Raw genomic sequence first — 57671 nt, 5'->3', positions numbered from 1 at the left:
CTCGTGTTAATGCTGCCCAAAAAGGTCACTTTGCCAAAGCTGGCGTAAGTGCAGGTCGTGGCACATGGGAATTCCGTGTCGAAGAAAGTGAACTTGAAGGTCGTGAAGCAGGTAGCGAAATCCTTGCGGATTTATTCCAAGTAGGTCAAATCGTTGACGTAACTGGACAATCAAAAGGTAAAGGTTTCCAAGGTGGCGTAAAGCGTCATAACTTCCGTACCCAAGACGCAACTCACGGTAACTCAGTATCTCACCGTGTACTAGGTTCTACTGGTCAAAACCAAACTCCAGGTCGTGTATTCAAAGGTAAAAAAATGCCTGGTCAAATGGGTAACAAACGTGTTACCGTACAAGGCTTAGAAATCATTTCAGTAGATGCCGAAAAAGGTATCCTAGTAATTAAAGGCGCGATTCCTGGTGCCAATGGTGGCGACGTTATCGTACGTCCATCAGTTAAAGCTTAATCAAGGGGATTAACGTGAATCTAAATACAGTAACAGGTTCGGCGGTTGAGCTATCAGACGTAGCATTTGGTCGTGAATTTAACGAAGCCCTAGTGCATCAAGTCGTTACAGCTTATCTTGCTGGTGGTCGCCAAGGTACTCGTGCCCAAAAAACGCGTGGCGAAGTATCTGGTGGTGGTAAAAAACCATGGCGTCAAAAAGGCACAGGTCGTGCCCGTGCAGGTTCAATCCGTAGCCCAATCTGGGTTGGTGGTGGACGTGCATTTGCTGCCAAACCACAAGACTGGTCTCAAAAAGTCAACAAGAAAATGTATCGTGGTGCAATGCAATGTATCCTAGCTGAATTAGTACGTCAAGAACGCCTAATTTTGGTAGATAACATTAGCGTATCAGCACCAAAAACTAAAGAATTAATTGCAAAGCTAGCAGAATTAAATGCACCAAAAGCATTAATCGTTACCAACGAAGTTGACGAAAATTTATTCCTAGCTGCTCGTAACATTCCACACGTCAACGTATTAGGTAGTCAAGAAATTGATCCAGTTAGCCTAATCGCATTTGACAAAGTCATCATGTCTGTCGCAGCCGCCAAAGAAATTGAGGGAGTGTTAGCATGAATAACGCAAGACTGTATCAGGTACTAAAAGCACCTGTATTTTCAGAAAAATCTCAAATCTTGGGCGATACTCTAGGTGTGCAAGTTTTTAAAGTTGACACCAACGCAACAAAACGTGAGATTAAAAAAGCAGTAGAATTAATGTTTGACGGTGTTGAAGTGGTTAAAGTCAACACTTTGAATGTTAAAGGTAAGACAAAGCGATTTGGTCGCACGGTAGGTCGTCGTCAAGACTACAAGAAAGCCTATGTGACCTTAAAAGCTGGTCAAGATGTACAAGTAGCCGATGTAGCAGAACAACCTGCTGCTGATAACGAATAAGGATTAAACAATGCCTATCGTAAAAGCAAAACCGACATCACCAGGTCGCCGATTTGTCGAGAAAGTGGTGCATCCACACCTTCATAAAGGTCGTCCTTATGCAGCATTGGTCGAGTCAAAAGGCAAAACTGGTGGTCGTAATAACAACGGTCGTATTACCACTCGTCATGTTGGTGGTGGTCATAAACAACACTACCGTTTAGTTGACTTTAAACGTAACAAAGACAATATCCCAGCTGTTGTGGAGCGTATTGAGTACGACCCAAACCGTACCGCACATATTGCCCTATTAAAATATGCAGATGGTGAACGTTGTTATATCATTGCACCAAAGAAACTACAACAAGGTGACACTGTAATTTCAGGTGAAACTGCACCAATTCGTCCAGGTAACTGCTTACCACTTCGTAGTATTCCAGTAGGTACCGTAATTCATAACATTGAATTAAAGATTGGTAAAGGTGCTCAAATTGCACGTTCAGCAGGTGCTGCTGTTCAGTTACTAGGTCGTGATGGTATTTATGCAATTGTTCGTTTACGTTCAGGTGAAACACGTCGTATCCACATCAACTGCCGTGCAGTGATTGGTGAAGTGTCAAATACTGAAAACAACCTAAAATCACTTGGTAAAGCGGGCGCAAATCGTTGGCGTGGTGTACGTCCAACCGTTCGTGGTACTGCGATGAACCCAGTTGACCACCCGCATGGTGGTGGTGAAGGTCGTAACTTCGGTAAACACCCAACTAGCCCATGGGGTCAAAAGGCCAAAGGTCTTAAAACTCGCTCTAATAAGCGTACTGACAACATGATTATTCGTCGCCGTCGCGTCAATAAGAAATAAGGAATAATTTCATGCCTCGTTCATTGAAAAAAGGTCCATTCATCGATGCGCACTTATTTGCCAAAGTTGAACAAGCGTTAGAAACTAACTCTCGCAAACCAATCAAAACTTGGTCACGCCGTTCGATGATTCTTCCACAAATGGTTGGCTTAACCATTTCAGTTCATAATGGCCGTACTCACGTACCCGTTATTGTTAACGAACAAATGGTAGGTCATAAACTTGGTGAATTTGCCCCAACCCGTACATATCGTGGTCACGGCATTGATAAGAAATCTAAAAAATAAGGTGCTAACTATGGAAGTAACTGCAAAATTACGCGGTGCCGCCATTTCGGCACAAAAAGTACGTTTAGTTGCTGACGAAATTCGTGGCAAAAGCATAGAACGTGCATTAGACATTCTTACCTTTAGCAACAAAAAAGCAGCTAAATTGGTAAAAAAATGCTTAGAATCAGCCATTGCAAACGCTGAACATAATAATGGTTTAGACATTGACACCTTGCGTGTATCTACCATTTATGTTGATGAAGGTATCACACTAAAACGTATCATGCCACGTGCCAAAGGTCGTGCTGACCGTATTAGTAAGCGTACTTGTCACATCACAGTTAAGGTAGGGGTATAATATGGGACAAAAAGTTCATCCAATTGGCATCCGCCTTGGTGTTATTCGTAAAGCGAACGCCAACTGGTATGCAGATCCAAAAAAATATTCTGAATACCTAATCAACGACTTGCAAGTGCGTAAATTTATTGAAAAAAAGCTAAACAACCGTGATACAGGCAAAGAAAAAGCTGTTAACGCAATGATTAGCAACATTAATATTGAACGTTCAAGTGGTACAGCAAAAATCACAATTTCAGCAGCTCGTCCTGGTGTTATTATCGGTAAAAGTGGTGCAGATATCGAAACACTACAAAAAGAGTTGACCAAATTGATGGGCGTACCGGCACAAGTCAACATTGAAGAAATCACACAACCTGATTTAGATGCTCGCCTTGTTGCAGATGGTATTGCAAGCCAACTAGAACGTCGTGTCATGTTCCGTCGTGCCATGAAACGTGCTGTACAAAACAGCATGAAAGCAGGTGCAGAAGGTATCAAAGTTGAACTTTCTGGACGTTTAGGTGGTGCAGAGATTGCCCGTTCTGAATGGTATCGTGAAGGCCGTGTGCCATTGCATACCCTACGTGCTGACATTGACTATGCTAACGTACGTGCAGAAACCACATACGGTACTATCGGTGTTAAAGTATGGATTTTCCGTGGTGAAATCCTAGACGGCATGAACCGCATTTATAATCCTGTAAAAGAAGACAAACAACCACGCGGACAAAAACAACGTCGCACACGTGGTAGTAACCGTCCAGCCAAAGACAGAGGTTAATAAGATATGTTACAACCAAAACGTACCAAGTTTCGTAAAGTACATAAAGGACGTAATACGGGGTTAGCTCACCGTGGTAGTAGCGTATCTTTTGGTACTATCGGACTTAAATCAATTGAACGTGGTCGTATGACAGCACGTCAAATTGAAGCCGCTCGCCGTACTATTTCTCGTCGAATCAAACGTGGTGGTAAAATCTGGATTCGTGTATTTCCAGACAAACCGATTACCGAAAAACCACTAGAAGTTCGTATGGGTAAAGGTAAAGGGCCAGTAGAATACTGGGTATGCGAAATCAAACCAGGCAAAATGCTATACGAAATTGAAGGGGTTTCAGACGAACTAGCGACTGAAGCACTAACCCTTGCTTCTGCAAAATTGCCTTTCAAAACCACCATTGTTAAACGGACGATTATGTAATGAAGATCAGTGAATTACGTGAAAAATCAGTAGAAGAGCTGACCCAATTACTAGACGAAAAGCAAGTAGAAGCATTTCGTCTTCGTATGGCAAAAGCTACTGGTCAGTTAGGCAACACCCATGAGATTAAAGGCAATCGTCGTACTATTGCCCAAATCAAGACTCTTATCACTGAAAAACAAGGGGCCTAATCATGAGTGAGCAAAACACCAACCAAGAAATTGGCACAGTAACTGGTAAAGTTATCAGTGACAAGATGGACAAAACTATCACCGTATTAGTTGAACGTCGTATCCGCCACGCCAAATATGGCAAAATGATTCGTCGCTCAACCAAATTACATGCCCATGATGAAAATAACAGCTGTGGGATCGGCGATACCGTCCGTATTAAAGAAACACGTCCACTATCAAAAACCAAAACTTGGGTGCTAGTGGATATTGTAGAAAAAGCAGTTAATATCTAATTAACTAAAAATAACTAGTAATAATTGCAAAGCAAGTCAAATAGTGCTACAATACGCCACCTAAAAAATGGCTTATTGTGGCAAGACTTGTTTTGCCAATTTATGGAGTAACGCGATGATTCAGACTGAAACAATGCTGGAAGTTGCAGACAACAGTGGTGCAAAACGAGTACAGTGCATTAAAGTACTGGGTGGCTCTCATCGTCGTTATGCATCAGTAGGCGACATCATTAAAGTGACTGTGAAAGAAGCAATTCCACGTGGTCGTGTAAAAAAAGGTGATGTAATGAACGCAGTGGTTGTACGTACGAAATTTGGTGTACGTCGCCCAGACGGTTCAGTACTACGTTTTGACGACAATGCAGCGGTGTTGTTAAACAATAACAAAGCACCAATTGCAACACGTATTTTTGGACCAGTAACTCGTGAACTGCGTGGCGAACAATTTATGAAAATTGTTTCATTAGCCCCAGAAGTACTATGAGGTAAAAAATGGCAAAATTACGCAAAGGTGACCAAGTAATTGTAATTGCAGGCAAAGACAAAGGCAAGCAAGGTACTATCTTGGCATTAAAAGAAGACCGTGTAAAAGTTGAAGGTATCAACATTGTTAAGAAGCACCAAAAACCAAATCAAATGACTGGTAAAGCAGGTGGTATTGTTGAACAAGAAGCATTTTTACATATTTCAAACGTTGCAATTTTTAACGCAACAACCCAAAAGGCAGATCGTATTTCTTACCAAGTGAACGCAGAAGGCAAAAAACAACGTGTTTATCGTTCATCAGGTGAAGTAGTGGCGACTGCATAACCATCTAAGGGTATTGGTAATGGCTAGACTTAAAACACAATATAACGAACAACTTAAGCAACAACTACAAAAAGAGTTAGGCTTAACCAACGTTATGGAAATTCCAAAAATCACCAAAATCACTCTAAATATGGGTGTTGGTGCCGCAGCTCAAGACAAAAAAGTACTTGAAGGTGCATTGGCTGATATGACTGCAATTGCAGGTCAAAAACCAGTTGTAACAAAAGCTCGTAAATCTGTTGCAGGCTTTAAAATCCGTGAAGAATGGCCAATTGGCTGTAAAGTAACCTTACGTGGCGAACAAATGTACGAATTTTTGGATCGCTTAATCGCAATCGCAATTCCACGTATTCGTGACTTCCGCGGTTTTTCTGATAAAGCGTTCGATGGTCGTGGTAACTACTCACTAGGTATCAAAGAGCAAATCGTCTTCCCTGAAGTAGATTTTGATAAAATTGACCGTATTCGTGGTTTAGATATCACCATTACCACTACTGCAAAAACTGATGAACAAGGTCGTGCATTGCTTAAAGCATTCGGCTTTCCGTTTAAAGGCTAAACAGCAAGGATAAAGCAATATGGCAAAGAAAAGTATGATTAATCGTGAATACAAACGCGAAGCGACTGTTGCTAAATATGCTGAGAAGCGTGCCAAGCTTAAAGCAATTATCAGCGACATCAAAGCGACTGATGAAGAACGTATGGATGCAATGCTTGCACTTCAAGCATTACCACGTAACGCTTCACCAGTACGTTTACGTAACCGTTGTGCCTTAACAGGTCGTCCACATGGTTACTTCCGTAAATTTGGTCTTTCACGTAACATGATTCGTGAAAAAGTAATGCAAGGTGATGTACCTGGCGTTCGTAAAGCAAGCTGGTAAGAGGATACAATATGAGTATGCAAGACACCGTAGCTGATATGCTAACCCGTATCCGTAACGCACAAATGGCAGAAAAAGCATCTGTTATAATGCCAAGCTCAAAATTACGCAAATCAATTGCTGATTTGTTAGTTAACGAAGGCTATGTTGCTTCTGCAAGTGTGGAAGAAGTTACAAAAGGTAAGTCTGAATTAACAATTGAATTAAAATATTTTGAAGGTAAACCAGTGATCGAAACGATTAAGCGTTACAGTCGTCCTGGTTTACGTCAATACCGTGGTAAAGATGAACTTCCAAGCGTTAAGCAAGGTCTTGGTGTAGCTATCATTTCTACTAACAAAGGCATTATGAGTGACCGTGAAGCTCGTAAAGCTGGATTAGGTGGCGAAGTTATTGCTTTTGTTGCTTAATCAATGATTTCTTCCGAACAGACAGCGATTTTTTGCGTGTCTGTTCATTTTTTATTAACTTTTATAGGAATTACCGTATGTCTCGTGTGGCTAAAGCCCCTGTAACACTACCAACTGGTACAAGTGTTGCGTTGAACGGTCAGCAGGTTGAAGTTAAAGGTAGCAAAGGTTCTTTGTCTTTACGCCTGCATGATTTGGTCGAGCTAAAACAAGAAGAAAATGTCATTACGCTTTCTCCTGTTAAAGACAGCAAAGAAGCGTGGATGCATACTGGCACAACCCGTGCATTGTTAAATAACATGGTAAAAGGCGTTTCTGAAGGTTTTGAACGTCGTTTGCAATTGATTGGTGTTGGTTACAAAGCTGCTGTTGCAGGTAATAAAGTTAACCTAAACTTAGGTTACTCACACCCAATTGAATACACTTTGCCAGAAGGTGTCACTGCTGAAACGCCATCAGCAACTGAGATTGTTCTAAAGTCTACCGATAAGCAAAAGCTAGGTCAAGCAGCCGCTAACATTCGTGGCTATCGCCCACCTGAGCCTTATAAAGGTAAAGGCGTTCGTTATAGCGATGAGTATGTCGCTCGTAAAGAAGCTAAGAAAAAATAAGGTGAAATGATATGTTTGATAAAAAAGCTGCTCGCTTACGCAGAGCTAAAAAAACCCGTGCTCATATCCGTGGTTTAGGCGTTAATCGTTTATCGGTAAACCGTACCAATACTCATATTTATGCTCAAATCATTTCACCAACTGGTGGCGAAGTGTTGGCGCAAGCATCAACCTTAGATGCAACTTTACGTTCTGGTGCAACTAGTAATATTGAAGCAGCAACTGCTGTAGGTAAATTAATCGCTGAACGTGCAAAAGCCGCTGGTATTACCAAGGTTGCTTTTGACCGTAGTGGTTTTAAATATCATGGCCGTGTTAAAGCCTTAGCTGATGCAGCCCGTGAAAATGGATTGGAGTTCTAATCATGGCAAAAGTTGAACAAACAGATGGTTTAGTAGAACGCTTGGTAACCGTTGGACGTGTTGCAAAAGTAGTGAAAGGTGGTACAATCTTTTCATTTACCGCATTGACAGTTGTTGGTGATGGTAATGGTCGTGTTGGTTTTGGTCGTGGTAAAGCCCGTGAAGTACCGGCCGCTATTTCAAAAGCCCTAGAAGCTGCTAAACGTAATATGATTACCGTTGATCTTGATGGCACAACTTTACAACATCCTATCACCGCTCGTCATGGTGCAAGCCGTGTATATATGCAACCAGCTTCTGAAGGTACTGGTGTTATTGCTGGTGGTGCGATGCGTGCTGTATTAGAGGTTGCTGGTGTACAAAACGTATTGGCAAAATGCTATGGTTCAACCAATGCTGCGAACGTTGTACGTGCGACATTTAATGGTTTAAAAGAAATGTCATCGCCAGAAAAAATGGCCAACAAACGTGGCAAAACTGTTGAAGAAATTTTGGGCTAAGAGCTAAGGTGAGTTATCATGAAAAAAATGAAAGTTACTCAAATTAAATCGAGTGCCCACCGCTTAGAAAGCCACAAGGCTTGTCTAAAAGGTTTAGGGTTACGTCGTATTGGACATACTGTAGAAGTTGAAGACACCCCTTCTACCCGTGGTATGGTTAACCGTGTTAACTATATGGTTAAAGTGGAGGAAGCATAATGGGACTTCGTTTAAACGAATTATCACCTGCTGAAGGTTCGAAAAAAGCAAAACACCGCCGTGGTCGCGGTATCGGTTCTGGTATCGGTAAAACGGGTGGTCGTGGTATCAAAGGTCAAACTTCACGTTCTGGCTCAGGTATTCGCTCAGGTTTTGAAGGTGGTCAAATGCCACTATATCGCCGTTTGCCAAAATTTGGTTTTACCAGCAAATTGGCAATGGTAACAGCAGAAGTACGTCTATCTGAATTAAATCAAATAGAAGGCGAACTAGTAAGCCTAGAAACCTTGAAAGCGGCGAATATTGTACGTCGTGATATGCAACGTGTTCGTATCATCTTATCAGGTGAAGTAACTAAAGCATATACGTTCAAAGGCGTTAAAGTGACAAAAGGTGCTAAAGCTGCTATTGAAGCTGCTGGTGGTACTGTTGAGGAGTAATCCTAAGTGGCAAAGCATTCAACATCTATGAACCCTTTAAGTTTTATTCGTAAGTATGATGAGCTATTTAATCGCTTATTGTTCTTGTTGGGTGCTTTGGTCGTTTACCGTTTTGGTTCACACGTGCCGATTCCAGGCATGAACCCAGATAGCCTAGCAAACTTTTTTCAAACCAATGAAAATACCATTTTGGGACTTTTTAATATGTTCTCAGGTGGTGCATTGGAGCGGATGTCTGTGATGGCGCTGGGAATTATGCCGTATATTTCTGCGTCAATTATTGTGCAAATGATGACGGCAGTGATACCTTCACTTGATGCTTTGAAAAAAGAAGGTCAAGCAGGGCAACGTCAAATCAATAAATATACAAGGCAACTTACGTTGCTTTTGGCATTTGTGCAAGCCGTTGGTATGTGTACGGGATTAATTAGTCAAAACTTGACCCTATCGTCAGGTATAACTTTTTATGTACCTGCAGTAACTTCTTTGGTTGCAGGTTCTATGTTCTTAATGTGGCTAGGTGAGCAAATTACCGAGCGGGGCATTGGTAACGGTATTTCCATGCTAATTTTAGCTGGAATTGTTGCTACGTTCCCAACCGTAATTACGCAATCGATTACATCAGTGCAACAAGGACAAATGAACATGATTGCCTTGTTTATTTTTGCGATGTTGGCATTGGCGGTGGTTGCAGCGATTGTGTTTATTGAGCGTGCACAACGCCGTATTCCTGTCAATTATGCCCAAAAACAACAACAAGGACGTAAAATCTATGCACAGCAACAATCTCACCTGCCATTAAAAATTAATATGGCAGGGGTAATCCCTGCAATTTTTGCCAGTTCTTTGCTATTATTTCCTGCAAGTTTAGGACAATGGGTTGGACATTCTGCCAATCCAAATATGTTCCAAACCCTTTTGCAAAATATGGCATTGGTATTATCACCTGGACAACCGTTGTATTTGGTGATTTTTGGGGCATTGATTATCTTTTTCTGTTATTTTTACACAGCATTGGTATTTAGTCCAAAAGAAGTGGCAGAAAACTTGAAAAAAAGTGGTGCTTATATCCCTGGTATTCGACCTGGACAACAGACTCAACGTTATTTAGACCATGTGCTTAATCGTTTAACCTTCATTGGTGCGATTTACATGACCCTTATTTGTTTGATGCCAATGATTTTACAATCTGCCTTTGGAATCCCATTCCAGTTAGGTGGAACATCAGTATTAATCAGCGTGGTGGTGATTATGGACTTTATTGCACAAGTTAGAGCCCATTTAATGACTAACCAATATCATGATTATTCGTTGTTGCAGACTGGTGTTAAACAACCTTAACCTACTTTAGGAGCTTAAAATGAAAGTACAAGCATCTGTAAAAAAAATTTGTGGCAATTGCAAAATTGTTCGTCGTAAAGGTGTTGTGCGTGTAATTTGCAGTAGCGAATCACGTCACAAACAACGTCAAGGCTAAAAATATCAATTAGTGCTTGCAAAAATGTAGCGGATATAGTATTATCCGCTACTTGTTGTGATTTTGAAATTTTGTAGATAACCAAAGTTCAATTTCACACATAAGAGTAGATGAATTATTCATCTTGTTTTTAAAATTGGAGAAATGTCAATGGCTCGTATTGCCGGTGTAAACATTCCGGACAACAAGCATGCTATCATCTCATTAACTTACATTTTTGGTATTGGTCGTACCACTGCTGCTAAAATCTTAGAAGCGGTCAACATTGCACCAACTATCAAAATTGGTCAGTTAGATGATGCACAGCTTGATGCTGTCCGTTCAGAAGTTGCAAACTATACGACAGAAGGTGACTTACGTCGTGAAATTTCGATGAATATCAAACGTTTGGTGGATTTAGGTTGCTATCGTGGTTTGCGCCATCGTCGTGGTTTGCCAGTTCGTGGTCAACGTACTAAAACAAATGCGCGTACTCGTAAGGGTCCACGTAAAGCAATTAAAAAATAATTTACTTAGGAAGCTAAAAGATGGCAAAAGACACTCGTAGTCGCAAAAAAGTGACTCGCCGCTCAGTTTCTGAGGGCGTAGCCCATATCCATGCGTCTTTTAATAACACCATTGTAACCATTACCGACCGTCAAGGTAATGCTTTGGCTTGGGCCACCGCCGGTGGACAAGGCTTCCGTGGTTCACGTAAATCAACACCATTTGCTGCTCAGGTAGCTGCTGAAGTTGCGGGTAAAGCTGCACAAGAATACGGCGTAAAAAATGTTGATGTGTTGGTGAAAGGTCCAGGACCTGGTCGTGAGTCTGCGGTTAGAGCATTAGGTGCTTTGGGTTATAAAATTAACAGCATTAGCGATGTAACCCCGATTCCACACAACGGAACTCGTCCACCTAAAAAGCGTCGCGTATAAGGAGACTCTTCATGGCCCGTTATCTAGGTCCTAAATTAAAATTATCACGTCGTGAAGGTACTGACTTACAGTTAAAATCAGGCGTAAAAGCATACGAAGAGAAAACCAAAAAAGCTGGTCGTGCACCAGGTCAACATGGTAATCCTCGTAGCAAAACTTCAGAATACTCTGCACAATTACGTGAAAAACAAAAAGTTAAGCGTATGTATGGTGTATTAGAGCGTCAATTCTCTAACTATTATAAAGAAGCAGCACGTATGCGTGGTGCAACAGGTGAAAACTTGTTACAAATGTTAGAGCGTCGTTTGGACAACGTCGTTTATCGTATGGGTTTTGGTGCAACTCGTGCAGAAGCACGTCAATTGGTTAGCCACCGTGCGATTTTGGTGAAAAAAGCTGGACGTGATGAATTTGTTCGTGTGAATATTCCATCAATCCAAATCCAAGACGGTGACGTGATTGCTGTACATGAAAAATCAAAAGAACAATTGCGTATTAAAAATGCAATTGAGCTTGCAGGGCAACGTGGTACACCAGCATGGTTAGAAGTTGACCATAGCAAACTACAAGGTACTTTTAAACAAGCACCTGACCGCACTGAATTGCCAGCAGAAATCAACGAACACTTGATCGTTGAGTTGTACTCTAAATAATTAATTATACTAACTATAAAGTCGAGGTGACATATGATGCTAAATGCTACAGAGTTTCTAACACCGAAAGCCATTCACGTGGATACGGTCAATGAAACGCATGCCAAAGTCACGCTCGAACCGTTAGAAAGAGGCTTTGGGCATACACTTGGAAATGCCCTTCGCCGTATTCTATTATCTTCATTGCCTGGTGCTGCGGTTGTCGAAGCAGAGATTGAAGGCGTGGATCATGAGTATTCAACCTTAGAAGGTTTGCAAGAAGACGTTTTAGACTTGTTGTTAAATTTAAAAGGTTTGGCAATTCAGCTTCATGACCAAAATGAAGTATTCTTAACCCTTGATAAACAAGGTCCTGGTACAGTACTCGCATCTGATATTGAATTACCGCACAATGTTGACATTATCAACCCTGATTTGGTTTTAGGCACGTTAAGCGAGCGTGGGCATTTAAAAATGCGTTTACATGTTGCGATTGGACGTGGCTATGAACCTGCAAATGTGCGTAAAGAGGTAGCAGATAGCAAGGTGATTGGTCGTCTAAAATTAGACGCAAGCTATAGCCCTGTTGTGCGTGTGGCTTATCAAGTTGAAAATGCTCGTGTAGAACAACGTACCGACCTAGACCGCTTAGTGATTGAACTTGAAACCAACGGTACGATTGACCCTGAAGAGGCAATCCGTAAAGCTGCAACGATTTTACAACAACAAATCGCTGTATTCGTTGATTTAGAGGCAGAACAAACACCGGAGCCTGTTAAGGAAAAAGAAGAGGTTGACCCTGTGCTTCTACGCCCAGTGGATGACTTAGAATTAACGGTTCGCTCAGCAAATTGCTTAAAAGCGGAAAACATTTATTACATTGGCGATTTGGTACAACGCACCGAAACTGAGTTGTTAAAAACCCCAAATCTAGGTAAGAAATCATTAACTGAAATCAAAGATGTGTTGGCTTCTAAAGATTTAGAGCTAGGAATGCGTCTTGATAATTGGCCACCAGCTGATTTGCGTGTTGATGACCGTTTTTCTTACCGTAGCCGTTAAAATTTAAAGGAAGTTTGACCATGCGACATCGTAACAGTGGAGTTAAACTGGGTCGTACCAGTAGCCATCGTAAGGCCATGTTCCAAAATATGACGAACTCACTATTTGAACATGAACTAATCAAAACCACATTACCAAAAGCTAAAGAATTACGCCGTGTGGCAGAGCCACTAATCACTTTAGCCAAAGAAGATTCAGTTGCTAATCGTCGTTTAGCGTTCAGTCGCTTACGCAACAAAGCAACCGTTGGTAAATTATTCACAACTTTGGGCCCACGCTATAAAGCGCGTCCAGGTGGATATCTACGTATTATCAAGTGTGGCTACCGTGATGGTGATGCTGCACCAATGGCTTATGTTGAATTAGTTGACCGTGACTAATTGACACAATCCATTAGGCTGTTACAATCTAACAGCTAAGTAGCCCCATAAGTCGTTGTGCTTATGGGGCTTTAGCGTATCAATGGGGTGCTAGATTACAATGTTGGATTTAAGTTTGGAAATGGTCGCCATGTTGGTTGCGGTTGCGACATTGGCAGGTTTTGTAGATGCGATTGCAGGGGGTGGGGGGTTATTGACCATGCCAGCGATGTTAATGGCAAATATTCCGCCATTGTTTATGCTCGGCACGAATAAATTACAAGCAACTGCAGGTTCATTTTCCGCATCGATTACCATGATTTTAAATAAAAAAATCCACCCCAAAGAAATTTGGCAAGCGATTATGACTTGTTTTATTGGTGCGATGCTCGGTGCGATTGCCGTGCAGCTATCACCACCAGATTTATTAACCAAAGCCATTCCATTTTTGATTGCAATGATCGGGATTTATTATTTATTTGCTCCAAATTTGGGTAAAGTTCACACCAAACCACGTTTAACTTTAAACCAATGGCGATATGGTGCGATTCCATTAATTGGTTTTTATGACGGCTATTTAGGGCCAGGCACAGGCATGTTTTTGGGGTTAAGTGGGGTATTGGGTCGTGGTTATGATTTGATTAAAGCGACAGCAGTGGCAAAATTACTCAATTTTACCAGTAATATTGCATCTCTGACTTTTTTTATCATTGGTGGTAAAGTTTTGTGGAGTGTGGGTTTTGCCATGATGATTGGGCAATTTATCGGGGCAAGTTTGGGAGCAAATTTAGCGGTAAAAGGTGGTGTCGCTTTTATCCGTCCGATGATTGTGCTGATGTGCTTTGCCATGCTGAGTAAATATGTGTTTTTTAGTTAATAATATTTAAATAATTTTTTTAAAAAATATGAGAAATACGATGACAGCTGAAATATTTTTGAGCGTGTTTCTGGGAATTGGCTTGGCGGCAAGCTCAGGTTTTCGGGTGTTTGTGCCGTTATTTGAACTCAGTTGTGCTTCTTATTTTGGCATTATTCCGTTGAACGAAACGTGGATGTGGGTTGGTTCAGTTCCTGCGTTAGTGATTTTGGGCGTGGCGAGTATCGTTGAGTCGGTGAGCTATCTTGTGCCTGTGCCTGTGCTGGATAATTTGTTAGACACGATTGCCGTACCGTTGGCTGGGGTGGCAGGGACGTTGGCTATTGTTGCAGGTGGTGGGGCGGCGACTATTAAAGGTACGAGTGCGACCACTCGGGCGGTCTCCACCGCAACTACAGGTGGTTTGGTAAATCCTGCAATCTCTATGGCGGAAACGGGTACGGCGATTGGCTTATCGGTATTGTCAATTTTTGCCCCAATCATTGCCATGGTTGCGTTAGTGATTGGTTTAATTGGTTTTATTTGGTTAATTACAAAATTAAGAAAATCCAATAATATTCGTTAAAAAAATAAGGAAATTATATGCAAAACAGTGGGCCAACTTTACAAAGTAGCTTAATGGATTGGTTAAACTATATGCACAATATCCATGTCTCTGCTATTGATATGGGGCTAGAACGTGTGTTCCCCGTATTTCAAAATTTAGGTATTGATAAGCCGAATGCCTATGTGTTTACTGTGGCAGGGACAAACGGTAAGGGCTCAACTACTGCCACGATAGCCAGTATTTGTGAAAAAGCAGGTTATAAAGTTGGGCTGTATCAATCACCACATTTGTTAGTTTTTAACGAACGTGTAAAAATTAATCAAGACATGGTATCCGATGCTTTGTTAATTCAAGCTTTTGCCAAAGTGGAAAAAGCGAGAATTGAATGTGGCTTGACCTTGTCGTTTTTTGAAATGACCACGTTGGCATCGTTTTGTATTTTTGCCGAACAACATTGCGATGTTTGGGTGCTGGAAGTCGGTTTGGGTGGTTGTTTGGACGTGGTGAATGTGATTGACCCAAATTTGGCGGTAATTACTAATATTGGCATCGACCATGTGGATTGGCTCGGCGATACGCGTGAAAAAATTGGTGTTGAAAAAGCAGGTATTTTACGCAATGATATCACGTTAGTGTATGGTGAAAGTGATATGCCGAATACTATTCCGCCGATTATTGCTGAACATCACGCCAAGTTATTACAGTTTGGTACGGATTATTTTTATCAACAAAAGTCGGAAAGTCAATGGCAATATAGCAGTGCAGGGGTTACCTTGGGTTTACCGTTACCGAATTTGTCATTACACAATACTGCAACGGCGATTACAGCAGTGTTGGCGAGTCAGTTAGATATTGACGTATCGCATATTTGTCAAGCATTGCCCAACATTCATTTGGCAGGACGTTTTGATAAACGTCAGATTTTAGGGCGTCAATGGGTGTTTGATGTCGCTCATAATGAACATGGGATTAATTTTTTATTAAGTCAATTTTTACCATTTTGGCAAAATTATCAACAAAAACAAGCTGATGCCAAATTGTATTTGATTTTTTCAATCTTAGCTGATAAAGACATTGATAAAGTTTTGGCGAAATTAGTTACTTTGCCGATACACAAATTATTTAGCGGTGAAATTGACTTTTTTAGAGCCACGCCAAAAGCCGATTTGCAACGCCAACTCGCCAATTATTTCGATAATTTTATCGTGTATGATAATTTGGCACAAGCGACCGAGCAGGCGATTGCCGAGAGCAAACCGCAGGATGTACTGTTGGTTTGCGGTTCGTTTCACACGATTAGCGACGTGTTACAGAGCGGTTTTGTCAAATAATGTAAAAAAATATTTATTATTGGCACGTTTTACGCTAATATTATCATTGGCTATTTTATTAAAAATAAGTTAATTAAAAATTTGGATTTTTTATTATGCTAAAAAATAAAGCCTTAGTCGGTGTATGTGTGTTGCTGGGCGGTAGTGTGTTGCTATATGCGACGCTTAACCAAATTATGACGGAACAAAATTCGGTAGAAAATCAAGCTCCTGCCAAACCGGTTGTCGTGCCCAAACAAGACCACAATATGATACAACCGCTGACTGCCGATATTCAAACTGAACAAAATATTTTGGCCCAAAAACAAAAAGAACGTGAACAACGCGTAGAACAGCAAGAAAAAGAAGCCCAACGCTATTTGACCGAGCAACAACGCATTGAAGCCGAAGCAATTGCCCGTAGCCGTGCTGAAAATCAACTGTATGTCAAAGAAGACGAAATCGCTCGTCCTGTGGTAACGCCACGTCCTGTCGATACCACAAAGCCATCGGCAACCACACAGCCACAAGTCGTTGAACAAGCAAGCCCTGAAATTGTACAAAAAAAAATTGAATTAACTCAGCAAGAAACTCGCGCGGCCGAGCGACAAGCCGAGCAAAAACAACGTGAAATTGCCCAACAACAAAAGCAACAACAAGAAAAACTGGCAAAACAAAAACGTCAAAAAGAACAAGAGCAAGCGAAACAACAACAAGCTCAACTTGAAAAACAAAAATTAGAAAAACAAGCTCAAGAAAAAGCTGAACAAGCCCAAAGACAAAAAGTTGAAAAACAGCAATCAGAACAACAAAAACAAGCCCAACTACAAGCCCAGCAACAAGAAAAAATTCGCCCAAGTACGTATCAAGTGAAACGTGGTGAAGGTTTAATCCAACTATCTCGCCGTTACAACGTGCCTGTTGATGCTTTAGCACAAGCCAATGGTTTAGATAAAAATACATCGTTAAGAGTTGGGCAACAACTCATCATTCCGAGTGAAAAACAAGCAAAACGCTTGCAGCAAGAAGCCCAAGCCCAAGCCCAACAAAAACAACAATTTCAAACTGCCAATGACAAACTCAAAGAAGCGCGTCAAACCGCAAAAACAACCGATGCTAAAGGTACTTTTGGTGTACAAGTCGCCTTAGCATCTGACCAAAAAAAAGCGGATGAAATCGCAAAAAAACTGCAATCAGCAGGTTATAAAGTTAAAACTAGCCAAACTAGCCGAGGCGTGCGTGTGGTTGTCGGACCAGAAACAGGTAAAGATACTGCTTTGGCACTTAAAGATAAAATTAATGCCGACTCACGCGTGGATGTGAGTAACGCATGGGTACTTTATTGGTAAAGTATTAGCAAGATTTTGAGTGATTTTTGGTAAAAACTCACAAAAAAATGCAAAAATACTTGCAATTTGTCAAAAACGAAGTATAATACGGTTTCCTAACGATTAAAGGCGATTAGTTCAATTGGTAGAGCGTCGGTCTCCAAAACCGAATGTTGGGGGTTCGAGTCCCTCATCGCCTGCCATTTATTCGTTTTATTAAAATGATTTTTCATCATTTTAATGTGTCAAAAATGTCAGACAGGACAGCCTTATGAAAAATATGCTAGAAAAAAAACTAGCAGAGCTTAACGGCGAAAGGGTGTCTGGTGAACCAATAATTATCCGTGAAACACCTGCGATTGAAGTTGCTAAAAGGCATTCTGCAAAAGACATTGCACTATGGCTGTATGCGATTGTCGCTTTAATTTCTGCAACCTTGGTAAATCAGTATTTACCAGCTTATTGGCAACCAGCAAACAATGTTTGGACTCGCATCGGCGTAATTGCAACATTGATTATTTCTGCCTTTATTGCTTTGGCATTTACCAACCAAGGTAGTGCGTTTAAAACCTTGTTATTAGACGCTCGCATTGAGTTACGCCGAGTCACATGGCCAACTAAAGTAGAAACGAGCCAATATACTTGGCAAAGCGTGGTGGTTAGTTTGATATTGGCATTTTTAGTTTGGGTATTGGATGTGACATCCTCCCAAATTATGCAGTTGGTGATTGGTTGATTTTCAATGATTAATTGGTTTTGACCAACATTTTTAAGTTGAATTTATAAAGTATAAAAGCCCACAATTGTGGGTTTTTATGTATGGTTTTTAAACAAGTTATAGGAATCTCGCCCATGCGTTGGTATATCGTACAAGCATTTTCAGGTTTTGAAAAACAAGTGCAACGTTCACTGATTGAGCGTATCAATCGCAGTGAACATAAAGAGTTATTTGGTCAGGTACTTGTGCCGACCGAAGAAGTGATTGAAATGCGTGACGGCAAAAAACGTAAAAGTGAGCGAAAATTTTTTCCAGGTTATGTGTTGATTGAAATGGAGATGAATGACCATACCTGGCATTTGGTAAAAGAATGTCCCCGTGTGATGGGCTTTATTGGTGGTACACCTGAAAATCCTGCACCAATTACCCAAAAAGAAGCGGATACCATTTTAAATCGTTTGAACCATAACGAAAATAAACCGCGTCCAAAAACGTTGTTTGAACCAGGTGAAGAAGTGTTGGTGATTGACGGTCCATTTACCGAGTTTAAAGGCTTGGTGGAAAAAGTGGATTATGAAAAATCCCGCTTGCAGTTAACGGTAAATGTGTTTAATCGTCCAACCCCTGTAGAGCTTGAGTTTAACCAAGTGGAAAAAGCCAACGCTTAATTTAGACCAAATTTTAGCAATCCTTTGTTTGCAATTTTGTGAAAAACTTCAAAGAATGCTTTACCTTTTATAAAAAATCATTATAATAGTGTCTTTTTGTGGCTAGGCCTTTTATTTTTTGGTTTAATTTACAAGAAAACGTTATATATCACAGGGGAGCTATCGTTAAAGATAGCGTTATACCCACAATAAGGAGTCTATTATGGCTAAGAAAATTGATGGCTACATCAAATTGCAAGTGCCTGCTGGCAAAGCAAACCCATCACCACCGATTGGTCCAGCATTGGGTCAAAAAGGTGTTAACATTATGGCGTTCTGTAAAGAATTTAACGCTGCAACTTCTAACATGGAACCAGGTTTACCAGTTCCAGTAGAAATCACGGTTTACAATGATAAATCATTTACTTTTATCATGAAATCGCCACCTGCCGCTTTCTTAATTCGTAAAGCTGCGGGTGTTGCAAAAGGTTCTGGTGTGCCAAACAAAACCAAAGTGGGTAAAGTAACCCGTGCTCAATTAGAAGAAATTGTAAAAACCAAAGAAGCAGACTTGACCGCTGCTGAGCTAGAAGCTGCCGTGCGTACAATCGCTGGTACAGCTCGCTCAATGGGTATTGATGTGGAGGGTCTGTAATGGCTAAATTAACTAAACGTCAAAAAGCAATTGCTGAAAAATTTGATGCAAACAAACAATACACCCTTGCAGAAGCGGTAGCGATTTTAAACAGCTTGCCACCTGCAAAATTCAAAGAATCAATTGATATCGCAGTAAACTTGGGCGTTGACCCACGTAAATCTGACCAAGTGGTTCGTGGTGCAACTAACTTACCTGCAGGTACTGGTAAAACCAAACGTGTTGCTGTGTTTGCACAAGGTGCAGCAGCGGATGCCGCTAAAGAAGCGGGTGCAGATATCGTTGGTTTTGAAGACTTAGCAGATAGCATTAAAGCAGGTAACATGGACTTCGATGTGGTCATCGCTTCACCTGATGCAATGCGTATTGTTGGTCAATTAGGTACAATTCTAGGTCCACGTGGCTTGATGCCAAACCCAAAAGTTGGTACCGTGACACCAAACGTTGCGGAAGCAGTTAAAAATACCAAAGCTGGTCAAGCACAATACCGTGTTGATAAAGCAGGTATTATCCATACCACGATTGGTCAAGTCGGTTTCACGGCTGAACAAATTGAAGATAACGCTCGTGCGTTGATTGCGGATTTGAAAAAAGCAAAACCTGCGACTTCAAAAGGTATTTATATCAAGAAAATTACTTTGTCTAGCACCATGGGGCCGGGTATTACTTTAGATCCAGTTCCATACCGTCTAGCATAATTTGGTAATTTGACAGATTTTCTAAAAATTTCAAAATTTAGTTCAGCACACGGGTTGTGCTGTCTAAGACCGTAGGTTCGGTGCTTTAATACTGTTACACATATTTAAAGCACTGTTTAATAGATAGCTGCCTACGCAGATGGAAGGTTTAAATTGGTTTTAGTTAACTTAAACCCCATACATTCACGATAATTGGCGTTCTTTAAACGTTGATTATTAAAATTGGCTTTATTAATGACAATTTGTTGTTAATTTTGTTATTAATAATATGGAGACAACCCATGGCATTAAATCTTCAAGACAAACAAGCGATTGTTGCTGAAGTAAGTGAATCTGCCAAAGGTGCCCTTTCTGCTGTTGTTGCTGACGCACGTGGTGTGACAGTCGGCAAAATGACCCAACTTCGTAAAGATGCTCGTGCAGCAGGTGTTGAAATGCGTATTGTGCGTAATACTTTGTTACGCCGTGCCTTAGAAGACACTGACTATGCAGTATTGAATGAAGTGTTCACAGGTCCAACACTAATTGCTTTCTCAAATGAACATCCAGGTGCAGCAGCACGTTTGTTTAAAGAGTTTGCAAAAACAAACGATAAGTTTGAAATCAAAGGTGCAGCTTTTGGTGGTGAGTTTATTGCGGGCAAAGATATTGACCGTTTGGCAACCTTACCAACTTACGACGAAGCGATTGCGCGCTTGATGGGTACAATGAAAGAAGCTGCGGCTGGCAAACTTGTACGTACTCTTGCGGCTCTACGCGACAAAATGCAAGACGAAGCGGCTTAATTTTTCGCCAGTTTTGTATTGTAATATTTAAACAAATTCACTTATTTAGGAATATTTATCATGGCATTAACTAACCAAGAAATCCTTGATGCAATCGCTGAAAAATCAGTAATGGAAATTGTAGAACTTATCTCTGCAATGGAAGAAAAATTTGGTGTATCAGCTGCGGCAGCTGCGGTTGCAGTTGTCGGTGGTGGCGACGCTGGCGGTGCTGCTGCTGAAGAAAAAGATGACTTTAACGTTGTGTTGACTGGTGCTGGTGACAAGAAAGTAGCTGTTATTAAAGCAGTTCGTGAAATCACGGGTTTAGGCTTGAAAGAAGCGAAAGACTTAGTTGAAGGTGCACCACAAACTGTTAAAGAAGGTGCAAATAAAGCTGAAGCTGAAGAATTGAAGAAAAAATTAGAAGAAGCAGGGGCAACTGTAGAGTTGAAATAATTCTCGTTGCGTGAGCTTTGGGCTAATTTAGTCTGATATTTCACTTCACAATAGTCATTATTGTTCTTGCAATAATGACTTTTTTTTTGTATAATAAAAAACTTGACCTTTCGTGTCAGACGTGGCACAGCGACAAAGGACACTTTTGTTTCATGCAAAAAAATAACATTGCTAATCAATGAATTTCGCTAAAAGCTAAATGCCAGTTGGGTGTTTGGCTTTTTGTCGTTTTCGTGTGTTTTTTGTTGGCGGTTATTTTTCCACAAGAATAAGATAAGTTAGATGTTTGATCTGATTTGTTGGTTAAGTTAGTTGTATTGATGATGTTTGGCAAGATTTGATCTTTTTAAGGTTAAGCTAAGCGGTTAAAGTTTTGGCTTTAAAAATGGGTTTTGTTAGACGATAAATTCCAGCATTTGGGTTTGTTTGTGGTTACAAATAGGCTAGGTGTTTGGGTAGCATTAACGCTTTGAATGTTTAAGGACTTTTAATGGCATACTCGTATACTGAAAAAAAACGCATTCGTAAAAGTTTTGCTCAATTGCCCACCGTGATGGATGTGCCGTATTTGTTGGCAATTCAGGTGGCTTCTTATGAGCAGTTTTTGCAAGAACATAAAAAGCCTAAAGGTCGTGAGAACATTGGTTTGCAGGCTGCTTTTAATTCTATTTTCCCGATTGAGAGTCATACGGGTAATGCTGAGTTGCAGTTTGTTGAGTATTATTTGGGCAAACCTGAGTTTGATGTGCGTGAGTGTATTTTGCGTGGTTCAACTTATGCAGCACCGCTTCGTGTCAAAATTCGTTTGATTATTAAAGATAAAGATGCGAAAGATAAAACGGCAACGGCGGCGATTAAAGATATCCGTGAGCAAAGTGTGTACATGGGTGAAATTCCACTGATGACCGAAAACGGTACGTTCGTGATTAACGGTACAGAGCGTGTGATTGTGTCACAGTTGCACCGTTCGCCAGGGGTGTTTTTTGACCATGATAAAGGCAAATCGCATTCAAGTGGCAAGGTGCTCTATAACGCACGTATTATTCCTTACCGTGGGTCTTGGTTGGATTTTGAGTTTGATGCCAAAGATTTGGTATTTGCTCGTATTGACCGACGTCGTAAATTATTGGCAACGGTGATTTTGCACGCTATTGGTATGAATACGCAACAAATTTTGGATGCGTTTTATGAAAAGATTAGCGTGTATAAAGGCGAAGAACAATTTGAAATTGACCTAGTGGCTGACCGTTTGCGTGGTGAAATGGCTCAGTTTGACATCGTTGCACCAGACGGTAAAGTGTTGGTAGAACAAGGCAAACGTATTAACGCTCGTATCATTCGTCAAATTGAGCAATCAGGTATGCAAAAGTTAGCGGTGCCTGATGAATATTTGTATGAGCGTATTTTGGCACAAGACATCGTTGTGAATGAAGAGGTCATTGCGTATGCTAACCAAGTGCTTGACCATGAGACTTTGGTAAAAATCAGTGCCAATAATGTCAAAGAATTTAGTATTTTGTTTACCAATGACATTGACCATGGTTCCTATATTGCTGATACGTTGCGTGCGGATACCGCTTTGACACGTGAAGAAGCTTTGATTGAAATTTACAAAGTGATGCGTCCAGGTGAGCCACCAACCTTAGAAACGGCTGAAAAACTGTTTGAAATGATGTTTTTTAGTTCAGAACGTTATGATTTGTCAAACGTAGGGCGTATGAAGTTTAACCGCCGTTTGGGACGTGAATTTGAGCCAACGAATGACCCAGAGTTACAACGTGAGCGTGGTATTTTGACCCATGCTGATATTATTGATACCTTAAAAATGTTGGTAGATATCCGTGATGGTCGTGGTGAAGTGGATGATATTGACCACTTGGGTAATCGCCGTGTGCGTTCAGTTGGTGAGATGACCGAAAACCAATTTCGTGTTGGCTTGGTGCGTGTGGAACGTGCGGTCAAAGAGCGTCTAAGCTCAGCCGAATCGGATAATCTATCCCCACAAGATTTGATTAATTCAAAACCTGTGGCAGCAGCGATTAAAGAATTCTTCGGTTCATCACAACTGTCACAATTTATGGATCAAAATAACCCGTTGTCAGAGATTACCCATAAACGCCGTGTTTCTGCGTTAGGACCAGGAGGTTTGACCCGTGAACGTGCAGGTTTTGAAGTGCGTGACGTGCACCAAACACATTACGGTCGTGTGTGTCCGATTGAAACGCCTGAAGGTCCGAATATTGGTTTGATTAACTCGTTGGCAGTTTATGCCAAAACCAATGAGTTTGGGTTCTTGGAAACGCCTTATTTAAAAGTGGTAGATGGTCAAGTTACTGATGAAATTGAATATTTATCAGCGATTGAAGAAGTTGGCACGGTGATTGCACAAGCGGACTCACCGATTGATGAAAATGGACGTTTGACCGAAGATTATGTATCAGTGCGTAATTATGGTGAATTTGTGCGTATGTCGCCTGATAAGGTCACTCATATGGACGTTTCACCACGTCAAGTTGTGTCGGTTGCGGCGAGCTTAATTCCATTCTTGGAACATGACGATGCGAACCGTGCTTTGATGGGTTCAAACATGCAACGTCAAGCCGTGCCAACCTTACGCTCTGATAAACCACTCGTCGGTACAGGTATGGAACGCCACGTTGCACGAGATAGTGGCGTATGCGTCATTGCCAAACGGGGCGGGGTGATTATGGATGTTGATGCCAGTCGTATCGTGGTTAAAGTTAACGAAGATGAAATGCAAGTAGGTGAAGCGGGTATTGATATTTATAACTTGATTAAATACACCCGTTCTAACCAAAACACTTGTATCAACCAACGCATTATCGTGAACCTTGGCGATGAGATTGCCCGTGGAGATATTTTGGCTGATGGTCCTTCTACCGATTTGGGTGAGTTGGCATTAGGTCAAAATATGCGTGTGGCGTTTATGCCGTGGAATGGTTATAACTTTGAAGACTCGATTTTGTTATCAGAACGTGTGGTGAAAGAAGACCGTTTTACCACCATTCACATCCAAGAATTAACCTGTGTGGCTCGTGATACCAAACTGGGTCAAGAAGAAATCACAGGCGATATTCCAAACGTGGGCGAAGCTGCGTTGGCAAACCTTGACGAAGCAGGGATTGTGTATATCGGTGCAGAAGTTGAAGGGGGTGATATTTTGGTGGGTAAAGTAACGCCAAAAGGCGAAACCCAACTTACCCCAGAAGAAAAACTACTGCGTGCGATTTTTGGTGAAAAAGCCGCTGATGTCAAAGACACCTCACTGCGTGTACCATCAGGCACAAAAGGCACAGTGATTGATGTACAAGTATTCACTCGTGATGGCGTGGAAAAAGATAGCCGTGCATTGGCGATTGAAAAAGCCCAACTTGACAGTTACCGTAAAGACTTAAAAGAAGAGCTAAGCATTTTTGAAAATGCCGCTCGTGGTCGTATCGTCAGCTTGTTAAGCGGTCAGAGTGTGAGCGGTGGTGCAGGTTTAAAATCAGGCACAGTATTAACCGCAGACATGATGCAAGATATGTCGCTTGAAACTTTGCTTGATATTCAAGCGGTACAAGAAGAAACCGCAGAACGTTTAAGTCAAATTGCGGAATATTTAAAAGACAAGCAAGCCGAAATTGATGAAAAATTCACCGAGAAAAAACGCAAATTAACCGCAGGCGATGATTTGGCACATGGGGTACAAAAAATTGTCAAAGTGTATCTAGCCGTGAAACGCCGTATCCAACCGGGGGATAAAATGGCGGGTCGTCATGGTAACAAGGGCGTTGTCTCTCGTATCATGCCTGTAGAAGATATGCCATATGATGAAGACGGTAACCCTGTTGACGTCGTACTAAACCCGCTAGGCGTACCGTCTCGTATGAATGTGGGTCAGATTTTGGAAACCCATTTGGGCGGTGCTGCCAGAGGTTTGGGGATTAAAATTGACGAAATGCTTAAAGCCCAACGTGCAGTAAGCGATTTGCGTGAATTTTTGGACAAAATTTATAACCAAATCGGTGGCGAAACCGTTGATTTAAACAGCTTAACCGATGATGAAATTATTGCGATGGCTCAAAACTTGCGTGCAGGTGTGCCAATGGGTACGGCGGTATTTGACGGTGCGAAAGAAACCCAAATCAAAGGTTTGCTAGAGCTTGCCAATATGCCAACTAGTGGGCAACAAGTGTTGTTTGATGGACGGACAGGCGAACAGTTTGACCGCCCTGTAACTGTGGGTTATATGTATATGTTAAAACTTAACCACCTCGTTGATGATAAAATGCACGCTCGTTCAACAGGTTCTTACTCGCTTGTTACCCAACAACCGCTTGGTGGTAAAGCCCAGTTCGGTGGTCAGCGTTTTGGTGAGATGGAGGTTTGGGCATTGGAAGCGTACGGTGCTGCTTACACCTTGCAAGAAATGTTAACCGTGAAATCGGATGATGTGGAAGGTCGTACCCGTATGTATAAAAACATCGTGGACGGTGAGCAAAACATGGCACCAGGTATGCCAGAGTCGTTTAATGTATTGACCAAAGAAATTAAATCACTGGGTATTAACATTGAACTAAAAGACCACAGTAACCAAAAAAACTAAGCAGGGTTTGCCAAACTTGATTTAACATAGGTCTAATACTGATTTAAAAAATAAATTAGGTTTGGCAATTTGCACCATTTTTATCAAATACTCAATCAAAATCAGCCTTGATAAACCGTTATAAACAAAGCGATTACGATTGAAAAAGATTATCCTTGACTCACGATGGAGAAGTAATTTGAAAGATTTATTAGAAAGCATAAAAAACCCTGTGGACTATGGCAATCCAGAGTTTGACAGTATTCAAATTTCTTTAGCATCGCCAGACACCATCAAATCGTGGTCGTATGGTGAAGTGAAAAAACCTGAAACCATTAACTATCGTACTTTTAAACCAGAGCGTGATGGCTTGTTTTGTGCCAAAATTTTTGGACCTGTAAAAGATTACGAATGTCTCTGTGGTAAATACAAACGCCGTAAATTCCAAGGTATTATTTGTGAAAAATGTGGCGTAGAAGTAACCGCTGCCAAAGTTCGCCGTGAACGCATGGGGCATATTGAATTGGCAAGCCCTGTTGCACATATTTGGTTTTTAAAATCCTTGCCGAGCCGTATCGGTTTGTTGCTTGACATGACGTTGCGTGATATTGAGCGTGTGCTTTATTTTGAAAGCTATGTGGTTACCGACCCAGGTATGACCAGCCTTGAAAAATACCAATTGCTTGATGATGAAGATTATTTCAAAGCCTTAGAAGAATTTGGCGATGAGTTTTCAGCAAAAATGGGTGCAGAAGCGGTTCAAGATTTGCTGAAAGACATTGATGTAGATTTGGAAATTGACCAATTGCGTGAAGAAATTCCACAAACAGGTTCAGAAACCAAACTTAAAAAAATGTCAAAACGTTTAAAATTGTTAGAGTCGTTCCGTGATTCTAATAATAAACCTGAGTGGATGGTGATGAATGTATTGCCTGTGTTGCCACCGGATTTGCGTCCATTAGTACCACTAGAAGGTGGACGTTTTGCGACAAGTGATTTGAACGATTTATACCGCCGTGTGATTAACCGTAACAACCGTTTAAAACGTCTGCTTGAGTTAAATGCTCCTGACATCATCGTGCGTAACGAAAAACGTATGTTGCAAGAATCGGTTGATGCCTTGCTTGATAATGGTCGCCGTGGTCGTGCGATTACAGGGTCAAATAAGCGTCCGCTAAAATCATTGGCAGACATGATTAAAGGTAAACAAGGTCGTTTCCGTCAAAACCTGCTTGGCAAACGTGTGGACTATTCAGGTCGTTCGGTGATTACCGTAGGTCCATATTTGCGTTTGCACCAGTGTGGTTTGCCAAAGAAAATGGCGTTAGAACTCTTTAAACCATTCACTTATGCCAAATTGTTACAAAATGGTATTGCAACCACCATTAAAGCCGCCAAGAAAATGGTTGAGCGTGAAGAGCCAGCCGTTTGGGATATGTTGGCAAGTGTAATCCGTGAACACCCAGTGTTGTTAAACCGTGCACCAACCCTTCACCGTTTGGGCTTACAAGCCTTTGAGCCAGTATTGATTGAAGGTAAGGCCATTCAGTTACACCCACTCGTGTGTAGTGCATTTAACGCCGATTTTGACGGTGACCAAATGGCGGTACACGTGCCATTGACCTTAGAAGCACAGCTTGAAGCTCGTGCCTTGATGATGTCTACCAACAATATCTTATCACCCGCCAATGGTGAGCCGATTATCACGCCGTCTCAAGACGTTGTTTTGGGCTTGTATTATATTAGCCGTGCGGACGTGCGTGTGAAAGGGAATGACATGACCTTTGCCGATATGAATGAGGTATATCGTGCATTGGGAACGGGTGAATTAAGTGTTAATGCTAAAATTAAAGTACGTGTTACCGAAACGCATTTTGACGAAAATGGCAACGAAAGTATCACTACTCGTATGGTTGATACCGTGGCAGGGCGTTGTTTGATTTGGAACATTACGCCAAAAGGCATGAGTTTTGACGAAGTTAACAAAGAGATGACCAAGAAAAACATCTCAAAGTTGATAAACTCATGCTATCGTCAAATGGGCGTAAAACACAGTGTTATGTTCGCTGACCAGTTAATGTATCTCGGTTTTGCCCAAGCGACTTTGTCAGGTGTTTCAATCGGTATGGAAGATATGGTAATTCCACCGACCAAAAATACCATTATCGCCAGTGCCGATGCTGAAGTGCGTGAAATCGAAAGTCAGTTTGAGCAAGGTTTTGTTACCGCAGGCGAACGCTATAACAAAGTGATTGATATTTGGTCGCGTACCAATGACCAAATCGCCAAAGCGATGATGGATAATTTGTCATTTGACGATGTTACCAATTATAAAGGCGAAACAGAAAAACAAAAATCATTTAACTCAATTTATATCATGTCCGACTCAGGGGCTCGTGGTAGTGCGACCCAAATCCGTCAGTTGGCGGGTATGCGTGGCTTGATGGCAAAACCAGACGGCTCAATTATTGAAACGCCGATTAAAGCGAATTTCCGTGAAGGTTTGAGCGTTTTACAATACTTTATCTCAACCCACGGTGCACGTAAAGGTCTTGCCGATACCGCATTGAAAACCGCAAACTCAGGTTACTTAACGCGTCGTTTGGTGGACGTGGCACAAGACTTGGTAATTACTCAAGAAGACTGTGGCACTGAAAAAGGTATTTTGATGAAACCACACATTGAGGGCGGTGAAATCATTGAGCAACTTGCCGACCGTGTGTTGGGGCGTGTTACCGCAAAAGATGTGCTTTCTAGCAAAACTGGTGACGTGGTTATCTCTGCAGGCACGTTACTTGACGAACATCTTGTCAAAGTGCTGGATGAGCATGGTATTGACGAAGTTTGGGTGCGTTCGGTAATTACTTGTGATGTGCCGTATGGCGTGTGTGCAAAATGTTACGGTCGTGATTTGGCCCGTGGTCATCGGGTTAATATCGGTGAATCAGTTGGCGTTATGGCAGCTCAGTCAATTGGTGAACCAGGTACCCAGTTAACGATGCGTACCTTCCACGTGGGTGGTGCTGCAAGTGCCGAATCAGTACAAAATAGCATCCAAGTTAATAATGCAGGTACCGTACGTTTCCAAAACTTAAAATCGGTAACCCATGCGGACGGACATTTGGTCGTGGTTTCACGTTCAGCCGAAATCAGCATTACTGATGAGCTAGGACGTGAGCGTGAGCGTTATAAAGCCCCTTATGGTTCTTCGGTTATGGTGAATGACGGTGACAACGTGGATGCAGGGCAAACCATTGCAAAATGGGACCCACACACCCACCCAATTATTACCGAAGTTTCAGGTAAAGCACGCTTTAACGATATTAATGATGGCGTAACCGCCACCATGAAAATTGATGAAGCAACGGGTATGAGCTCGTACGAAATCCTTGCGGTGAAAGACCGCCCAAGTAGTGGTAAAGACTTGCGTCCAGCCATTATTTTGGACACGAAAGACGGCAAAGAAGTGGTGTATTTCTTACCACAACAAACCATTATCCGTGTGCATGAAGGTGATGACGTAACGACAGGTTCGGTATTGGGGCGTGTTCCACAAGAAAGCTCAGGTACTAAGGATATTACAGGTGGTCTGCCACGGGTTGCTGATTTGTTTGAAGCTCGCCGTCCAAAAGACCATGCGATTATGGCAGAAATGAGTGGGACGGTCAGCTTTGGTAAAGAAACCAAAGGCAAAAACCGCTTTGTCATCACCAATGAAGACGGTGAAATCCATGAAGAGTTGATTCCAAAATGGCGTCAAATTAACGTGTTTGAAGGTGAACATGTGGAACGTGGCGAAGTGATTGCTGACGGCCCTGCCAACCCGCACGATATCTTACGCTTAAAAGGTGAAACGGCTTTGGCAAATTATATCGTGAATGAAGTGCAAGACGTTTACCGTTTACAAGGTGTGAAAATCAATGATAAGCACATTGAAGTCATTATCCGTCAAATGCTTCGTAAAGTTGAAATTGTGGATGGTGGCGACTCAAGCTACTTTAAAGGTGACCAAGCCGAATATGCCGATATCGTGGCGTTAAACCAAAAACTTGACAGCGAAGACAAATTCCCTGTGAAATTTGAACGTTTATTGCTCGGTATTACTAAAGCATCGTTGGCAACCGAAAGTTTCATCTCGGCGGCATCGTTCCAAGAAACTACCCGTGTGTTAACAGCGGCTGCGGTCACTGGCAAAGTTGACGACTTGCGTGGATTAAAAGAAAACGTAGTAGTCGGTCGTCTTGTACCGTCAGGTACAGGTTTGGCATATCACACACACCGCCAAAATGCAGGCAACCAAGAAACAGAAATTAACCTTGATACCGTGTTAGAAAATAGCTTTGTAGAAGGGGTAATTCCTGCAGATGTGGCTGGATTTGCGGATTTTGATGAAAAATTTGCTGAAGAATTTCATCAAGACAAATAATCATTGATTGTTTGTTAAAGTTTAGCTTAAACAAAAGGGTCAGTCAAGTTGCTGACCTTTTTGCTATTATAAAAAACTGACAATAACGGTAGCGTAAATTTAGCTCAAAATTCCGTAAAGTTTTTTGGTTTACGGTGAGTTTGTGAGCATAACGGAAAAACCGTTACCTTTGTATAAGCTTGGTTATCACAAATTAAATTCTTTAATGAAATAATCTATTCACTTAACGTATGTTATTTATCAAAAGGAACTCATATGGCAAATCGTGTCGCCCGTTATCAAGCGGATAGAACCAATCAAAAACTGTACTTTTGTCGGATTTATTGTGAATTAGCAGAAGAAACCGAACAAAAGCAACTCGCCGATGCTCATTTGGAAAGTGCGATTTTACATTTATACGGTGGTTATTTGGCGTTTTTGCAAGAAATTGCCCGTTATTATCAGCTAAAGATAACCAACCCAACTTTGATGATAATTGCCGATAAATTGGCAGAAAAAACCCAAATTTCACCGGAAATTGTACGGTTACGCCAATTAAGCAAAACCGATTTTTTGTCAGACATTGAACAAGCGTGGCAACACGTTAATTTTAAACCCATTTCTAAAGAAATCACACAAGAAGCTAATCAAGAAATTAGCCAACAATCAAGTGATAGCAACCGCTTGCCAACCGTGGATGTCATGGCAAATGAAACGTTTGGCAAAAATCTACCCGGTGCGGTGATTTCGGTGGATATGGTACGTCAATGGCGAACGGATTTGTTGACAGTAATTGAAGATTTACGAGCGGGTATGGTGGAGTTTTAAGATGTCAAACACTTGAAGCAAAGAAAGCCCCAATCTGTTGATTAGGTTTCTGTTTTTACGCACGTTTGCTAAAAAATTAATTTGATTAGTCTTGTGCATTGATACGCCGATTGGTTTCAATTTGTGCATTATTACGGTTTGGTTTCGCTGGCTTTTTGGTGTCTGCCGTTGTGGATGCCGTTTCGTCTTCAGGCTGTTCTTCAGGGCGTTTTTGGGTGACTGCTTGTGGTGGCTTGCTGTTATCTTCTTTGATTTCACGTCCTTTACTATCTAGACGGCGTTCACCATCATCGGTCAGTTCAATGGTTTCTTGCTCTTGTTTTTTGGACTTAGCACGGTTGTTTACCGAAACCCATTCAACAGGCATGCCTTTAAGCATTTTTGAGGTAAAATCCATCCAAATTGGCAAGGCAGCCACTCCACCAAACTCACCTTTACCAAGACCTTTTGGTTGGTCAAAACCGACCCAAACGATGGTTGACATGGTTGGGTGAATACCCGCAAACCATGCATCTTTGGCATCATTGGTTGTCCCTGTTTTACCACCGACATCAGAACGTCCAAGTGCTCGGGCTTTTTTCGCCGTACCACGTTGGATAACGTCACGGAGCATATTTGCCATTTGGAACGCAGAGCTAGATGCGATGATACGTGGGGCTTGTTGGCTTGGATTATACTGAATGGCAGATGGTTGTAGTTTATCACTATCAGGGCCAGCATCATACAGTTCGGCTTCAAGCATGGCTTGACGAGCGAGCAAATCTTCTTTGGCTTTTTCGTGCTTCCTGTCTTTGTCGATATCTTTGTCTTTGCTGTTTTTATCAGTGTCTTTTTTGTCCGATTTTTCAGCTTTGCTATCTTCTGTGTCTTTATCAATCGGATTTTCATTTAACAAATCAATTTTTTTATCATCAATCTTTTCGCCATTTTTTTGATATTCTTCAAATGCTTTTAAGGTTTCGGCATTGATTTTTTTCAATTTACTGTTAAAACAAGTGGCACACGCTTGTTGCGGATTGGCTTGATAAATTAATTTCCCATTATAATCGAACAGTTGTTCAATAAAATACGGCTGAATACGATGTCCACCATTGGCAATCGCTGCATACGCGGTTGCCATTTGCACAGGTGTGGCTTCACCTGCACCAAGTGCCAACGACAGTGTAGTCGGCATACGGTCTTTTTCTAAGCCAAATTGATTGAGCATTTCACGTGTATCAGGAATACCTGCTGAACGTAGAACGCGAATCGAAACAAGGTTACGCGATAAAAATAGCCCTTGACGTAGTGGAATCGAGCCAAGAAAGCGACCATCTGAGTTTTTTGGTGTCCAATTACCTACCTTTAATGGGCCATCAGAAACTAGGGTATCGGGGCTAAAACCCTTTTCCAAGGCGGTGGTATAAACCAACGGCTTAATGGTTGAACCAGGTTGGCGATAGCCTTGTAAAGCTCGGTTAAACTTACTTTTGTTAAAGTCAAAACCACCTGTGGCGGCGATTAACGCCCCTGAATCAGGGTCAACCGATACCAAGGCCCCTTCCACCGCAGGTAATTGCACCAAATTCCAAGCTGTATCGTCATTGTTGCGGGTGATATAGACCACGTCGTGTCGACGTACACTTGCACCGCCATAAGATTGGCGAACATATGACATCGATGCGGTGACTTCTTCGCCATTTTTCATTGTGGCGGTAAAACTACCCCCCATATTTTTGCTGACTTCCACAGGATAAAATGGTGGAATATCAGGAAATTTGTGTAAATCTGCAGGTTGTTCTTTGTCTTTGGTATTGGGTGGTTTTCGCCAACCGTGACGGCGATCATAGGCGAACAAACCACGTTTTAACGCATTATCCGCAATTTCTTGGTCGTGGCTGTCAATGGTCAAACGCACTCGCCAACCTGAATCCATCACGTTTTCGCCATATTGTTCCACCAATCCAACACGAGCCATTTCTGCCAAATACGGGAAATTTTTATCCAGTTTTGCTTGATAGAGTTTTAAATTAATCGGTGCTTTCACAGCCTCTTCATATTGTGCTTGTGTGATGGAACCATTTTTTAACATTTGACCCAAAATCCAATCTCGGCGTTCCAAAGAACGCTTTGGATTCAAGACAGGGTTGTATTTACCAGGGGCTTTTGGTAAGCCTGCAATCATTGCCATTTCAGCAATGGTAAGATTTTCTAAAGATTTACTATAGTACTGCTTTGCTGCAGCCTTAATACCATAGGCTCCCTGCCCCAAATAAATTTTATTCACATATAAAGTAAAAATTTCTTTTTTGCTAAGTTTTTCTTCGATTTTTCGGGCTAAAAATAATTCAACCAATTTACGGTTTAAGGTACGTTCAGGTGATAAAAAATAGTTTTTTGCTACCTGCATGGTAATGGTTGAGCCACCTGTTTGCCCTTCATCGTCACTGACAGCTTCGGTCAACGCACGCCCAATCCCTTTAACACTAATCCCACTATGCTGAAAAAATGACGCATCTTCCGCTGCCAAAAACGCATTGACCATGTCTTGCGGTACTTCTTCATAAGTCACAGGCAGGGACATGGTATTGCCATATTGTCCAATTAATTGGTTGTCTTTGGTATAGATTTGTAGTGGCATCGCAAGTTTGGCTTGTTTTAACTCATCAAGGCTAGGCAGGCTTGGTGAAATATACATTGCCATGCCGTAAAAACCAATCGGAAACGCAAGTACCAAAACAAATGCAAATGCTAACATTGCCAATATCAAATTGACAAAAAACCTTAACAACGAAAAAGAAGCAGTTTTAGACATAAAATTTAATTAGCAACAGAAAATAAAACGCTATTATACCCAAAAATTTGGCATAGCAGTACAAAATATTTACCATTTATCATTTTTTTACCCCAATTATGAGATAAAATTTAAAAAAGGGTTGAATAATGTAACTTAATGCAGTATCTTATATCTTGTAGAAATTTTCTGTTACCGACATTAGAGTTTTAAGGAACATTCTTGTGAGGTTATTTACAAAAAGTAACAAGCAAATTATCGGGGTTGATATTACCACAACCGCGGTAAAAATGGTGGAAATTACACGCCAACAAGGGCTATTCCACCTAAAAAACTATGGTATTGAGCCATTGGCTCGTGGCATGGTTGCAGACAAAGAGATCAAAGACACCGAAGCAGTGGGCGAAGTGATTAACAAACTTAGCCGTTCTTTGAACTTATCTAGCAAAAATGTTGCAACTGCGGTATCTGGTGCTTCTGTGATTAGTAAAATCATTGATATGGATACAGCAATGTCAGATACAGATCGCGAGGCTCGTATCCGTCTTGATGCTGACCAATACATTCCCTATCCGTTAGAAGAGGTGAACCTAGACTTTGAAATGCTAGGTCCTTCAACAGCGACTGAAGGGCAATCACGTGTCCTGTTGGTTGCTTCCCGTTCTGAAAATGTTGACCAACGTGTGGAAGTCATGAGTTTAGCAGGACTGGAAACCAAAGTGGTGGACGTTGAGTCGTATGCGATTGAACGTGCATTTCAGCTGATTGTGGATAGCCTACCAGGTCAACCCCAAAATGTTGCCTTGATTGATATCGGTCATAACCAAACGACGCTTTATATTGCAAAAGATGGTGATTTTGTCTATAGCCGTGAACAATTGTTCGGTGGTGGTCAGTTAACGGAAAGTATTCAAAACCGTTATGGCTTGACCTATGAAGAAGCGATGGCCAATAAGCGTAACATGAGCTTGCCTGATGATTATCACTCTGATGTATTGATGCCATTTTTGGACTCAATCGTGCAACAGATTACTCGATCGTTACAGTTTTATTTTTCATCCAGCCAAAGTCATCAAGTTGATCACATTCTATTATCAGGTGGTACTGCGAGTTTGGCAGGCTTGGCAACAATGGTTGAGCAAAAACTTGGTAGTCGTACTAGTATTGCTAACCCATTTGCTAATATGACCATTGATGGTAAAGTAAATACTGAAAGTTTGTTGGTAGATGCACCAAGTTTGATGGCAGCCTGTGGCTTAGCGTTAAGGAGTTTTGACTAATGGCAAGAATTAACTTACTGCCTTGGCGTCAAGAAGTTCGTGAGCGTAAAAATAAAGAGTTTATGACACTGATTGTGGCGGTGTTGTTATTATCTTTATTGGCTGCTTTTGCAGCATGGAGTTATTTTAATAACCAGCTTACTGACCAACAGGCTGCCAACGAAAAAATTAAACAAGAAAATACCAATCTTGATAAAGCATTGACTGAAATTGAAACGTTAGAGCAACAACGTGATGATATCGTTGCTCGTATGAAAGTGATTCAAGACTTGCAAGGTCGTCGTCCTGTGCCTGTAAGAGTTTGGGATGATATTGCCCGTGTGATTCAGCCACAGATGTATTTGACCAATATGAAACGTGAAGGGGATTTAATTACCTTTACAGGTCAAGCGGCGGATAATACTGTGGTGGCGAATTTTATGCGCGCGTTAGACGGTTCTGAGTGGTTACAAGATTCGGCCGTCGTCAGTATTCAACAGCCGAATGCCGTCGCTTATCAACAAGCACCGCAAACACCACAGCCAACTGCTAATGGTAAACAACCACGTCCTGCTTATCCAGAAGATAATTATATCACCTTTGTGGTGACCACCAAAATTAGCCAGTCTAATGTCGCAAGTAATGCCAGTGCAACGGCAAGTACCCCAGCACCAATCGCAAGTGCACCAAGTAACACGATTGTCACACAGCCTGCTTCTAGCAACGCATCAACCGCAAATGCTTCAGCAAGCCAATCTGCTAGTCAGTCAGCCAACCAACCTGCAAGTGTAACGGCGACAGTCAAACCTGCTAGCACCACAACCGTGAATAACTCAACTGCATCATCTGCTAGTACGGCAAAGGAGTAACCAATGGTTAAATTAACAAAACCAACGAAAAAGCCGTTATTTGCAAAAAAAGCCAAAGTTGCCAAAGACAAAGCACCCAAAAAACAATTTGATTTTAAAGAATTTGCCGATAGTTTTAAGTCATTAGACCAAAACAACTATGGTAGCTGGCCTTTACCTGTTAAAATCACGACCTTAGTATTTATCGTCGGTTTGGTAGCAGCGTTAACTTGGGCATTGCCAATTAGCAAAAAGCGTGAAGAGATTGCCTCAGCAGAAGCAGAAAAGCAAACTTTGCTTGACCAATACCGCGAAAAAGAATCAAAAGCACGTCATTTACAGGCTTATAAAGACCAAATTGCCCAAATGGAAAATGATTTTAAAGAACTTTTAAACCAATTACCAAAAGAAACCCGGATTTCAGATTTAGTAGACGGTATCAATGCAGTGGGATTGGGCAGTAATATCAAATTCCAAGATATCAAAGTTGAGCCTGAAATATCGCAAGAGTTCTTTATTGAACAACCAATCCGTATCGCAGCTTTGGGTAATTATCATGAGTTTGGTGCGTTTGTCAGTGGTTTAGCCCAATTACCACGTATCATTACTTTGCATGATTTTGAAGTAAATAACAGTAAACCAAGTTTAGATGAAACACCACAAACGAATTTGGTGTTAAATACCAAAACGTATCGTTCTAAAGAAATTGTAGAAGAAAAAGCTAAAGAGGCAAAACCTGAGGAGGCAAAAGATGAGAAAAAATAATTATTCTATCCTTTGCTGTCTTTTGGCAAGTTTAGCCCTAGCAGGTTGTGCAGATGATCGCGTCAGCTTGGCAGAGCAAGATATGCAAAAAATTCGTGAAGCGTCTGCCCAGCCAATTGAGCCACCACCGCAACCCCAAGTGGTGCAAGCGTTTAACTATAGTGCAAGTCAACTACGTAGCCCGTTTATGCCACCAAGTTTGACCTTAAAAGCGACGCAAGAAGCCAATATTCAAGGTATCCGCCCTGATGAAACGCGTATTAAAGAACCATTGGAGCAGTTTGAGCTGAATCAATTGGTGTATCGTGGTATCGTGGTATCTGAATCAGGTGAATTGTATGGCTTAATCCAAAGTCCAGATGGACGGATTGCGAGCGTTAAAGTGGGTAATTATTTAGGTCAAAATCATGGGCGTATTGCCGAGATTACCCCAACTCAAATTAACCTAATTGAAATCGTCCCAGACAGTCGTGTGGGCTATGTTGAACAACCTACTAGTATTGCTGTGACAGCAAGTTAAGACTAAGCTAAGACTAAGTATTTAAGGATAATTTTATGAATTTTACAACCTATCCAAGCCGTACCACGCTATCAAAACTTGCTGTTGCAATCACTACGGCGACCATTACCAGCATGGCAATGGCGAACACCAGTATTCACCAAGTGAGTGTCGGGCAAGCATCGAATCAATTAACTGAATTAAACGTTGATTTTGCATCAGGTGCCGTACAACCGAACGCTTATCAGTTAAACAATCCAAATCGCTTGGTACTTGATTTTCCAAATGTGGATAATCAAGTCGCAAGCCGTGTCCAAACCATTAATCAAGGTCATGTAAGAGACGTTACCACGATTAGTAGTGGTAATATGACGCGTATGGTGGTTGGCTTAAATGATGAAGCTAACTTTAGTACGCGTGTGGAAAACAACCGTCTTGTGGTAAGTATGCAATCTGTGCAAGGTAAGGTAGTAACTGCACCAGTGGTTCAACCTGTGGTAACGACAAACAGACCTGTCCAACCACCTGCCGAAACCATGGTCGTTAAAGTTAATCCATTGTTAAACCCTGCGGTTGCTACGAATCGTCAATATAATTATGACGGCTTAAATGGCATTAATGTCAATGGCTCATCAAGTGGTGGTGCAAATATTAACATTAGTTTACTAAATGACAGTATTCCTGTTGATGTACAACGTACTGGTGATGAGCTGATTGTGCGTTTAACTGGAGCAACTGTACCAAGCCATTTGTTAAAACAAATGAGCGGTGCAGGTTTGGTGGGTAATATTACGGCTAGTAATCAAGGTCGTAATGGTGTAATTCGGATTGGTATGACAGGCGATTATGAATATAAAGCCTATCAAATGGGTAATCAGCTGAGTATTAATGTTGAACCACCGAAAAAATTGCGTGAACCTACCCTTGAGGAGCGTACCTACACAGGGGCACCGATTTCGCTTGAATTCCAAGATGTACCTGTGCGTCAAATTTTGGAAGTGCTAGGTCAACATACCAATACTAATATCATCGCTAGCGATACGGTATCAGGTAATATTACTTTACGTTTGATTGAAGTGCCTTGGGATCAAGCCTTAGATATTATTCTAAAAAGTAAAAATTTAGACAAACGTAGCAATGGTAATGTGGTTTGGGTTGCACCTTCATCTGAACTTGCTTCACAAGAAGCGGCAGAGCTAGAAGCGATTCAGAAAAATGCGGGACTTGCACCACTACGTACGGAATATATTCGCTTAAATTATGCCAAGGCCCAAGACTTACGCACGATGATTGAGGCACAAAATTCACGTAATACAGGCAGAAATGATACAGATTCAGGCTCATTGCTATCTAATCGTGGTACTGTAACCATCGATGCTCGTACCAACACTTTAATCATCAAAGATACTTCTGCTAGTATTGCTAATATCCGTGATTTGATTTCAAAAATTGATATTCCTGTGAAACAAGTAATGATTGAAGCTCGTATAGTCAATGCGACGGATAGTTTTAGCAAAGAAATGGGTGTTAAATGGGGAATTTTATCCCAAGGGGCTGCACATAACCGTAATCTTTTGGTAGGTGGTAGTGATCAGACCTTGTGGGATTTAAAGACACCAACAGTGGATAATAGTACAGGTGGGGCAAAGTATACCATTACTCGTCCAGACAACCTTAATGTAAACTTGGGTGCAGCAAACCCAACAGGTAGAATTGCGTTTGGTTTATTAAGTATCTCTGATTTATTATTAGATTTAGAGTTATCAGCGATGCAGTCAGATGGGCGTGGTGAGGTAATCTCTAGTCCAAAAGTGTTGACCGCAGATAAACAAAAAGCCAAAGTAATGTCTGGTCAACAAATTGCTTATCAGGAAGCGTCAGCAAGTGGTGCCACATCTACGAGTTGGGTAGAAGCAGCCTTAAGTCTAGAAGTAACCCCGAATATCACACCTGAAGGGCGTATTGGCATGGATTTGTTGGTTGAAAATGGTAGACCTACTACTGCTCCTGATGGTTCGGTAGCGATTGCCAAAGATTCTGTTCAAACCAATGTAGTGGTGGATGATGGTCAAACGGTTGTATTGGGTGGTATCTTTAAAAATAGTATTAGTAATGGTGTTCAAAAAGTACCATTTTTAGGTGATTTACCTTATGTCAATCGCTTGTTCAAAAGAACAACAAAATCTGATGCTAAGGAAGAATTACTGATTTTTGTCACACCAAAATTAGTGAACGACGGTGTTAGCCGTGTAAATTAATAAAAAAATTGGATTATCTTTGACGAATGTTGTTAAAAGATAGCGATTTACCACAAATCATCGTATAATATTCCCTAATATTATCATGATTTGTGGTTTTTTTATGGGATATACTCAGCAACCGCCGTTAATTGTATTAATTGGACCAATGGGGGCAGGCAAGACCACTATTGGCAAACTGTTAGCCAATCAGTTGGGTTATCGGTTTTTTGACAGCGACCACGAGATTGAAAAGGCAAGTGGGGCAAGTATTAGTTGGATTTTTGACAAAGAAGGCGAAGTGGGTTTCCGCCAACGTGAGTCACGTACCCTTGATGAGTTGACCCATTGTCAACAAGTGGTATTGGCGACAGGTGGTGGTGCGGTGATGACACCGATTAACCAAACTTATCTAAAGCGTGGCATTGTGATTTATTTGCGGGCTCAAGTGCATACACAGTACGAACGCACTCGTAAAGATAAAAATCGTCCGTTGTTACAGACGGAAAATCCTAAACAAAAACTGGCAGATTTGTTTGCTATTCGTGATCCGATTTATCACTCATTGGCAGATATTGTGATTACGACAGGCTATTTATCGCCTAAAAAAATGGTGAAAGAGATTTTGTGGCAGTTACAAGATTTTAGCCAAACCTATCATTTGGACAAAGACACGCCGATTGTATCGGTGACGGTGACGAAAATTCAGCGTTAATTTGATGATGAGAGTGGATTATGAGTACAATTATTATGGAACAATTGTTGGTAAAAACCCGTTCGCATGATTATCCGATTGTGATTGGCGAAAATTTATTAGTAAACTTCGATTTTAACCCGTTTATCAAAAGTAAACAAGTTTTGGTAGTTACCAATGAAACCATTGCACCGCTTTATTTGCAACCTTTGGTTGATAATTTACCGAAAGACAAAACGGTTGTAACCTGTATTTTGTCAGATGGTGAACAGTTTAAAACCCAAGATAGTATTAATCAAATTTATGATGTGCTAATGGCAAATCATTTTAACCGTGATTGTACCTTGATTGCCTTGGGTGGTGGCGTGATTGGCGATATGGTCGGTTTTGCATCAGCAAGTTTTATGCGTGGGGTGGATTTTATCCAAATTCCAACGACCTTGTTGTCCCAAGTGGACTCTAGTGTGGGGGGAAAGACAGGTATTAATCATCCACTGGGTAAAAATATGATAGGGGCGTTTTGGCAACCTAAATTGGTGCTTGCCGATATGGCGACTTTGGCGACTTTACCTCAGCGTGAATTGTCCGCAGGCTTGGCGGAAGTGATTAAATATGCCTTAATTGGTGATATGGAATTTTTAGTTTGGCTTGAAACTAATATCGATGCCTTGGTTAATTTGGATTTGACTTTGTTGGCAAAAGCTGTGTTAATTTCTTGTCAACATAAAGCCGACATCGTTGCGGAAGATGAGTTTGAAAGTGGTAAGCGTGCTTTGTTAAACTTTGGGCATACCTTTGGACACGTCATTGAAACGCATGAAGGTTATGGCAACTGGTTACATGGCGAAGCGGTGGCAGTGGGTATGCTTCAAGCCATGCAGTTATCACAAAAAATGGGTAATTTAACCCTTGAGGATGTAGAACGCGTTAAGTCTTTGTTAAGAAAGGCAAAACTACCTGTCTTGCCACCAAAAATAGCAGTTGAGACGGCGTTGGATTTGATGAGTCATGATAAAAAGGTCAAATCAGGGCAAATTCGTTTGATTTTACTCAAAAAATTGGGGGAAGCGTATATTACTGCCGATTATGATGCAGAATCTTTGCGTGACGTTTTACTGTAATTTTACAGTAATTTTTTTATTATTATTTAAATAAATATGAATGAAATAGGGTTTTTATGCTAAATTCTTTATCAAGTAGCTATCGCTCATTGGCGTTGCAAGTTACCGTGTGGCTGTTGTTTGCAGGGATTGCAGGGGGGGTGACTTTTATGGTGTGGGTGGCATCTGCAGTAAAACCAACTAGCAAAAACAACCAAGATACCGAAGTTTCTACCGTGGTTGACCCCAATATTTTGTTGATTAACCATAATCCTGATGAAATGCATAAGTTGGTTCAGCCGATTACTTTTGATTCGATTGTGCGTGATAAGCGTAATTATCCGAAAGAATTTAAAGACAGCCGTTTTTTAAAAGCCAATGCAGGCAAATGGACGGTGCAAGTCATGAACGTCGTGCAACATGAAGTGATTACCGATTATCTCAATGGTCGCCCTGACCGTGATAAATTTAACTACTTTCGCATCGTAGATACCAACAATCAAAAACGTTTTGTGTTGACGTATGGCATTTTTGGTTCACCGCAAGAAGCGATTGGCAATAGTAAAATAGTAAAATTTAATTTGCCAAATAATGTGCAAGCCTTTCCTGAAGAGCTTAATTTATACGCATCACAAATCGATGAATACGAAATCACCCCACCTTTAGAAGATATCGGCAGAAAAGCCCCAAAATCGGTGAATTTACGTGAAACGAAAAAAGAAATCCCTGCACCAAAAGCCGAAGAAAAGACCGAAGAAAAACAAAGTATTGAAAAATCAAGCGATGGCAATGATACCTTATCGGTGGAAGAAAAACGTAAGGTGGTCAATCCCAATGAACCAGAGTTGCCTGTGCCTGTTATTCCAAAACAAAATTCGGGCAATCAACCTGAAAATTTTGATAACAATGTGAATAAAAACGCTGAAAATACTGCAAGCGAAAAACCAGCTCGTAATGCAAGTGAACCAAAAGCCCAAGACCAAAAACCTGAAAATAAACCCAAAGAAGCCAAATCTGAAACCAAACCCAAAGAAACGGCAAAAGAGAGTAAGCCAAAAGAAGAAAAAGCAAAACCTGCTCAAGTGAAAGAAAAAGCATCAGCAAACGAAAATAGTGCTGAAAAAGCTGAATAATATTGTGAAACACTATTGTGAAACACTTCCTAAAAAATAGCGATAATTTACCCAAAATTATCGCTATTTTTTTAGGTTTAATGCCATTTAAAAACTTTTGTTTATTATTGTGTAAGAATAGGAAACGGTTGGAAAATATTGCCCCAAAAATTGGGAATTAATTTGTTGCAAATAACAGTAGCTTTTTTGTTGTCAATTCGTTAAGATAGCTATCCTACTAAAATTTTTGGACGACAGTCAGCTTACGCCAACTATTTCATTTAATCGTTTTCGCTTTGCATTTTGGGAATACCGCCATGACTTCATATTATGCCAATCACACCAATCTTTACCAACCTGATGAATTTAAAGACAACTGCGGTTTTGGGCTGATTGCTCATACGCATGGCGAACCTAGCCATGATTTGGTGGAGACTGCTATTCACAGTTTAAGCTGTATGACTCACCGTGGTGGGGTTGCCTCGGATGGCAAAACAGGCGACGGTTGTGGACTTTTATTGGCAATGCCAAAAGAGTTTTTCCAAAAAGTCGCATCCGATAATGGGTTTGCGTTAACGCCGATTTTTGCGGTGGGGACGATTTTTTTGAATTTGGACAAAGCGTTAGCCCAAAAATCACAAGATATTTTTAACCAAGAAATTGAAAATCAAGGTCTAAGCGTGGCAGGCTGGCGTGATGTACCTGTAGATTTACGGATTGTTGGTGAGATTGCTCGTGAGAGTTTGCCGGCGTTTAAGCAAATTTTGGTGAATTGTCCAACCGATATGGACGAAGAAACTTTTAACCGTAAATTATTTGTCGCTCGCAAAAAAACCGAATTACAACTGACCGATGACCCGCTATTTTATGTGACTGGTTTAACATCACAAACGGTGATTTATAAAGGTTTGGTGATGCCTGCGGATTTGCCTGCGTTTTTCTTGGATTTGCAAGATGAGCGGTTGGCATCGCATATTGTGGTGTTTCACCAACGTTTTTCTACCAATACGCTACCACGTTGGCCGTTGGCACAGCCGTTTCGCTATTTGGCACACAATGGTGAGTTAAACACGATTGACGGCAACCGAGATTGGGCGGTGGCACGTACACCAAAATTTATGAGCGAATTGATGCCAGAATTGCAAGAATTGCATCCGCTGGTGAACCGTACAGGCTCGGACTCGTCTAGTCTTGACAATATGTTAGAAGTCATGGTGAATGGCGGTATGGAGCTGTTTCATGCGTTGTCTATCCTTGTGCCACCTGCTTGGCAAAATGTGGATACCATGGATATGGATTTGCGAGCGTTTTATGAGTTTTATTCACAGCACATGGAAGCATGGGACGGCCCTGCAGGGTTGGTTATCCAAGACGGTCGCTATGCGGTATGTATGCTTGATAGGAATGGTTTGCGACCTTCACGTTGGGTAACGACCAAAAACGGCTATATCACCGTGGCATCGGAAGTTGGCACATGGGATTATCAACCTGAAGACGTGGTGGCAAAAGGGCGTGTTGGGCCAGGTCAAATGCTAGTGATTGACACCGAAACAGGCAATATCATGGATACCCAAGCAGTGGGTAGAAAGTTGAAAAAATCGCACCCTTATCGCCTATGGTTGCGTGATAATGCTTTACGCTTACGCAATGATGCAAAACTAGAAGAACAAGCATTACAGTCGGTGATAAAAGGCAATGATTTGTTGGCTTTACAAAAAATGTTTCACATCACCCATGAAGAACGCACCGAAATTTTACGCCCATCTGCCGAAAATGGGCAAGAAGCCGTTGGCTCAATGGGTGATGATACGCCAATGGCGGTGCTTTCTCGCCAAATTCGTCATGTTGCGGACTTTTTTCGTCAACAGTTTGCGCAAGTTACCAACCCACCGATTGACCCATTGCGTGAAGCAATTGTGATGTCGTTAGAAACTTGCCTTGGCACCGAAAAAAATATCTTTGACCCAACGCCTGAACACGCCAACCGTATCGTGCTGTCTTCCCCTGTGTTATCAGCGAGTAAAATGGCACAAATCCAAAATATTGACAAAGACGGTTTTGCGTTGCAAGTCATTGATTTAAATTATGATAGTGAAAAATTCACCCTTGAAAAAGCCCTAAAACATATCTGTAAACAAGCCGAAAAAGCGGTAAAATCAGGCAAGGTGATTTTGGTATTGTCGGATAAAGCCATTGAAAAAGGAAAAATCCCTGCCAATGCGATTATGGCAACAGGGGCGGTGCATCACCATTTGATTAATATTGGGTTACGTTGCGATGCCAATATCGTGGTAGAAACAGGATTGATGCGAGACTCGCACCATTTGGCAGTATTACTTGGCGTGGGGGCGACTGCTGTTTATCCATATTTGGCGTATAGCGTGATTGCTGATTTGGTTGAAAAAGGCGAGTTGCTCGGTGACCCATTATACGCCCAAGAAAACTTCCGTAAAAGTATGGACAAGGGTTTGCTAAAAATCTTGTCAAAAATGGGCATTTCTACCATTTCTTCATATCGTGGGGCTCAACTGTTTGAAGCGGTGGGCTTGTCTGATGAAATCATTGAGCTATGTTTTAGCGGTTTAGAAAGCCGTATTCAAGGGGCGACTTTTGACGATTTAGAAATTGACCAACGTTTGTTGGCAAAAAATGCGTTTAGTCAACGTACACCGCTTGACCAAGGTGGTTTGTTAAAATTTGTGTTTAACAAAGAATACCATGCCTTTAACCCTGATGTTATCCAAGCCTTGCACAAAGCAGTACGCACAGGTGATTATGCCAATTATCAAGCCTATGCCGATATCGTCAACACACGCCCTGTCGCAACTTTGCGAGACTTGTTACAGCTAAGAACGGATAATCCAATTAGCATTGATGACGTGGAAAGTATTGAGCATATTTTAAAACGCTTTGACTCAGCAGGGATGTCGCTTGGGGCGTTGTCACCAGAAGCCCACGAAGCGATTGCCATTGCCATGAATACCATCGGCGGACGTTCAAACTCAGGCGAAGGTGGTGAAGACCCTGTGCGTTACAATAGTATTCGCAATTCCAAAATTAAACAAATCGCTTCAGGGCGGTTTGGGGTGACGCCTGCATATCTGCGTTCGGCAGAAGTCATGCAAATCAAAGTCGCACAAGGGGCAAAACCGGGCGAAGGCGGACAATTACCAGGTGGTAAAGTGAACAGTTTAATCGCTCGTCTGCGTTATTCTGTACCGGGAGTAACCTTGATTTCACCACCACCACACCATGATATTTATTCGATTGAAGACTTGGCTCAGTTAATTTTTGATTTAAAACAAGTCAACCCTGATGCGTTGGTTTCGGTAAAATTGGTTTCTCGTCCGGGAGTTGGTACGATTGCGACAGGGGTTGCCAAAGCCTATGCCGACTTGATTACCATTTCAGGTTATGACGGTGGCACGGCGGCCTCGCCATTGTCATCTATTCACTATGCAGGCTCGCCTTGGGAGCTTGGGCTGTCAGAAGCCCATCAGTCTTTGCGTGTCAATGGCTTGCGTGATAAAGTGCGTATCCAAACAGACGGTGGCTTAAAAACAGGGCTTGATGTGGTAAAAGCCTGTATTTTGGGGGCAGAAAGTTTTGGTTTTGGCACAACGCCAATGATTGCGGTGGGTTGTAAATATTTACGCATTTGCCATTTAAACAACTGTCCAACAGGGGTTGCCACCCAAAAATCGGATTTGCGTGATGAGCATTTTATTGGCGAAGCCGAAATGTTGATTAACTTCTTTAAATTCGTTGCGACTGAAACCCGTGAATGGCTTGCCAAATTAGGCGTGCGTTCTATGGAAGAGCTGGTCGGACGCACTGATTTATTAAGTATTTTGGACGGTGAAACGGCAAAACAAAATCATCTTGATTTAAGTCCATTATTGTTTAGCCATACCAAAGCCGATGGCAAACCACAAACCTGTCAAGTGGCAAAAAATGACCCGTTTGATAAAGGCTTGCTCGCCGAAGACATGGTGAATGACATGATGGCGACCATTCGTGCGGGGACAGGCGGTGATTTTAGTTATCGCATTGGTAACTGTGACCGCTCGATTGGGGCAAGAATTTCAGGTGAAATCGCCCAAATTTATGGCAATCTTGGCATGAGTGGCTCACCGATTAACCTACATTTAACAGGTACTGCAGGGCAAAGCCTTGGCGTGTGGAATGCAGGTGGTTTAAACATTGAGCTAGAAGGCGATGCCAATGACTACGTTGGCAAAGGCATGGCAGGTGGCGAAATCGTGATTTACCCACCAAAAGGCTCAACATTTGCCAGCCAACAAACCGCGATTATCGGTAATACTTGCTTGTACGGTGCGACAGGTGGACGTTTGTTTGCATCAGGTACGGCAGGCGAGCGATTTGCGGTGCGTAACTCAGGGTGTCATGCTGTGGTGGAAGGTACAGGCGACCACTGCTGTGAATATATGACAGGCGGTATCGTAACGGTACTTGGTAAAACAGGCTTGAACTTTGGGGCAGGCATGACAGGGGGATTTGCCTATGTGCTTGATTTGGAAGGGGATTTCTTTGACCGTTGTAATCATGAATTGATTGATATTCATCGTATTTCTAACGAACAAACCGAAAGTCATCGTATCCATTTAATGCAAATTATTAAAGAACACGTTGCCAAAACAGGTAGCCAATGGGGGCAGACGATTTTGGGTGATTTTGAGCACTATGTGCGTAAGTTTTATTTGGTAAAACCCAAAGCCGCCAATATCGCCTCCTTGTTAAAATCAACCATGGCAGACCCACAATAATTAACGATAATAAGATAGGTTATCCGTTTATTTTTGGGATAATCTACCTTGCAAAAATAATTCTCGGCAGGTAATATTTTTAACAAAATCAAAATCTTAAAAACTGTTAAAAATAAAACTCACTTAGGAAAAAATTATGGCAAAACGCTTAAATAACGATTTTCAATTTCTTGACGTTGCACGTACCGACCCAAGCAAAAAAGACATTGATACCCGAACGCATCAATTTGTAGAAATATACAACCCATTTGAACGTGATGAAGCCAGCGAACAAGCCCACCGCTGTCTTGGCTGTGGCAATCCTTACTGCGAATGGAAATGCCCTGTGCATAACTATATTCCCAACTGGCTAAAACTCGCCACCGAAGGGCAAATTCTACAAGCAGTGGAACTCTGCCATCAAACCAATACGTTGCCTGAAGTCTGTGGGCGTGTCTGTCCGCAAGACCGCCTATGCGAAGGGGCGTGTACCTTAAATGACGGCTTTGGGGCAGTGACGATTGGTAATGTTGAAAAATATATTACCGATACTGCTTTTGCCTTGGGCTGGCGACCTGATATGTCAGGTGTGGTTTGGACGGATAAAAAAGTAGCGATTATCGGTGCAGGTCCTGCAGGGCTTGGCTGTGCCGATATTTTGGCACGCAATGGCGTGAAACCTGTGGTATTTGACAAGCGTCCAGAAATCGGCGGTTTGTTAACCTTTGGCATTCCTGAATTTAAAATGGAAAAAAATGTCATGCGTCGTCGCCGTGAAGTGTTCGAAAGTATGGGCGTGGAATTTCGCCTAAATACCGAAATTGGCAAAGATGTGCAGATTGAGCAGTTATTACAAGATTACGATGCGGTCTTTATGGGTATGGGGACTTATACCTATATGCGTGGCGGTTATACAGGTGAAAACTTGATTGGTGTGTACGATGCGTTGGACTTTTTGATTGCCAATGTCAATCGTTGTCAAGGTTGGGAAACCGATGCCAACGACTATATTGACGTACAAGGCAAAAATGTCGTGGTGTTAGGCGGTGGCGATACCGCGATGGACTGTAACCGCACCAGTATTCGCCAAGGTGCGACGAGCGTCACCTGTGCCTATCGCCGTGATGAAGAAAATATGCCGGGTTCTCGCCGTGAAGTCAAAAATGCCCGTGAAGAAGGGGTAAACTTTTTGTTTAACCGCCAACCGATTGAAATTATGGGCTTAAATGGCAAAGTAACTGGAGTAAAAGTCATCACCACACAACTAGGACAACCTGACAACCGTGGGCGTAGAAATCCAGAACCTGTGCCAAATTCCGAAGAAATTTTGCCAGCTGATGCGGTGATTATGGCGTTTGGCTTTCGCCCAAGCCCTGCTGATTGGTTCGCCAGCCAAGGCGTGACATTGGATAATGGCGGACGTGTGATTGCCCCAGAACAACAAACTTATCCATTCCAAACCAAAAATCCAAAAATCTTTGCAGGTGGTGATATGGTGCGTGGCTCTGACCTTGTGGTAACCGCCATTTGGGAAGGGCGACAAGCGGCGAAAGGGATTTTGGATTATTTGGAAGTTTGATTTTTGGTTTTTATCAAAATAAAGATGAAAATAAAAAATCCAAGCATAAAAAACGCTCCAATTTTGGAGCGTTGTTATTGGTGCTTTTAGCATTTTGTTAAGCGTTTTGTTTTGCTTTTTTCAATGCTTGGGCTTCTTTATGACTTGTTTCCATACGTGGACGCACTTCAGACATATAAATCCAAATTAAACTCACCCACACCACACCAAACATAATCATAAACGCCGATGAACGAATGCCTGTGATATCCACTGCCATACCGAACATAATTGGCAAAATAAATCCACCCAAACCCCCTGCTAAACCAACCACGCCAGACACCGCACCCATGTTGTGTTTGTAGTCGTCTGATAGATATTTAAACACCGATGCTTTACCAACGGCAAAGGCAATACCTAGGGCAAAAATTAACACGGTAAAGATAGTAGAATTTAGTCCAATGTGGAATTCTTTCACGCCGTCCACCGTCTGAATGTGTAACTGAGTTTGTGGATAAGATAAAATAAACAATAAAATCATACATATCCACAACACCCACCAAGTTACGGTATGAGCCGAATACTTATCCGACAACCAACCGCCCAACGCACGCAGTACGCCACCAGGTAAGCTAAAACACGCCGCCAAAAACGCTGCTGTTTGTAGGGTAAAGCCGTATTCATTGACATAATATTTGGTCATCCATAGGGCTAACGCCACATATCCGCCGAATACAATCGAATAATACTGCGAATAACGCCACACATCAGGGTCTTTTAATACGGCTAATTGGCTTGATACACTTGCGGTACTTGCCGTACGGTGGTCCTTATTGTCATAGCTAAAGAACCAAAACATCACGGCGGTGGCAAGCATAATGCCTGCATATACCTTTGGTAACATCCGCCAACCTTCGGCTTGACCGAGAGCGGTAGCAGCCCCAGCGGTGATGATGGAAGGCCCGATGATTTTGGTTAAAGCAGAGCCTGCATTACCTGCCCCAAACACGCCCATGGCAAAGCCTTGACGCTCCTGCGGAAACCATTTGGCAACATAGGCAATCCCAACGGTGAACGAACCACCTGCCAAACCAACAAACAAACCCAACACCAAAAAATGCCAGTATTGATTGGCAAAACTCATCGCATAAATTGGAATGACGGTAATCAGCATCAACACAAAAAACACAATACGACCGCCAAATTTATCCGTCATCAGACCAATTGGCAAACGCACAAGCGAGCCTGTGAGTACAGGCGTTGCCGCCAAGAGACCAAATTCGGTGTTGTTTAAGCCTAAGGTTTTTTGAATGGGAATACCCAACACCGCAAACATCATCCATACCATAAAACATACAGTAAAGGCGATGGTAGATGAAGTCAGTACCGCCATTTGTTTATATTTTTCACTTGCCATAACAAGCTCCTTTTTTATGATTACACCGATTATCATAGCAAGGTTTTCACAAAAATGATTGATTTAAATCAATATCCTATCGGCAAAAACACGTTAGAATAACCAGCTATACGCCTTTAGGTGTATGGTAAAACCAAACGGATTAGCGTATAAAGTCACCTATTTTCAATAAGTTAGTTAATACTTTGCTGTAATGTGTCTGATTTGCAATCTGATTTTGCCAAATCCAGTGCAAAGTAACTATTTAGGGGTAGTGTAGGAGTTTACTTGCTAAAATTACCAACTTTTATCCAAAAATATATCAACTCATTGCCAATCCGTGCATCAGGGGCTGTGGCGATTATTGCCTTTTTGATGGTGATGAGTGCGATGATTAGCGGATTTTTGGCGTGGACGGCAGAGCTTGATGCCAAGGCGGTGAATACCGCAGGCTCAATGCGAATGGCGACTTATCGCATGAATTTTGTGCTTGCTGATGATTATCAACACATTGCCGAATTGGACAAATCGCTGAGATATAATATGACGGTGTTGCCAAGCGAGCAACTTATCCAAGATATGCAACAAAAGTTGGTAAATTTGCACCATTATGAAAATTCTCGTAATAACCGTAGCCCCGAAATTTTGGCACAATTGGCAAGTATTGACACGATTTGGCAAACCAAATTATTCAATGAAATTAAAAATAACGATAAGGAGCAGTTTTACCAAAATTCGATTGAATATATCAATCAAGTGGATAAATTGGTTTCGTTAATCCAAGAACGCAACGAAAATCGCCAAGCTTTACAGCAGTTTTTTCAAATTGTGATGTTGATTATCAGCATCGTGGTGATGATGATTGGGCTATATGAACTGCACCAAAATGTGTTGCTACCCATTCGCCAAATTGGGCGAGCGACCCATCAGTTAAAAGCGGGTGAACCTGCCAAAGTGACCCTCACGGCATATGATGAACTGAACGAATTGGGGCAGGTGTTTAACGAGATGAGCCAAACCATTCATCATCATCAAGAACATTTGCAAGGCGAAGTGGCACGCAAAACTTATCATCTTAGCCGTTCAAATCAGGCATTGGCGTTATTGTTTGAGTTTGCCAAACAGATTAACACGCAGACCATGTCGTTTGCCAAACTGCAACAACTGATTAATGAAGTAGGGGGGTTATTACCCAATACTGATTTGACCTTATGTTTAAACAGCGAAATAACACAAAAAAAAGATGCCTTTGCGTTACACAATAAAAAACGCAGTAGTTTTTGTCAAATAGATGATTGCAATCATTGTGAAATCAAGCACAATAGCCAGTTAACCGTGTATAATATTACCAATCAAAATATCGTCTTTGGTGAATTAATGGCACAAACACATGAACGTCGCCTGATTGACGAGCCGATGTTTTTAGCCAAAGACCCCAACAAAATCCCAACGCTGACCATTCATGACGATGTGGATACTGGCTTATTTTTTGACCATGATGAGTTATTAAAAACTTTGGCAAGTTTGATTGGCATCGCATTGGCGGAACAAAAACTGCGACAACAAGAGCACCAAATCGTGCTTTTTGAAGAACGCAGTATTATCGGACGAGAATTGCACGACTCGCTAGCACAGTCTTTAACCTATCTAAAATTTGAATTAACTACTTTAACAAAAGCCTTGGAGAGTCAACAAAATAACCCTGTGGTGAATGAAAAAGTGATGAATTTAAAAGATGGTTTAAGTGGTGCTTATCTGCAATTACGTGAGTTATTACAAACGTTTCGCTTAAGTATTGATACCGATTTTGAAACGGCTCTCCAAAATGCCTGTGAAGAATTTGGGCAAAAAGGCGGTTTTCACGTGGCATTAGATAATCGCATTATGGCGATGAATTTGTCCGCTAACGAACAAGTTGACGTGATACAAATCGTGCGCGAAGCCTTATCCAACGCCCACAAACACGCCAAAGCGAGCGAAGTTGTCGTCAGTCTCAGCCAAGACCAAGATGGCAACATGGTGCTAGAAGTGGTGGATGACGGCGTTGGCATTGATTTTAATTTTAACCCAAAACACCATCATGGCTTAAAAATCATGAAAGAACGTGGTAAAAACTTGGGCGGTGCGGTTGCAATTCAGCGACTAGAACAAGGCACAAAAGTGAGTTTAACGTTTATACCACGTTTATTTATTAGCTAATATGATTGGCGAATAATAGTCAATTCAATTAAGAATAAGATTTAGCCAGTTTTTATGCAAAAGCACATTTTTTGTTTTATATTTTTAAAGTAAAATTCAGTTGCGTAAGGTTGTGAATACAGGTTCTAAGGTTTTCATTCGTGGTACACCTGTTGAGCTAGGAAGAAGCCCGACACTTTGACAAACGCAGTGCGAACGGTTTTATTTTTTTACTTTATTGAGGTTAACAACGATTTTTACTAACTTTTGAGAAATTTATGAACTTAAATAAACCCCCTGTCAAAAACAAAATTTTTACCAACATTACACCTGCACGCTTGTTGCTCGTGGACGACCATCCGATGATACGGCGTGGTTTAAAGGATTTGTTAAATCTTGAAACTGATGTCACCGTGTGCGGTGAAGCCAACCACGGGCTAGAAGCACTGGATTTTTTGGCAAAAAATGTGGTGGATTTGATTGTGCTTGACCACAATATGCCGATTTTAAATGGGATTGAAACGCTGAAAAAACTGCGTGAATTGCAGATTGATGCCAAAGTGTTGCTATTTACCGTGTCGGATAATACCAAAGATGTGCAAGATGCGTTGGAGCTCGGTGTGGACGGCTATCTGCTCAAAGATATGGAGCCTGAACAGATTATTCACGATATTCGGCGGATTTTACGCGGTGAGTTAGTGATTAGTCCTGCGTTAGCCCCGATTTTGGCTCAAGCCATGCGAAAACCGACCAAAAATGAGCTAAACTATGACTTGACTGAGCGTGAATTGCAAGTGTTACACATGATTAGCGACGGCATGAGCAATAAAATGATTGGTAATAAATTAGGCATTGCCGAGTCCACGGTGAAAGTGCATGTCAAACATATTTTGGGTAAAATCGGCTTACGCACACGGGTAGAAGCGGCGGTGTGGGCGGTGAATAATCTGAAAAATTAATTACTAAAGTTAAATTACGGCAAAACCGCCATACGCTTAAATTGGACGGTACAGAAATTTATTCGGTCAAGGGCGATATTTCGGCTCGCTGTGAATTAGAGCTGGTCATTGAACGCAACAATGGCGAGACCCAAACCGTGCCTGTCTTATGCCGCCTTGATAGTGATGTCAAAACCTATAAGGCAGGGGGTGTGCTTAGGGAGTTTGCGGGGAAATTTCTAAGTTAATGGGTGTAAAAAATTGTGGTATAATTGGCAGATAGCGTGGTGCTGTCTGTCAGTTTTTCTAATTTTCAATTTTTTAAGGGTAACAAAATGAATGAAGTTTTATTCCAAAAGCCACATCACGAAATTGTGATGGAAAATGTCAATAGCTTTGACTATGCACTTAATCAATTTTTAAAAAATTTGGGTTTACCGCAAGAAAATGTTCTTGTTGAAGTTTCTCAGAGAAATAAAGTCATTAACAATCTATTAGACACAATCAATATTATTAATTCGGAACAAATTGGTAATTCATTGTATCTGTCAAAATTTGTTGCTGCGTGTGGAGTTGGTTTATTTGATGCGGCTTTAAACTTCTTATGGGATGAAACAATATTAAATTTAAGACAAAAAGTATCAAATTTTGACTTAGGGTATTTTTTTGATAGCACTATTTCAGATCAAAAGAGAAGAAGTAATTTGCGTAGCGAAGAACACTTGGTTGATTTGACAGACTGTGAACTTATTGAAGGATGTAAAAAGATAGGCATTATATCTGATATTGCTTACAAACATTTAGATTATATAAGAGATATGAGGAATTGGGCTAGTGCAGCCCATCCAAACCAAAGTGAATTAACTGGCTTAAACTTATTAAGCTGGCTTGAAACTTGCCTAAAAGAAGTTATATCCAAAGAACCCGAACAGTCAGCCATTGAAACAAAACGTTTATTGGACAACATCAGAAAAAACTCCTTAACCGAACAAGATGCAGAACCAATTAAAGAACACATAGAGCGACTTTCTGTGGATAGAGTAACCTTTTTATTGCGTGCTATTTTTGGTATGTATACTGATACCAAAACATCAGTAACCATAAAGAATAATATTAAATTAATAGCAAAAAAATGTTGGAATGTAGTTTCAAATGAAGAAAAGTATAGATATGGCATAAAATACAATTCATTTTCTGTCAATGCAGACATTGAAAGAAAAAAATTGGCAGAAGAATTTTTAAATATTGTTGGCGGAAATTCTTTTTTACCAGAAGATGATTTGTCTTTAAAGATATCGGAAAGTTTAGATAATCTAAGAAATGCACATTATGGAATGAACAATTTTTACAATGAACCAGCCCACGCAAAAATATTGTCAGATTACATTCCCGAAAATGGAATTATACCAAAAAATATTAGATTTGATTATGTTAAAATATTAATTTTAGCAAGAATAGGAAATGGGTATGGGTTATCTAATTCTGCAGTTCCTTACTATGATGAAATGATAGATAAGTTTCAAGATAATGAATTTAAAGAATTTACAAAATTATTACTTGATGAACAGGTAGCCTTGAGACTGGACAGACACTCAAGTTGTGCGAAAAGATTTATAAAATTAGCTCAATTTTTTCAACAGAAATCTAGCAATACAATTATACAAAAAGCTTTAGATTTAATAGCAAAATCGACACCTGCACAATTACCAAATTTAGGCAAAGATAGCCGTTATAAAGACGCTTTGAAAGGTTTTGATAATTAAAAACGGTGCGTAATACGCACCTTACGCCCAAAGGACAATTTTATGAGTAACAAACTTTCAAAATATGGCGTTGCCCCAACTAATCGCCCAAAAATCCCCGCAACCAAAAAGCTAGATTTAACAGGCGAACAAGGGCAACAGATTATTAAATCTGAAACCAAACTTGTGTTACGGACACATAAAGAAACCTTTAAACGCTTGGCGGATATGTAATGGAGATTATTTGTTTTCCATTTGAGAGAGTAATTGAAATTAATGCCTACATTCTTTCTACCGAAAAAGGAATGAAAGGACAGGCGGATATTGGCAAATTACAAGGAGCATTATCTCGGATTGATAATGCGATTTTGTATGAAGGCTTAAATGATGTGTTTGAAATCGCCAGTAAATATGCTAATAGTATTGCAATGGCTCACGCTTTATCTGATGCCAATAAACGCACAGGGTTAGCGGTTGCATTAGAATATTTATCGCTCAATGATTATGAAATCACAATAGACCATATTTTAATGGCGGACGCTATGCGTGATTTGGTGATTGGCGAATTATCTGAAAGTGAATTTGCGGATATTTTGTATTATCAATATTTAAGTAGCATAAACCCACAAAAGGACTAAAACAATGCAAACCCCAATCCCAGCCTCTTATATGAGTGGTGGCACATCAAAAGGCACATTTTTTAATTTGGCGAAGTTACCCAAGTCAGTATTCATATCACACATCATGTTGCCCAAGAAATCGGCTTAAATCTACCGTCAACATTAACTTGTAGCATTATGCCAACATCATTAAAATCAACCAACCCACAATCGCAATGCTTAACCCAAAACCAATCGCTTTTAGTAACCCTGACGAAAAACCATCATCATCATTTGGGTGCTTTTCATCGAGCGTAATATTAAACATACCAAACACAACATCCAACCCCTTTGCCCCAAAAAACCAACCCGAAACTACGCCTAATACCGCCAAACAGGGCAAGAAAAACCAGACCATTTCCGCCGAATTACTCTCACCAAACGCCTTGCTTAGATTGATAACCCAATCCACCAACAGTCCAACCAATGCAAAAATCGATCCGACCAACACCATGTGTAAACAGCGTTTGCCAACAGTCGGCTTAATGTCAATATAATGGGCTTTGGCTTTGCCAGATAGTTTTATCTTTTTTTGCTTATGCGTGGCTTTTTCTTTAATTTGGGCTTTGCTGGTAGGTGAGCTAGTTTGGAGAATTGCATGATTGCTAGCTTGAATAGTATCGTTATGCGTTTGGGTTACATTTGCAGTCACGGGCTGTATTGTAACTTTGCTTTGCTCTGTGAAATCTGATGAAATTTTATGCCGATTATCAATTGCTGTGATATTTTTAGCAGGATTGTCAGCTGTAACTTTTGCGGTGGCTATTAGGGTTGGTGTGACTTTCATAGGGGCAGGGTTGACGGTAACGCTTGGTTGGGGCGTTGGTTCAGCATTTAACACATCTGTTTTTGCTAAATTTTTGCTGTAGGTCAACCCTAAATTATCTAAATCAGGCGTAGCGAATACATCATCAGTATCAATCGTGGTACTAAGGGGTTGTTTTTGTAAGAAACCGTTATCTTTTGGCAAAGATTCCGTGCGTGGGTCAATGTTTGACTGGATACTTGGCGGGGTAAAGTCAAACAAATCGTCAAAATCCAAATCCACCGCACCAAGGGTAATTTCACCGTTTGCGGTTGCGTTGTGGGTTAATATATTGGTTGGTATTGTTTGAGTAGACATTGATGTTTATCCCTTTACAAGCGTTCCAAGAAAAAATTAATAATAAAAAAGGCAAAATATCTATTTTGCCTTTTTGGTCTTGTTAGATAAAGTTAAATATTAACATAATTAACTTGATGAAACTACTATTTAATCAATTTTTTCTAACAAAGTTTTAATCTTTGAAGCAAACTCACCGCTTGCAGTCGCTTGGATTTCGTTTAACAAACGTTTGGCACTGTCATACTCGCCAAGGTGAATGTACTGTTCGGCAAGGTCAATGTTAAGTTGATTTGCGTCCAAGTTTTTAATCACATCAAACGCACCGCCAAGTTCAACATCCATGTTGCTTAGCCTGCTATCGCTTGCAACGCTGACAGGTACGGTAGGCGCCACAACAGGCTCATCAGCCAAATCTTCACTAAAGCTGTCGGTAATGCTATCATCTGCAATTTCTAAACTTTCTTCAACAGCTGGTGTAGGTTCAGCAACGACAGGCGTCTCAACTTCAATGGTTTCATTTGGTAAATCAAAGTCAAAATTGTCTTCGATGTCTAAACTTTCTTCTATAACTGGTGTAGGCTCAGCAACGACAGGCGTTTCAACTTCAACCGTTTCGCTTGGTAAATCGAAGTCAAAATTGTCTTCGATGTCTAAACTTTCTTCCATAACTGGTGTAGGCTCAGCAACAACAGGCGTTTCAACTTCAACCGTTTCGCTTGGTAAGTCAAAATTAAAGTCTGCTAAAGCCTCTTCTTCAATCACAGGTGTAGAAGCAACCGGTGTTTCAGCTTTTTCGCTTGGTAAATCAAAGTCAAACTCCGCTAACGCCTCTTCTTCAACGCTTGCAACAGGCTTATCAACAACGGAGATTGGAGCAACAGGAGCGGTTTCACTTGGCAAGTCAAAATCAAATTCTGCTAAAGCCTCTTCTTCAATCACAGGCGTAGGAGCAACCGGTGGTTCGACTTTTTCGCTTGGTAAATCAAAGTCAAATTCTGCTAAAGCCTCTTCTTCAATCACAGGTGTAGGAGCAACCGG

Annotated in this window: 60 protein-coding genes and 1 tRNA gene (1 of these 61 running past the window's edge); 57 read left to right on the top strand and 4 right to left on the bottom strand. The window is 41.2% G+C overall.

From position 1 onward, the window contains the following. From rplC to A3G3_RS0103585, 41 genes are all read left to right on the top strand, one after another. Nucleotides 1-464, top strand: the 3' portion of a protein-coding gene (rplC, locus tag A3G3_RS0103785) for a 50S ribosomal protein L3 (protein ID WP_019519215.1). 175 nt of this gene lie to the left of the window's left edge; only the last 464 of its 639 coding nucleotides appear in the window; its start codon lies beyond the left edge, outside the window; its stop codon occupies nucleotides 462-464. A gap of 14 nt (nucleotides 465-478) precedes the next feature. Next, nucleotides 479-1081: a 50S ribosomal protein L4 gene (rplD, locus tag A3G3_RS0103780; RefSeq protein ID WP_019519214.1), complete on the top strand. Its 603-nt coding sequence runs from the start codon at nucleotides 479-481 to the stop codon at nucleotides 1079-1081. Then, complete coding sequence (gene rplW, locus A3G3_RS0103775) at nucleotides 1078-1401, top strand: 50S ribosomal protein L23 (RefSeq protein WP_019519213.1); 324 nt, start codon at nucleotides 1078-1080, stop codon at nucleotides 1399-1401. The genes rplD and rplW overlap by 4 nt, the downstream gene beginning before the upstream one ends. A gap of 10 nt (nucleotides 1402-1411) precedes the next feature. Then, the gene (gene rplB, locus A3G3_RS0103770) at nucleotides 1412-2242 is read left to right on the top strand and encodes a 50S ribosomal protein L2 (protein ID WP_019519212.1); all 831 of its coding nucleotides are present in this window, start codon (nucleotides 1412-1414) and stop codon (nucleotides 2240-2242) included. Nucleotides 2243-2253: 11 nt separating this feature from the next. Then, on the top strand, nucleotides 2254-2529 hold the full coding sequence (rpsS, locus tag A3G3_RS0103765; protein WP_019519211.1) for a 30S ribosomal protein S19: 276 nt from the start codon (nucleotides 2254-2256) through the stop codon (nucleotides 2527-2529). 10 nt (nucleotides 2530-2539) lie between these two features. Further along, nucleotides 2540-2869 (top strand): 50S ribosomal protein L22, encoded by a 330-nt coding sequence (rplV, locus tag A3G3_RS0103760; RefSeq protein ID WP_019519210.1) that lies wholly within the window; start codon nucleotides 2540-2542, stop codon nucleotides 2867-2869. A 1-nt stretch (nucleotide 2870) separates the two neighbouring features. Then, nucleotides 2871-3632, top strand: a complete 762-nt coding sequence (rpsC, locus tag A3G3_RS0103755) for a 30S ribosomal protein S3 (RefSeq protein WP_019519209.1) — start codon at nucleotides 2871-2873, stop codon at nucleotides 3630-3632. A gap of 6 nt (nucleotides 3633-3638) precedes the next feature. Further along, complete coding sequence (rplP, locus tag A3G3_RS0103750; RefSeq protein ID WP_009767224.1) at nucleotides 3639-4052, top strand: 50S ribosomal protein L16; 414 nt, start codon at nucleotides 3639-3641, stop codon at nucleotides 4050-4052. Next, a complete protein-coding gene (gene rpmC / locus A3G3_RS0103745) occupies nucleotides 4052-4243 on the top strand; it encodes a 50S ribosomal protein L29 (RefSeq protein WP_009767225.1) in 192 nt (63 codons plus the stop codon). Before rplP ends, rpmC begins: the two co-directional genes overlap by 1 nt. A gap of 2 nt (nucleotides 4244-4245) precedes the next feature. Further along, nucleotides 4246-4518, top strand: coding sequence for a 30S ribosomal protein S17 (rpsQ, locus tag A3G3_RS0103740; RefSeq protein ID WP_019519208.1), 273 nt, complete (start codon nucleotides 4246-4248; stop codon nucleotides 4516-4518). A gap of 115 nt (nucleotides 4519-4633) precedes the next feature. Further along, nucleotides 4634-5002, top strand: coding sequence for a 50S ribosomal protein L14 (rplN, locus tag A3G3_RS0103735; protein ID WP_019519207.1), 369 nt, complete (start codon nucleotides 4634-4636; stop codon nucleotides 5000-5002). A gap of 8 nt (nucleotides 5003-5010) precedes the next feature. Then, nucleotides 5011-5328: a 50S ribosomal protein L24 gene (rplX, locus tag A3G3_RS0103730; RefSeq protein ID WP_019519206.1), complete on the top strand. Its 318-nt coding sequence runs from the start codon at nucleotides 5011-5013 to the stop codon at nucleotides 5326-5328. Between the two features lie 19 nt (nucleotides 5329-5347). Further along, a complete protein-coding gene (gene rplE, locus A3G3_RS0103725) occupies nucleotides 5348-5887 on the top strand; it encodes a 50S ribosomal protein L5 (RefSeq protein WP_019519205.1) in 540 nt (179 codons plus the stop codon). Between the two features lie 19 nt (nucleotides 5888-5906). Continuing rightward, nucleotides 5907-6212 (top strand): 30S ribosomal protein S14, encoded by a 306-nt coding sequence (gene rpsN / locus A3G3_RS0103720; protein WP_019519204.1) that lies wholly within the window; start codon nucleotides 5907-5909, stop codon nucleotides 6210-6212. 11 nt (nucleotides 6213-6223) lie between these two features. Continuing rightward, nucleotides 6224-6622, top strand: coding sequence for a 30S ribosomal protein S8 (rpsH, locus tag A3G3_RS0103715; protein WP_019519203.1), 399 nt, complete (start codon nucleotides 6224-6226; stop codon nucleotides 6620-6622). 77 nt (nucleotides 6623-6699) lie between these two features. Next, entirely contained in the window at nucleotides 6700-7233 is a 534-nt protein-coding gene (gene rplF / locus A3G3_RS0103710) for a 50S ribosomal protein L6 (protein ID WP_019519202.1), read from the top strand. Nucleotides 7234-7244: 11 nt separating this feature from the next. Then, entirely contained in the window at nucleotides 7245-7595 is a 351-nt protein-coding gene (gene rplR, locus A3G3_RS0103705; RefSeq protein WP_019519201.1) for a 50S ribosomal protein L18, read from the top strand. A gap of 2 nt (nucleotides 7596-7597) precedes the next feature. Further along, nucleotides 7598-8095: a 30S ribosomal protein S5 gene (gene rpsE / locus A3G3_RS0103700; protein ID WP_019519200.1), complete on the top strand. Its 498-nt coding sequence runs from the start codon at nucleotides 7598-7600 to the stop codon at nucleotides 8093-8095. Between the two features lie 18 nt (nucleotides 8096-8113). After that, the gene (rpmD, locus tag A3G3_RS0103695; RefSeq protein WP_019519199.1) at nucleotides 8114-8293 is read left to right on the top strand and encodes a 50S ribosomal protein L30; all 180 of its coding nucleotides are present in this window, start codon (nucleotides 8114-8116) and stop codon (nucleotides 8291-8293) included. Beyond that, nucleotides 8293-8733: a 50S ribosomal protein L15 gene (gene rplO / locus A3G3_RS0103690; protein WP_019519198.1), complete on the top strand. Its 441-nt coding sequence runs from the start codon at nucleotides 8293-8295 to the stop codon at nucleotides 8731-8733. Before rpmD ends, rplO begins: the two co-directional genes overlap by 1 nt. 27 nt (nucleotides 8734-8760) lie before the next feature. Then, nucleotides 8761-10074 carry a preprotein translocase subunit SecY gene (gene secY, locus A3G3_RS0103685; protein ID WP_019519197.1) on the top strand — a complete coding sequence of 438 codons (1314 nt, stop codon included), beginning with the start codon at nucleotides 8761-8763 and terminating at the stop codon, nucleotides 10072-10074. A gap of 19 nt (nucleotides 10075-10093) precedes the next feature. Continuing rightward, nucleotides 10094-10210 (top strand): 50S ribosomal protein L36, encoded by a 117-nt coding sequence (rpmJ, locus tag A3G3_RS0103680; protein WP_019519196.1) that lies wholly within the window; start codon nucleotides 10094-10096, stop codon nucleotides 10208-10210. Between the two features lie 150 nt (nucleotides 10211-10360). Continuing rightward, nucleotides 10361-10717: a 30S ribosomal protein S13 gene (gene rpsM / locus A3G3_RS0103675; RefSeq protein WP_019519195.1), complete on the top strand. Its 357-nt coding sequence runs from the start codon at nucleotides 10361-10363 to the stop codon at nucleotides 10715-10717. Between the two features lie 20 nt (nucleotides 10718-10737). Further along, nucleotides 10738-11127, top strand: a complete 390-nt coding sequence (rpsK, locus tag A3G3_RS0103670) for a 30S ribosomal protein S11 (RefSeq protein ID WP_019519194.1) — start codon at nucleotides 10738-10740, stop codon at nucleotides 11125-11127. A gap of 11 nt (nucleotides 11128-11138) precedes the next feature. Then, nucleotides 11139-11780 carry a 30S ribosomal protein S4 gene (gene rpsD / locus A3G3_RS0103665; RefSeq protein ID WP_019519193.1) on the top strand — a complete coding sequence of 214 codons (642 nt, stop codon included), beginning with the start codon at nucleotides 11139-11141 and terminating at the stop codon, nucleotides 11778-11780. Between the two features lie 33 nt (nucleotides 11781-11813). Continuing rightward, a complete protein-coding gene (locus A3G3_RS0103660; protein WP_019519192.1) occupies nucleotides 11814-12821 on the top strand; it encodes a DNA-directed RNA polymerase subunit alpha in 1008 nt (335 codons plus the stop codon). Between the two features lie 20 nt (nucleotides 12822-12841). Then, complete coding sequence (gene rplQ, locus A3G3_RS0103655) at nucleotides 12842-13201, top strand: 50S ribosomal protein L17 (RefSeq protein WP_019519191.1); 360 nt, start codon at nucleotides 12842-12844, stop codon at nucleotides 13199-13201. Between the two features lie 100 nt (nucleotides 13202-13301). Then, entirely contained in the window at nucleotides 13302-14057 is a 756-nt protein-coding gene (locus A3G3_RS0103650) for a TSUP family transporter (RefSeq protein WP_019519190.1), read from the top strand. Nucleotides 14058-14097: 40 nt separating this feature from the next. Then, nucleotides 14098-14622 carry a DUF4126 domain-containing protein gene (locus A3G3_RS0103645; protein WP_019519189.1) on the top strand — a complete coding sequence of 175 codons (525 nt, stop codon included), beginning with the start codon at nucleotides 14098-14100 and terminating at the stop codon, nucleotides 14620-14622. 17 nt (nucleotides 14623-14639) lie between these two features. Continuing rightward, nucleotides 14640-15935 (top strand): bifunctional tetrahydrofolate synthase/dihydrofolate synthase, encoded by a 1296-nt coding sequence (folC, locus tag A3G3_RS0103640; RefSeq protein ID WP_019519188.1) that lies wholly within the window; start codon nucleotides 14640-14642, stop codon nucleotides 15933-15935. Between the two features lie 95 nt (nucleotides 15936-16030). Beyond that, nucleotides 16031-17263 (top strand): LysM peptidoglycan-binding domain-containing protein, encoded by a 1233-nt coding sequence (locus A3G3_RS0103635; RefSeq protein ID WP_019519187.1) that lies wholly within the window; start codon nucleotides 16031-16033, stop codon nucleotides 17261-17263. A gap of 106 nt (nucleotides 17264-17369) precedes the next feature. Continuing rightward, a tRNA-Trp gene (locus tag A3G3_RS0103630) sits at nucleotides 17370-17445 on the top strand. Between the two features lie 68 nt (nucleotides 17446-17513). Continuing rightward, nucleotides 17514-17978 carry a preprotein translocase subunit SecE gene (gene secE / locus A3G3_RS0103625; RefSeq protein ID WP_019519186.1) on the top strand — a complete coding sequence of 155 codons (465 nt, stop codon included), beginning with the start codon at nucleotides 17514-17516 and terminating at the stop codon, nucleotides 17976-17978. A gap of 116 nt (nucleotides 17979-18094) precedes the next feature. Further along, nucleotides 18095-18628 carry a transcription termination/antitermination protein NusG gene (gene nusG / locus A3G3_RS0103620; RefSeq protein ID WP_019519185.1) on the top strand — a complete coding sequence of 178 codons (534 nt, stop codon included), beginning with the start codon at nucleotides 18095-18097 and terminating at the stop codon, nucleotides 18626-18628. A 202-nt stretch (nucleotides 18629-18830) separates the two neighbouring features. After that, nucleotides 18831-19262: a 50S ribosomal protein L11 gene (gene rplK / locus A3G3_RS0103615; protein ID WP_019519184.1), complete on the top strand. Its 432-nt coding sequence runs from the start codon at nucleotides 18831-18833 to the stop codon at nucleotides 19260-19262. Then, complete coding sequence (gene rplA, locus A3G3_RS0103610; RefSeq protein WP_019519183.1) at nucleotides 19262-19960, top strand: 50S ribosomal protein L1; 699 nt, start codon at nucleotides 19262-19264, stop codon at nucleotides 19958-19960. The genes rplK and rplA overlap by 1 nt, the downstream gene beginning before the upstream one ends. Before the next feature lie 281 nt (nucleotides 19961-20241). Then, nucleotides 20242-20745 carry a 50S ribosomal protein L10 gene (rplJ, locus tag A3G3_RS0103605; protein WP_019519182.1) on the top strand — a complete coding sequence of 168 codons (504 nt, stop codon included), beginning with the start codon at nucleotides 20242-20244 and terminating at the stop codon, nucleotides 20743-20745. A gap of 60 nt (nucleotides 20746-20805) precedes the next feature. Continuing rightward, entirely contained in the window at nucleotides 20806-21183 is a 378-nt protein-coding gene (rplL, locus tag A3G3_RS0103600; RefSeq protein WP_019519181.1) for a 50S ribosomal protein L7/L12, read from the top strand. Between the two features lie 490 nt (nucleotides 21184-21673). Beyond that, complete coding sequence (gene rpoB, locus A3G3_RS0103595) at nucleotides 21674-25792, top strand: DNA-directed RNA polymerase subunit beta (protein ID WP_019519180.1); 4119 nt, start codon at nucleotides 21674-21676, stop codon at nucleotides 25790-25792. Between the two features lie 178 nt (nucleotides 25793-25970). Beyond that, nucleotides 25971-30197: a DNA-directed RNA polymerase subunit beta' gene (rpoC, locus tag A3G3_RS0103590; RefSeq protein ID WP_019519179.1), complete on the top strand. Its 4227-nt coding sequence runs from the start codon at nucleotides 25971-25973 to the stop codon at nucleotides 30195-30197. 255 nt (nucleotides 30198-30452) lie between these two features. Then, nucleotides 30453-31004: a DUF6586 family protein gene (locus A3G3_RS0103585; protein WP_019519178.1), complete on the top strand. Its 552-nt coding sequence runs from the start codon at nucleotides 30453-30455 to the stop codon at nucleotides 31002-31004. An 85-nt stretch (nucleotides 31005-31089) separates the two neighbouring features. Here the strand turns inward: A3G3_RS0103585 and A3G3_RS0103580 are convergent, their stop codons facing one another. Then, nucleotides 31090-33798, bottom strand: coding sequence for a penicillin-binding protein 1A (locus A3G3_RS0103580; RefSeq protein ID WP_019519177.1), 2709 nt, complete (start codon nucleotides 33796-33798; stop codon nucleotides 31090-31092). Between the two features lie 203 nt (nucleotides 33799-34001). On the opposite strand from A3G3_RS0103580, the gene A3G3_RS0103575 reads away from it, so the two are divergent. From A3G3_RS0103575 to A3G3_RS0103530, 10 genes are all read left to right on the top strand, one after another. Beyond that, nucleotides 34002-35057: a pilus assembly protein PilM gene (locus tag A3G3_RS0103575; protein WP_019519176.1), complete on the top strand. Its 1056-nt coding sequence runs from the start codon at nucleotides 34002-34004 to the stop codon at nucleotides 35055-35057. Next, a complete protein-coding gene (locus A3G3_RS0103570; RefSeq protein ID WP_019519175.1) occupies nucleotides 35057-35905 on the top strand; it encodes a PilN domain-containing protein in 849 nt (282 codons plus the stop codon). The genes A3G3_RS0103575 and A3G3_RS0103570 overlap by 1 nt, the downstream gene beginning before the upstream one ends. Before the next feature lie 3 nt (nucleotides 35906-35908). Further along, complete coding sequence (locus tag A3G3_RS0103565) at nucleotides 35909-36649, top strand: type IV pilus inner membrane component PilO (RefSeq protein WP_019519174.1); 741 nt, start codon at nucleotides 35909-35911, stop codon at nucleotides 36647-36649. Continuing rightward, nucleotides 36636-37169: a pilus assembly protein PilP gene (locus A3G3_RS0103560; protein ID WP_019519173.1), complete on the top strand. Its 534-nt coding sequence runs from the start codon at nucleotides 36636-36638 to the stop codon at nucleotides 37167-37169. The genes A3G3_RS0103565 and A3G3_RS0103560 overlap by 14 nt, the downstream gene beginning before the upstream one ends. 35 nt (nucleotides 37170-37204) lie before the next feature. Further along, nucleotides 37205-39406 (top strand): type IV pilus secretin family protein, encoded by a 2202-nt coding sequence (pilQ, locus tag A3G3_RS0103555; RefSeq protein WP_019519172.1) that lies wholly within the window; start codon nucleotides 37205-37207, stop codon nucleotides 39404-39406. 103 nt (nucleotides 39407-39509) lie between these two features. Beyond that, complete coding sequence (locus A3G3_RS0103550; protein ID WP_019519171.1) at nucleotides 39510-40100, top strand: shikimate kinase; 591 nt, start codon at nucleotides 39510-39512, stop codon at nucleotides 40098-40100. Nucleotides 40101-40120: 20 nt separating this feature from the next. Next, on the top strand, nucleotides 40121-41200 hold the full coding sequence (gene aroB / locus A3G3_RS0103545) for a 3-dehydroquinate synthase (protein ID WP_019519170.1): 1080 nt from the start codon (nucleotides 40121-40123) through the stop codon (nucleotides 41198-41200). A gap of 56 nt (nucleotides 41201-41256) precedes the next feature. Further along, entirely contained in the window at nucleotides 41257-42312 is a 1056-nt protein-coding gene (locus A3G3_RS13955; protein ID WP_019519169.1) for a hypothetical protein, read from the top strand. Between the two features lie 296 nt (nucleotides 42313-42608). Continuing rightward, nucleotides 42609-47078, top strand: a complete 4470-nt coding sequence (gene gltB, locus A3G3_RS0103535) for a glutamate synthase large subunit (protein WP_019519168.1) — start codon at nucleotides 42609-42611, stop codon at nucleotides 47076-47078. Nucleotides 47079-47214: 136 nt separating this feature from the next. Continuing rightward, complete coding sequence (locus A3G3_RS0103530; protein ID WP_019519167.1) at nucleotides 47215-48636, top strand: FAD-dependent oxidoreductase; 1422 nt, start codon at nucleotides 47215-47217, stop codon at nucleotides 48634-48636. Between the two features lie 97 nt (nucleotides 48637-48733). Here A3G3_RS0103530 and A3G3_RS0103520 read toward each other — a convergent pair whose 3' ends face one another. Next, nucleotides 48734-50008, bottom strand: coding sequence for an MFS transporter (locus A3G3_RS0103520; RefSeq protein ID WP_156802087.1), 1275 nt, complete (start codon nucleotides 50006-50008; stop codon nucleotides 48734-48736). Nucleotides 50009-50299: 291 nt separating this feature from the next. On the opposite strand from A3G3_RS0103520, the gene A3G3_RS0103515 reads away from it, so the two are divergent. The 6 genes from A3G3_RS0103515 to A3G3_RS0103495 all read left to right on the top strand — a co-directional run bounded on the left by A3G3_RS0103515 (nucleotide 50300) and on the right by A3G3_RS0103495 (nucleotide 55507). Beyond that, nucleotides 50300-52210 (top strand): histidine kinase, encoded by a 1911-nt coding sequence (locus A3G3_RS0103515; protein WP_019519164.1) that lies wholly within the window; start codon nucleotides 50300-50302, stop codon nucleotides 52208-52210. Between the two features lie 257 nt (nucleotides 52211-52467). After that, nucleotides 52468-53148 (top strand): two-component system response regulator NarL, encoded by a 681-nt coding sequence (gene narL / locus A3G3_RS0103510; protein WP_019519163.1) that lies wholly within the window; start codon nucleotides 52468-52470, stop codon nucleotides 53146-53148. Between the two features lie 41 nt (nucleotides 53149-53189). Beyond that, complete coding sequence (locus A3G3_RS14465) at nucleotides 53190-53375, top strand: hypothetical protein (protein WP_156802085.1); 186 nt, start codon at nucleotides 53190-53192, stop codon at nucleotides 53373-53375. Nucleotides 53376-53462: 87 nt separating this feature from the next. Continuing rightward, nucleotides 53463-54890: a hypothetical protein gene (locus A3G3_RS0103505; protein WP_019519162.1), complete on the top strand. Its 1428-nt coding sequence runs from the start codon at nucleotides 53463-53465 to the stop codon at nucleotides 54888-54890. 42 nt (nucleotides 54891-54932) lie between these two features. Next, a complete protein-coding gene (locus tag A3G3_RS0103500) occupies nucleotides 54933-55103 on the top strand; it encodes a hypothetical protein (RefSeq protein ID WP_019519161.1) in 171 nt (56 codons plus the stop codon). Beyond that, nucleotides 55103-55507 carry a type II toxin-antitoxin system death-on-curing family toxin gene (locus A3G3_RS0103495; protein ID WP_019519160.1) on the top strand — a complete coding sequence of 135 codons (405 nt, stop codon included), beginning with the start codon at nucleotides 55103-55105 and terminating at the stop codon, nucleotides 55505-55507. The genes A3G3_RS0103500 and A3G3_RS0103495 overlap by 1 nt, the downstream gene beginning before the upstream one ends. 157 nt (nucleotides 55508-55664) lie before the next feature. On the opposite strand, the gene A3G3_RS0103490 is transcribed toward A3G3_RS0103495, so the two are convergent. Next, nucleotides 55665-56651 (bottom strand): ABC transporter permease family protein, encoded by a 987-nt coding sequence (locus A3G3_RS0103490; RefSeq protein WP_019519159.1) that lies wholly within the window; start codon nucleotides 56649-56651, stop codon nucleotides 55665-55667. Nucleotides 56652-56780: 129 nt separating this feature from the next. Further along, the coding region (locus tag A3G3_RS0103485) for a FimV/HubP family polar landmark protein (RefSeq protein ID WP_019519158.1) at nucleotides 56781-57671 on the bottom strand (891 nt) is incomplete at its 5' end.

This window comes from Moraxella boevrei DSM 14165, from assembly GCF_000379845.1.
Classification (GTDB): Bacteria; Pseudomonadota; Gammaproteobacteria; order Pseudomonadales; family Moraxellaceae; genus Faucicola; species Faucicola boevrei.
Note: the sequence above shows the minus strand (reverse complement) of the source record. Positions and strands in the feature narration are given on the sequence as shown.

What these genes read in the sequence shown, in the direction of transcription:
- rplW (WP_019519213.1), top strand. Translation starts at nt 1,078, where the DNA reads ATGAATAACGCAAGACTGTATCAGGTACTAAAAGCACCTGTATTTTCA.
- rplB (WP_019519212.1), top strand. Translation starts at nt 1,412, where the DNA reads ATGCCTATCGTAAAAGCAAAACCGACATCACCAGGTCGCCGATTTGTC.
- rpsS (WP_019519211.1), top strand. Translation starts at nt 2,254, where the DNA reads ATGCCTCGTTCATTGAAAAAAGGTCCATTCATCGATGCGCACTTATTT.
- rplV (WP_019519210.1), top strand. Translation starts at nt 2,540, where the DNA reads ATGGAAGTAACTGCAAAATTACGCGGTGCCGCCATTTCGGCACAAAAA.
- rpsC (WP_019519209.1), top strand. Translation starts at nt 2,871, where the DNA reads ATGGGACAAAAAGTTCATCCAATTGGCATCCGCCTTGGTGTTATTCGT.
- rplP (WP_009767224.1), top strand. Translation starts at nt 3,639, where the DNA reads ATGTTACAACCAAAACGTACCAAGTTTCGTAAAGTACATAAAGGACGT.
- rpmC (WP_009767225.1), top strand. Translation starts at nt 4,052, where the DNA reads ATGAAGATCAGTGAATTACGTGAAAAATCAGTAGAAGAGCTGACCCAA.
- rpsQ (WP_019519208.1), top strand. Translation starts at nt 4,246, where the DNA reads ATGAGTGAGCAAAACACCAACCAAGAAATTGGCACAGTAACTGGTAAA.
- rplN (WP_019519207.1), top strand. Translation starts at nt 4,634, where the DNA reads ATGATTCAGACTGAAACAATGCTGGAAGTTGCAGACAACAGTGGTGCA.
- rplX (WP_019519206.1), top strand. Translation starts at nt 5,011, where the DNA reads ATGGCAAAATTACGCAAAGGTGACCAAGTAATTGTAATTGCAGGCAAA.
- rplE (WP_019519205.1), top strand. Translation starts at nt 5,348, where the DNA reads ATGGCTAGACTTAAAACACAATATAACGAACAACTTAAGCAACAACTA.
- rpsN (WP_019519204.1), top strand. Translation starts at nt 5,907, where the DNA reads ATGGCAAAGAAAAGTATGATTAATCGTGAATACAAACGCGAAGCGACT.
- rpsH (WP_019519203.1), top strand. Translation starts at nt 6,224, where the DNA reads ATGAGTATGCAAGACACCGTAGCTGATATGCTAACCCGTATCCGTAAC.
- rplF (WP_019519202.1), top strand. Translation starts at nt 6,700, where the DNA reads ATGTCTCGTGTGGCTAAAGCCCCTGTAACACTACCAACTGGTACAAGT.
- rplR (WP_019519201.1), top strand. Translation starts at nt 7,245, where the DNA reads ATGTTTGATAAAAAAGCTGCTCGCTTACGCAGAGCTAAAAAAACCCGT.
- rpsE (WP_019519200.1), top strand. Translation starts at nt 7,598, where the DNA reads ATGGCAAAAGTTGAACAAACAGATGGTTTAGTAGAACGCTTGGTAACC.
- rpmD (WP_019519199.1), top strand. Translation starts at nt 8,114, where the DNA reads ATGAAAAAAATGAAAGTTACTCAAATTAAATCGAGTGCCCACCGCTTA.
- rplO (WP_019519198.1), top strand. Translation starts at nt 8,293, where the DNA reads ATGGGACTTCGTTTAAACGAATTATCACCTGCTGAAGGTTCGAAAAAA.
- secY (WP_019519197.1), top strand. Translation starts at nt 8,761, where the DNA reads ATGAACCCTTTAAGTTTTATTCGTAAGTATGATGAGCTATTTAATCGC.
- rpmJ (WP_019519196.1), top strand. Translation starts at nt 10,094, where the DNA reads ATGAAAGTACAAGCATCTGTAAAAAAAATTTGTGGCAATTGCAAAATT.
- rpsM (WP_019519195.1), top strand. Translation starts at nt 10,361, where the DNA reads ATGGCTCGTATTGCCGGTGTAAACATTCCGGACAACAAGCATGCTATC.
- rpsK (WP_019519194.1), top strand. Translation starts at nt 10,738, where the DNA reads ATGGCAAAAGACACTCGTAGTCGCAAAAAAGTGACTCGCCGCTCAGTT.
- rpsD (WP_019519193.1), top strand. Translation starts at nt 11,139, where the DNA reads ATGGCCCGTTATCTAGGTCCTAAATTAAAATTATCACGTCGTGAAGGT.
- A3G3_RS0103660 (WP_019519192.1), top strand. Translation starts at nt 11,814, where the DNA reads ATGATGCTAAATGCTACAGAGTTTCTAACACCGAAAGCCATTCACGTG.
- rplQ (WP_019519191.1), top strand. Translation starts at nt 12,842, where the DNA reads ATGCGACATCGTAACAGTGGAGTTAAACTGGGTCGTACCAGTAGCCAT.
- A3G3_RS0103650 (WP_019519190.1), top strand. Translation starts at nt 13,302, where the DNA reads ATGTTGGATTTAAGTTTGGAAATGGTCGCCATGTTGGTTGCGGTTGCG.
- A3G3_RS0103645 (WP_019519189.1), top strand. Translation starts at nt 14,098, where the DNA reads ATGACAGCTGAAATATTTTTGAGCGTGTTTCTGGGAATTGGCTTGGCG.
- folC (WP_019519188.1), top strand. Translation starts at nt 14,640, where the DNA reads ATGCAAAACAGTGGGCCAACTTTACAAAGTAGCTTAATGGATTGGTTA.
- A3G3_RS0103635 (WP_019519187.1), top strand. Translation starts at nt 16,031, where the DNA reads ATGCTAAAAAATAAAGCCTTAGTCGGTGTATGTGTGTTGCTGGGCGGT.
- secE (WP_019519186.1), top strand. Translation starts at nt 17,514, where the DNA reads ATGAAAAATATGCTAGAAAAAAAACTAGCAGAGCTTAACGGCGAAAGG.
- nusG (WP_019519185.1), top strand. Translation starts at nt 18,095, where the DNA reads ATGCGTTGGTATATCGTACAAGCATTTTCAGGTTTTGAAAAACAAGTG.
- rplK (WP_019519184.1), top strand. Translation starts at nt 18,831, where the DNA reads ATGGCTAAGAAAATTGATGGCTACATCAAATTGCAAGTGCCTGCTGGC.
- rplA (WP_019519183.1), top strand. Translation starts at nt 19,262, where the DNA reads ATGGCTAAATTAACTAAACGTCAAAAAGCAATTGCTGAAAAATTTGAT.
- rplJ (WP_019519182.1), top strand. Translation starts at nt 20,242, where the DNA reads ATGGCATTAAATCTTCAAGACAAACAAGCGATTGTTGCTGAAGTAAGT.
- rplL (WP_019519181.1), top strand. Translation starts at nt 20,806, where the DNA reads ATGGCATTAACTAACCAAGAAATCCTTGATGCAATCGCTGAAAAATCA.
- rpoB (WP_019519180.1), top strand. Translation starts at nt 21,674, where the DNA reads ATGGCATACTCGTATACTGAAAAAAAACGCATTCGTAAAAGTTTTGCT.
- A3G3_RS0103585 (WP_019519178.1), top strand. Translation starts at nt 30,453, where the DNA reads ATGGCAAATCGTGTCGCCCGTTATCAAGCGGATAGAACCAATCAAAAA.
- A3G3_RS0103580 (WP_019519177.1), bottom strand. Translation starts at nt 33,798, where the DNA reads ATGTCTAAAACTGCTTCTTTTTCGTTGTTAAGGTTTTTTGTCAATTTG.
- A3G3_RS0103570 (WP_019519175.1), top strand. Translation starts at nt 35,057, where the DNA reads ATGGCAAGAATTAACTTACTGCCTTGGCGTCAAGAAGTTCGTGAGCGT.
- A3G3_RS0103565 (WP_019519174.1), top strand. Translation starts at nt 35,909, where the DNA reads ATGGTTAAATTAACAAAACCAACGAAAAAGCCGTTATTTGCAAAAAAA.
- A3G3_RS0103560 (WP_019519173.1), top strand. Translation starts at nt 36,636, where the DNA reads ATGAGAAAAAATAATTATTCTATCCTTTGCTGTCTTTTGGCAAGTTTA.
- pilQ (WP_019519172.1), top strand. Translation starts at nt 37,205, where the DNA reads ATGAATTTTACAACCTATCCAAGCCGTACCACGCTATCAAAACTTGCT.
- A3G3_RS0103550 (WP_019519171.1), top strand. Translation starts at nt 39,510, where the DNA reads ATGGGATATACTCAGCAACCGCCGTTAATTGTATTAATTGGACCAATG.
- aroB (WP_019519170.1), top strand. Translation starts at nt 40,121, where the DNA reads ATGAGTACAATTATTATGGAACAATTGTTGGTAAAAACCCGTTCGCAT.
- A3G3_RS13955 (WP_019519169.1), top strand. Translation starts at nt 41,257, where the DNA reads ATGCTAAATTCTTTATCAAGTAGCTATCGCTCATTGGCGTTGCAAGTT.
- gltB (WP_019519168.1), top strand. Translation starts at nt 42,609, where the DNA reads ATGACTTCATATTATGCCAATCACACCAATCTTTACCAACCTGATGAA.
- A3G3_RS0103530 (WP_019519167.1), top strand. Translation starts at nt 47,215, where the DNA reads ATGGCAAAACGCTTAAATAACGATTTTCAATTTCTTGACGTTGCACGT.
- A3G3_RS0103520 (WP_156802087.1), bottom strand. Translation starts at nt 50,008, where the DNA reads ATGGCGGTACTGACTTCATCTACCATCGCCTTTACTGTATGTTTTATG.
- narL (WP_019519163.1), top strand. Translation starts at nt 52,468, where the DNA reads ATGAACTTAAATAAACCCCCTGTCAAAAACAAAATTTTTACCAACATT.
- A3G3_RS0103505 (WP_019519162.1), top strand. Translation starts at nt 53,463, where the DNA reads ATGAATGAAGTTTTATTCCAAAAGCCACATCACGAAATTGTGATGGAA.
- A3G3_RS0103500 (WP_019519161.1), top strand. Translation starts at nt 54,933, where the DNA reads ATGAGTAACAAACTTTCAAAATATGGCGTTGCCCCAACTAATCGCCCA.
- A3G3_RS0103495 (WP_019519160.1), top strand. Translation starts at nt 55,103, where the DNA reads ATGGAGATTATTTGTTTTCCATTTGAGAGAGTAATTGAAATTAATGCC.
- A3G3_RS0103490 (WP_019519159.1), bottom strand. Translation starts at nt 56,651, where the DNA reads ATGTCTACTCAAACAATACCAACCAATATATTAACCCACAACGCAACC.